General features: G+C 66.8%; 60 protein-coding genes (1 of these 60 running past the window's edge). 38 read left to right on the forward strand and 22 right to left on the reverse strand.

Going from position 1 to position 54,067, the window contains the following annotated elements; genetic code table 11:
* Together IEX32_RS04085 and IEX32_RS04090 are read left to right on the forward strand one after the other, a co-directional pair.
* Positions 1–504, forward strand: partial view of a hypothetical protein gene (locus IEX32_RS04085; protein WP_188768680.1) — the 3' portion only. The gene continues 474 nt to the left of window position 1, outside the view; 504 of the gene's 978 nt are visible here — the last part of the coding sequence; its start codon lies off the left edge, out of view; it ends in the stop codon at positions 502–504.
* Positions 492–1,403: a transposase gene (locus IEX32_RS04090; protein ID WP_188768682.1), complete on the forward strand. Its 912-nt coding sequence runs from the start codon at positions 492–494 to the stop codon at positions 1,401–1,403. Before IEX32_RS04085 ends, IEX32_RS04090 begins: the two co-directional genes overlap by 13 nt.
* Before the next feature lie 21 nt (positions 1,404–1,424).
* Here the strand turns inward: IEX32_RS04090 and ruvX are convergent, their stop codons facing one another.
* Genes ruvX through pyrE form a run of 6 tightly spaced genes read right to left on the reverse strand, consistent with a single transcriptional unit; the run spans position 1,425 to position 5,809 of the window.
* Positions 1,425–1,907 carry a Holliday junction resolvase RuvX gene (gene ruvX, locus IEX32_RS04095; protein WP_188768684.1) on the reverse strand — a complete coding sequence of 161 codons (483 nt, stop codon included), beginning with the start codon at positions 1,905–1,907 and terminating at the stop codon, positions 1,425–1,427.
* Positions 1,889–3,037, reverse strand: a complete 1,149-nt coding sequence (locus IEX32_RS04100) for a DUF3089 domain-containing protein (RefSeq protein ID WP_188768686.1) — start codon at positions 3,035–3,037, stop codon at positions 1,889–1,891. Before IEX32_RS04100 ends, ruvX begins: the two co-directional genes overlap by 19 nt.
* 3 nt (positions 3,038–3,040) lie before the next feature.
* Positions 3,041–3,979 (reverse strand): signal peptidase I, encoded by a 939-nt coding sequence (gene lepB / locus IEX32_RS04105; protein ID WP_188768688.1) that lies wholly within the window; start codon positions 3,977–3,979, stop codon positions 3,041–3,043.
* A gap of 24 nt (positions 3,980–4,003) precedes the next feature.
* Positions 4,004–4,420, reverse strand: coding sequence for a holo-ACP synthase (gene acpS, locus IEX32_RS04110; RefSeq protein ID WP_188768689.1), 417 nt, complete (start codon positions 4,418–4,420; stop codon positions 4,004–4,006).
* A 46-nt stretch (positions 4,421–4,466) separates the two neighbouring features.
* Complete coding sequence (locus IEX32_RS04115) at positions 4,467–5,210, reverse strand: pyridoxine 5'-phosphate synthase (RefSeq protein ID WP_188768691.1); 744 nt, start codon at positions 5,208–5,210, stop codon at positions 4,467–4,469.
* Between the two features lie 14 nt (positions 5,211–5,224).
* Entirely contained in the window at positions 5,225–5,809 is a 585-nt protein-coding gene (pyrE, locus tag IEX32_RS04120; protein WP_188768694.1) for an orotate phosphoribosyltransferase, read from the reverse strand.
* A 243-nt stretch (positions 5,810–6,052) separates the two neighbouring features.
* Between pyrE and coxB the strand changes: the two genes are divergently transcribed.
* The 16 genes from coxB (at position 6,053) to IEX32_RS04195 (ending at position 17,673) form a co-directional block, all read left to right on the forward strand.
* On the forward strand, positions 6,053–7,066 hold the full coding sequence (gene coxB / locus IEX32_RS04125; RefSeq protein ID WP_229735935.1) for a cytochrome c oxidase subunit II: 1,014 nt from the start codon (positions 6,053–6,055) through the stop codon (positions 7,064–7,066).
* A gap of 32 nt (positions 7,067–7,098) precedes the next feature.
* On the forward strand, positions 7,099–8,775 hold the full coding sequence (gene ctaD, locus IEX32_RS04130) for a cytochrome c oxidase subunit I (RefSeq protein ID WP_188768698.1): 1,677 nt from the start codon (positions 7,099–7,101) through the stop codon (positions 8,773–8,775).
* A gap of 195 nt (positions 8,776–8,970) precedes the next feature.
* A complete protein-coding gene (locus tag IEX32_RS04135) occupies positions 8,971–9,852 on the forward strand; it encodes a heme o synthase (protein WP_188768700.1) in 882 nt (293 codons plus the stop codon).
* Positions 9,853–9,862: 10 nt separating this feature from the next.
* Positions 9,863–9,991 (forward strand): cytochrome c oxidase system small membrane protein, encoded by a 129-nt coding sequence (locus IEX32_RS20900; protein ID WP_268236710.1) that lies wholly within the window; start codon positions 9,863–9,865, stop codon positions 9,989–9,991.
* A 17-nt stretch (positions 9,992–10,008) separates the two neighbouring features.
* Positions 10,009–10,587 carry a cytochrome c oxidase assembly protein gene (locus IEX32_RS04140; protein ID WP_373285414.1) on the forward strand — a complete coding sequence of 193 codons (579 nt, stop codon included), beginning with the start codon at positions 10,009–10,011 and terminating at the stop codon, positions 10,585–10,587.
* A gap of 78 nt (positions 10,588–10,665) precedes the next feature.
* Positions 10,666–11,487 carry a cytochrome c oxidase subunit 3 gene (locus IEX32_RS04145; RefSeq protein WP_188768703.1) on the forward strand — a complete coding sequence of 274 codons (822 nt, stop codon included), beginning with the start codon at positions 10,666–10,668 and terminating at the stop codon, positions 11,485–11,487.
* A 1-nt stretch (position 11,488) separates the two neighbouring features.
* Positions 11,489–11,878, forward strand: coding sequence for a DUF983 domain-containing protein (locus tag IEX32_RS04150; protein ID WP_188768704.1), 390 nt, complete (start codon positions 11,489–11,491; stop codon positions 11,876–11,878).
* 4 nt (positions 11,879–11,882) lie between these two features.
* Positions 11,883–12,467, forward strand: a complete 585-nt coding sequence (locus IEX32_RS04155) for an SURF1 family protein (protein WP_188768967.1) — start codon at positions 11,883–11,885, stop codon at positions 12,465–12,467.
* A gap of 30 nt (positions 12,468–12,497) precedes the next feature.
* Positions 12,498–13,901: a threonine synthase gene (gene thrC / locus IEX32_RS04160; protein WP_188768706.1), complete on the forward strand. Its 1,404-nt coding sequence runs from the start codon at positions 12,498–12,500 to the stop codon at positions 13,899–13,901.
* A 106-nt stretch (positions 13,902–14,007) separates the two neighbouring features.
* A complete protein-coding gene (locus tag IEX32_RS04165; protein ID WP_188768708.1) occupies positions 14,008–14,895 on the forward strand; it encodes a class I SAM-dependent rRNA methyltransferase in 888 nt (295 codons plus the stop codon).
* An 8-nt stretch (positions 14,896–14,903) separates the two neighbouring features.
* A complete protein-coding gene (locus IEX32_RS04170) occupies positions 14,904–15,275 on the forward strand; it encodes a dihydroneopterin aldolase (RefSeq protein ID WP_188768710.1) in 372 nt (123 codons plus the stop codon).
* Positions 15,275–15,607 carry a Rossmann fold domain-containing protein gene (locus tag IEX32_RS04175; RefSeq protein ID WP_229735937.1) on the forward strand — a complete coding sequence of 111 codons (333 nt, stop codon included), beginning with the start codon at positions 15,275–15,277 and terminating at the stop codon, positions 15,605–15,607. The genes IEX32_RS04170 and IEX32_RS04175 overlap by 1 nt, the downstream gene beginning before the upstream one ends.
* A gap of 8 nt (positions 15,608–15,615) precedes the next feature.
* On the forward strand, positions 15,616–16,620 hold the full coding sequence (gene moaA / locus IEX32_RS04180) for a GTP 3',8-cyclase MoaA (RefSeq protein WP_188768712.1): 1,005 nt from the start codon (positions 15,616–15,618) through the stop codon (positions 16,618–16,620).
* 6 nt (positions 16,621–16,626) lie between these two features.
* Positions 16,627–16,869: a MoaD/ThiS family protein gene (locus IEX32_RS04185; protein ID WP_188768714.1), complete on the forward strand. Its 243-nt coding sequence runs from the start codon at positions 16,627–16,629 to the stop codon at positions 16,867–16,869.
* Positions 16,870–16,873: 4 nt separating this feature from the next.
* Positions 16,874–17,332: a molybdenum cofactor biosynthesis protein MoaE gene (locus tag IEX32_RS04190; protein WP_188768717.1), complete on the forward strand. Its 459-nt coding sequence runs from the start codon at positions 16,874–16,876 to the stop codon at positions 17,330–17,332.
* 101 nt (positions 17,333–17,433) lie between these two features.
* On the forward strand, positions 17,434–17,673 hold the full coding sequence (locus IEX32_RS04195) for a hypothetical protein (protein WP_188768719.1): 240 nt from the start codon (positions 17,434–17,436) through the stop codon (positions 17,671–17,673).
* A gap of 96 nt (positions 17,674–17,769) precedes the next feature.
* Here the strand turns inward: IEX32_RS04195 and IEX32_RS04200 are convergent, their stop codons facing one another.
* The gene (locus IEX32_RS04200; protein ID WP_188768721.1) at positions 17,770–18,303 is read right to left on the reverse strand and encodes a hypothetical protein; all 534 of its coding nucleotides are present in this window, start codon (positions 18,301–18,303) and stop codon (positions 17,770–17,772) included.
* Positions 18,304–18,560: 257 nt separating this feature from the next.
* Between IEX32_RS04200 and rplU the strand changes: the two genes are divergently transcribed.
* The 4 genes from rplU to IEX32_RS04220 all read left to right on the forward strand — a co-directional run bounded on the left by rplU (position 18,561) and on the right by IEX32_RS04220 (position 20,780).
* The gene (gene rplU / locus IEX32_RS04205; protein ID WP_188768723.1) at positions 18,561–18,857 is read left to right on the forward strand and encodes a 50S ribosomal protein L21; all 297 of its coding nucleotides are present in this window, start codon (positions 18,561–18,563) and stop codon (positions 18,855–18,857) included.
* A gap of 25 nt (positions 18,858–18,882) precedes the next feature.
* A complete protein-coding gene (gene rpmA / locus IEX32_RS04210; RefSeq protein WP_067734922.1) occupies positions 18,883–19,152 on the forward strand; it encodes a 50S ribosomal protein L27 in 270 nt (89 codons plus the stop codon).
* Between the two features lie 263 nt (positions 19,153–19,415).
* A complete protein-coding gene (locus tag IEX32_RS04215) occupies positions 19,416–19,991 on the forward strand; it encodes a GNAT family N-acetyltransferase (protein WP_188768725.1) in 576 nt (191 codons plus the stop codon).
* A 231-nt stretch (positions 19,992–20,222) separates the two neighbouring features.
* Positions 20,223–20,780, forward strand: coding sequence for a GNAT family N-acetyltransferase (locus IEX32_RS04220; RefSeq protein WP_188768727.1), 558 nt, complete (start codon positions 20,223–20,225; stop codon positions 20,778–20,780).
* Between the two features lie 36 nt (positions 20,781–20,816).
* Here IEX32_RS04220 and ygfZ read toward each other — a convergent pair whose 3' ends face one another.
* Both ygfZ and IEX32_RS04230 read right to left on the reverse strand, forming a co-directional pair.
* A complete protein-coding gene (ygfZ, locus tag IEX32_RS04225) occupies positions 20,817–21,566 on the reverse strand; it encodes a CAF17-like 4Fe-4S cluster assembly/insertion protein YgfZ (RefSeq protein ID WP_188768729.1) in 750 nt (249 codons plus the stop codon).
* 13 nt (positions 21,567–21,579) lie between these two features.
* Complete coding sequence (locus tag IEX32_RS04230; RefSeq protein ID WP_188768731.1) at positions 21,580–22,521, reverse strand: LysR family transcriptional regulator; 942 nt, start codon at positions 22,519–22,521, stop codon at positions 21,580–21,582.
* Between the two features lie 122 nt (positions 22,522–22,643).
* Here IEX32_RS04230 and IEX32_RS04235 point away from each other — a divergent pair, with 122 nt between their 5' ends.
* The 6 genes from IEX32_RS04235 (at position 22,644) to IEX32_RS04260 (ending at position 28,244) form a co-directional block, all read left to right on the forward strand.
* Complete coding sequence (locus IEX32_RS04235) at positions 22,644–23,342, forward strand: pirin family protein (RefSeq protein WP_188768733.1); 699 nt, start codon at positions 22,644–22,646, stop codon at positions 23,340–23,342.
* Positions 23,343–23,379: 37 nt separating this feature from the next.
* A complete protein-coding gene (locus tag IEX32_RS04240) occupies positions 23,380–23,958 on the forward strand; it encodes a nitroreductase family protein (protein WP_188768735.1) in 579 nt (192 codons plus the stop codon).
* Positions 23,959–24,430: 472 nt separating this feature from the next.
* Entirely contained in the window at positions 24,431–25,111 is a 681-nt protein-coding gene (locus IEX32_RS04245; protein WP_188768737.1) for an HPP family protein, read from the forward strand.
* Positions 25,112–25,276: 165 nt separating this feature from the next.
* Positions 25,277–26,602: a dihydroorotase gene (locus IEX32_RS04250; RefSeq protein ID WP_188768740.1), complete on the forward strand. Its 1,326-nt coding sequence runs from the start codon at positions 25,277–25,279 to the stop codon at positions 26,600–26,602.
* Positions 26,603–26,798: 196 nt separating this feature from the next.
* Positions 26,799–27,245 carry a glycine zipper 2TM domain-containing protein gene (locus IEX32_RS04255; RefSeq protein ID WP_188768742.1) on the forward strand — a complete coding sequence of 149 codons (447 nt, stop codon included), beginning with the start codon at positions 26,799–26,801 and terminating at the stop codon, positions 27,243–27,245.
* Between the two features lie 285 nt (positions 27,246–27,530).
* The gene (locus IEX32_RS04260) at positions 27,531–28,244 is read left to right on the forward strand and encodes a hypothetical protein (RefSeq protein WP_188768743.1); all 714 of its coding nucleotides are present in this window, start codon (positions 27,531–27,533) and stop codon (positions 28,242–28,244) included.
* A gap of 90 nt (positions 28,245–28,334) precedes the next feature.
* On the opposite strand, the gene IEX32_RS04265 is transcribed toward IEX32_RS04260, so the two are convergent.
* Positions 28,335–29,117, reverse strand: a complete 783-nt coding sequence (locus IEX32_RS04265; RefSeq protein WP_188768744.1) for a 3-hydroxybutyrate dehydrogenase — start codon at positions 29,115–29,117, stop codon at positions 28,335–28,337.
* Positions 29,118–29,164: 47 nt separating this feature from the next.
* Entirely contained in the window at positions 29,165–31,924 is a 2,760-nt protein-coding gene (locus tag IEX32_RS04270; protein WP_188768748.1) for a [protein-PII] uridylyltransferase, read from the reverse strand.
* A 202-nt stretch (positions 31,925–32,126) separates the two neighbouring features.
* Between IEX32_RS04270 and lgt the strand changes: the two genes are divergently transcribed.
* Together lgt and IEX32_RS04280 are read left to right on the forward strand one after the other, a co-directional pair.
* The gene (lgt, locus tag IEX32_RS04275; protein ID WP_188768750.1) at positions 32,127–33,023 is read left to right on the forward strand and encodes a prolipoprotein diacylglyceryl transferase; all 897 of its coding nucleotides are present in this window, start codon (positions 32,127–32,129) and stop codon (positions 33,021–33,023) included.
* Positions 33,023–34,084, forward strand: a complete 1,062-nt coding sequence (locus tag IEX32_RS04280; RefSeq protein WP_229735939.1) for a class I SAM-dependent methyltransferase — start codon at positions 33,023–33,025, stop codon at positions 34,082–34,084. The genes lgt and IEX32_RS04280 overlap by 1 nt, the downstream gene beginning before the upstream one ends.
* 247 nt (positions 34,085–34,331) lie before the next feature.
* Here the strand turns inward: IEX32_RS04280 and IEX32_RS04285 are convergent, their stop codons facing one another.
* Positions 34,332–34,733 (reverse strand): metallopeptidase family protein, encoded by a 402-nt coding sequence (locus IEX32_RS04285; RefSeq protein WP_188768752.1) that lies wholly within the window; start codon positions 34,731–34,733, stop codon positions 34,332–34,334.
* A gap of 124 nt (positions 34,734–34,857) precedes the next feature.
* Positions 34,858–35,289: a MarR family winged helix-turn-helix transcriptional regulator gene (locus IEX32_RS04290; protein WP_229736005.1), complete on the reverse strand. Its 432-nt coding sequence runs from the start codon at positions 35,287–35,289 to the stop codon at positions 34,858–34,860.
* Between the two features lie 97 nt (positions 35,290–35,386).
* Here IEX32_RS04290 and IEX32_RS04295 point away from each other — a divergent pair, with 97 nt between their 5' ends.
* The 3 genes from IEX32_RS04295 (at position 35,387) to IEX32_RS04305 (ending at position 39,343) form a co-directional block, all read left to right on the forward strand.
* On the forward strand, positions 35,387–36,223 hold the full coding sequence (locus IEX32_RS04295) for a p-hydroxycinnamoyl CoA hydratase/lyase (RefSeq protein WP_188768754.1): 837 nt from the start codon (positions 35,387–35,389) through the stop codon (positions 36,221–36,223).
* 26 nt (positions 36,224–36,249) lie between these two features.
* Positions 36,250–38,367 (forward strand): acetate--CoA ligase family protein, encoded by a 2,118-nt coding sequence (locus IEX32_RS04300; RefSeq protein ID WP_188768755.1) that lies wholly within the window; start codon positions 36,250–36,252, stop codon positions 38,365–38,367.
* 166 nt (positions 38,368–38,533) lie between these two features.
* Positions 38,534–39,343: a hypothetical protein gene (locus tag IEX32_RS04305; protein ID WP_188768756.1), complete on the forward strand. Its 810-nt coding sequence runs from the start codon at positions 38,534–38,536 to the stop codon at positions 39,341–39,343.
* 45 nt (positions 39,344–39,388) lie between these two features.
* Here IEX32_RS04305 and IEX32_RS04310 read toward each other — a convergent pair whose 3' ends face one another.
* Positions 39,389–41,623, reverse strand: coding sequence for an O-linked N-acetylglucosamine transferase family protein (locus IEX32_RS04310; RefSeq protein ID WP_188768760.1), 2,235 nt, complete (start codon positions 41,621–41,623; stop codon positions 39,389–39,391).
* A gap of 185 nt (positions 41,624–41,808) precedes the next feature.
* Here IEX32_RS04310 and IEX32_RS04315 point away from each other — a divergent pair, with 185 nt between their 5' ends.
* Positions 41,809–42,126 (forward strand): TraR/DksA family transcriptional regulator, encoded by a 318-nt coding sequence (locus IEX32_RS04315; RefSeq protein ID WP_188768762.1) that lies wholly within the window; start codon positions 41,809–41,811, stop codon positions 42,124–42,126.
* Between the two features lie 29 nt (positions 42,127–42,155).
* On the opposite strand, the gene IEX32_RS04320 is transcribed toward IEX32_RS04315, so the two are convergent.
* From IEX32_RS04320 to IEX32_RS04335, 4 genes are read right to left on the reverse strand one after another with little or no spacing between them, the layout of a single operon-like run.
* Positions 42,156–43,136: a zinc-dependent alcohol dehydrogenase family protein gene (locus tag IEX32_RS04320; RefSeq protein WP_188768978.1), complete on the reverse strand. Its 981-nt coding sequence runs from the start codon at positions 43,134–43,136 to the stop codon at positions 42,156–42,158.
* Positions 43,137–43,153: 17 nt separating this feature from the next.
* Positions 43,154–43,840, reverse strand: coding sequence for a phosphoribosyltransferase (locus IEX32_RS04325; protein ID WP_188768764.1), 687 nt, complete (start codon positions 43,838–43,840; stop codon positions 43,154–43,156).
* Positions 43,834–44,496: a dienelactone hydrolase family protein gene (locus IEX32_RS04330; RefSeq protein ID WP_188768766.1), complete on the reverse strand. Its 663-nt coding sequence runs from the start codon at positions 44,494–44,496 to the stop codon at positions 43,834–43,836. The genes IEX32_RS04325 and IEX32_RS04330 overlap by 7 nt, the downstream gene beginning before the upstream one ends.
* Entirely contained in the window at positions 44,493–45,818 is a 1,326-nt protein-coding gene (locus IEX32_RS04335; protein ID WP_188768768.1) for an erythromycin esterase family protein, read from the reverse strand. The genes IEX32_RS04330 and IEX32_RS04335 overlap by 4 nt, the downstream gene beginning before the upstream one ends.
* A gap of 118 nt (positions 45,819–45,936) precedes the next feature.
* On the opposite strand from IEX32_RS04335, the gene IEX32_RS04340 reads away from it, so the two are divergent.
* From IEX32_RS04340 to IEX32_RS04355, 4 genes are all read left to right on the forward strand, one after another.
* Positions 45,937–46,338, forward strand: coding sequence for a hypothetical protein (locus IEX32_RS04340; protein WP_188768770.1), 402 nt, complete (start codon positions 45,937–45,939; stop codon positions 46,336–46,338).
* A 100-nt stretch (positions 46,339–46,438) separates the two neighbouring features.
* The gene (locus tag IEX32_RS04345; RefSeq protein ID WP_229735947.1) at positions 46,439–48,724 is read left to right on the forward strand and encodes a TonB-dependent receptor; all 2,286 of its coding nucleotides are present in this window, start codon (positions 46,439–46,441) and stop codon (positions 48,722–48,724) included.
* The gene (locus IEX32_RS04350; RefSeq protein WP_229735949.1) at positions 48,721–50,106 is read left to right on the forward strand and encodes a PepSY-associated TM helix domain-containing protein; all 1,386 of its coding nucleotides are present in this window, start codon (positions 48,721–48,723) and stop codon (positions 50,104–50,106) included. The genes IEX32_RS04345 and IEX32_RS04350 overlap by 4 nt, the downstream gene beginning before the upstream one ends.
* Before the next feature lie 44 nt (positions 50,107–50,150).
* Positions 50,151–50,924 carry an enoyl-CoA hydratase/isomerase family protein gene (locus IEX32_RS04355; RefSeq protein WP_188768774.1) on the forward strand — a complete coding sequence of 258 codons (774 nt, stop codon included), beginning with the start codon at positions 50,151–50,153 and terminating at the stop codon, positions 50,922–50,924.
* Between the two features lie 4 nt (positions 50,925–50,928).
* On the opposite strand, the gene IEX32_RS04360 is transcribed toward IEX32_RS04355, so the two are convergent.
* Genes IEX32_RS04360 through IEX32_RS20905 form a run of 4 tightly spaced genes read right to left on the reverse strand, consistent with a single transcriptional unit; the run spans position 50,929 to position 54,038 of the window.
* Complete coding sequence (locus IEX32_RS04360) at positions 50,929–51,789, reverse strand: acyl-CoA thioesterase (RefSeq protein ID WP_188768777.1); 861 nt, start codon at positions 51,787–51,789, stop codon at positions 50,929–50,931.
* Positions 51,782–52,213, reverse strand: coding sequence for a MerR family transcriptional regulator (locus tag IEX32_RS04365; RefSeq protein ID WP_373285412.1), 432 nt, complete (start codon positions 52,211–52,213; stop codon positions 51,782–51,784). Before IEX32_RS04365 ends, IEX32_RS04360 begins: the two co-directional genes overlap by 8 nt.
* The gene (locus tag IEX32_RS04370; protein WP_188768778.1) at positions 52,210–53,916 is read right to left on the reverse strand and encodes a long-chain-fatty-acid--CoA ligase; all 1,707 of its coding nucleotides are present in this window, start codon (positions 53,914–53,916) and stop codon (positions 52,210–52,212) included. Before IEX32_RS04370 ends, IEX32_RS04365 begins: the two co-directional genes overlap by 4 nt.
* The gene (locus IEX32_RS20905; protein WP_268236712.1) at positions 53,916–54,038 is read right to left on the reverse strand and encodes a hypothetical protein; all 123 of its coding nucleotides are present in this window, start codon (positions 54,036–54,038) and stop codon (positions 53,916–53,918) included. The genes IEX32_RS04370 and IEX32_RS20905 overlap by 1 nt, the downstream gene beginning before the upstream one ends.
* Positions 54,039–54,067: the final 29 nt, after the last annotated feature.

Here is a 54,067-nt window from a genome sequence, read left to right on the forward strand (position 1 = left end):
CGCTCTCTTATGAACGATCGCGCCGAGCTTCACGCCGCGAGCGTGCCCTTGCGGGCCGGAACGGTCTTCCACCATCCCGGGCGGCACGAATCGCTGGAAGTGCGCAGCGCGCGCGGCAGCCTGGTGAAACTGCGGCTGCAGAGATTTATGGGCGGGTATGAGCCGCTGCGCGAATTCGCCCTTGCCGACGGGATGCTGCTGCATCAGGCGGCGGCGCGGCCCGAGGACAGCCGCTGCGAGCTGGCCATGGCCGTGCTGGCGCGGATGGGGCGGCGCGATGCGGTTCCGGCGATGTCGCGGATCGCCCTCGGGCCGGGGCACGAGGCGCTACGCTGGCAGGCACTACGCGAGTTGCTGACGCTCGATACCCGCGCGGGAATGGTGCTTCTCGCGCAAGTCGCCGCGTCCGAGGACGATCCGCTGGCCGCGCCCGCGCAGGAATTGCATGCCTCGCTGCTGGCGGCCTGGCCCGAACTGGAGGACGTGGCGCGATGGCGAGCCTGATTGCCACGCGCGATCCCACGCCCGCCTCGCTCGAGGAATGCACCGAGGCGCTGGCGACCTGGGGCTTCGATCCGCGCGAAAAGGAGAGTGTCTCCCACGCCGCGCACTGGTTGGGCAGGCTGGGGAACGATCGCGAGTTTCTGGGCGATCTGCTGGTCGAGGTGCTTTCCGGCCTCGCACCGGTGCCGCGCGGCGCGGATGAATTGGCGGGCGGCGGCGCGCAGTCGATCATGCTGGCAAGGCCAGAGCGCGGCGACTTCCTTATCCGCGCCAATATCTGGCCCGCGGTCAGCGATTATGCGATGCGCGCGAGCGGGCCGGAAGCTTTCTCCTATGGGTACGCGCACGATCACAACTACGATTTCCTCACGCTCGGCTATTTCGGGCCGGGATGCGATGTCGAAGATTTCGAATATGACCATACGGACGTGACCGGCTGGCCCGGAGAGCCGGTGCCGCTGCGCCGGCTGGGGCGTTCACGTCTGAAGCAGGGTTGGATCAGGCATTACCGGGCCCGCCGGGATGTCTACCGCCTGTATCCGCCCGAGTCGCTGTCCGTCTCGCTGAATCTGGTACACAGGCAGGCCGCCCAGGGCTGGCTTGATCACTATCGGTTCGACACCGGGGCCGGGTGCATCGAAAGCCTGCACGGCCATGGGCCGAGCGAGACCTTCCTGCGCATTGCCGTGGCGCTCGGCGGCGACGAGGCGAAGGACCTTGCGCTTCATTTCGGCCGCACGCACGCCAGCGAACGCATGCGGCTCCATGCCTGGCAGGCACTGGCCTCGGCCGCCGGCGACAGGCAAGACCGCGACGAAGTCTGGCGCGCCGCCGAAGCGAGCGGAAGCCGCCTGGTGGCTGAAGCGGCCCGGAGGCGGAGAGGCGGCGAATTCGTCTGAGGCGCGCGGCGGCCCGGTGTCTCAGAATGCGCTGCCGGCCAGGGCGTCGATCGCGCCCTGAAGGATGACCGCCGCTGCAGCCGAATCGATACGCTCGGCCCGCCGGGCGCGGCTCATGTCCTGTGCGATCAGGCCGCGCTCGGCCCCCACGGTGGACCAGCGCTCGTCCCACAGCAGGATCGGCAGGCCGAGGGCGGAAAGGTTGCGGGCATAAGCGCGGCTCGATTGCGAGCGCGGGCCTTCCGAACCGTCCATGTTGAGCGGCAGGCCGATCACCAGGCCCTTGACCGACCGCTCGCGTATCAACGCCTCCAGTAGCGCCCTGTCGGCCCCGAACTTGCCGCGTTTCAGCGTCTTTCCCGGCGAGGCGAAGCGCCAGCCGGCGTCGCAGAATGCCGTGCCGATGGTCTGCGTGCCGAGGTCGAGCGCCAGCAGCGCGCCGCCTTCGGGCAGCGCATTGCGAAACTCCATCGCGCTCGCGGTTATCAGTGCTGCCTGTGCCATGCCGCCACGCGCCGTTCGAAATCGGCCCTCAGGTTCCCCCAGAACAGCGTCACGTCATAGAGGTGGTAGTTGTTTCCCGGAAGCACGTAAGGCCCGAGATCGAGCCCGGGCGAGGGGCCGATGTGCAGGAAGTGGTCGTCCGCGCACCATGCGGGCACCGCGCGAGGTGCAAGGCTGCCTTCCCCGGTTTTGAAATCGGGCACCAGCGTACCGAGGTTGGCGTCCGCATCGGCCTTGCCATCACGCGTGCCGGTGAGGGGATTTGTGCAAAGGAACGGGCTTTTCGCTTCCAGGCCGTCGGACGTCATGGCGCCCAGCGACTCGCCGTCGAGGCCGTCACGGCGCAGGTAGGCCTTGACGAGTTGCCCGGTTTCGGCCGGATCGGCCACGGTCAGCCAGCTCATCACGCAGCCGGCCTGATCGGCCCCGTCGCATGCGGGCAGCCCCATCAGCGGCAGGTCATGTTCGATCGAGACCGGCCAGCCCATGACATAGGCCGCGGCGATCCGGCCGGCGAGCGGCGTCCCGGCGATCCGGTCGCGCAGCAGCCGTCGCAGCAGAAAAGCGCCCTGGCTGTGGCCGGCAAGCACGATCGGCTCTCCTGCGGGCACCGACCGGGCAAACACGTCGAAGGCGGCGAGCACGTCTCCATAGGCAAGGTCGATCGCCTTGTCGGCCTGCGGATCATCGGTGAGGAAAGCGCCGATCGCGGCCTGGCGATAGCGCGGCGCCCAGATCTGCGCCGAGGCGTTGAACGGGCTGGCCATGCCCTTGACGAAGAGCGCCGCGCGCTCGCGCGAGGTGGGATCATCGAGGCTGGCGTTCCACGCCTGACGGTCGATGTAGCTGGTCGGGTGGATGAAGAAGACCGCGACCGGCAGGGGCTTTTCGGGCGGGAGCGGGCTGCCGGCGGGCAGGTAGTGCGCAGGATCGTTCTTCATGCCGGGGCGCGAGATCCACATTTCGGGCCGCTCCCAGGCATTCGTCGCCATGGCGGGCTGAGGCTCGAAGGTGGCGCTCGGCACGAAGGTCAGCTCGGTCAGGTCCTCCGACCAGAACCGCAGCACGAACATCAGGCCGATGACGAAGACGGTGATGCCGGCGATGACGTAGAGGAACTTGCGGGCCATGGATCAGGACGCGGCCCCGCTGGGGTAGGCGCGGTTCTCGTCGATGCGGGGGCGCAGGCTGGTGAAGGTCCGCCCGTCGCGCAGCGCGCTCCACCACGTCAGCGGGTTCCAGCTCTGCCTGCCGTCGAGCGAGAAAGTGACGAATTCCGCGCGGCCGCCGATGTCGGACAGCGGCACCGGACCGCCGAGGCCGCCGCCCGGAATGCCGTGATAATCGGTTTCCAGCGGAAAACGGCTGTCCGCCGAACGGTCGCGATCGTCGCCCATCAGGAAGACGTGGCCGTCAGGCACGGTGACCTCCGGGAAGTCGTCCATGACCTGGGCCGCGTAATCTATGACCTGATAGCTCGCGCCGTTGGGCAGCGTCTCGCGGTAGGTGGGCATTTCGTAGACCTCGCGCCCGTCGGGCAGGCGGCGTCGGAAGTCTTCGAACCCGTCGTAGCAATGACCGGGCTCGCTGTCGCCTTCGCAGTGCAGCGCGTCGTCGGCGAAAATCTCGGCCGGCGGTTCCACTTCGCGCGGGATGAACTTGCCGTTGAGGCGGATACGCCCGTCGATTACCGCGATGCGATCACCGGGGCGGGCGACGACGCGCTTGATGAGGTCCGCCTTGCGGTTGCCGGGCACGACGATGACGATGTCGCCATATTCAGGCGTCGAACCGAAAATCCGCCAGTCTCCGCGTGGCAGCAGGTGAAAGCTCGCGGAGGACCAGTTCCAGCCATAGGCGTACTTGGACACGATCAGCCGATCGCCCACCAGCAGCGTCGGCATCATCGAGATCGACGGGATGTAGAACGGTTTGGCGATCAGCGAATGGAACGCCAGCACGCCGAGCAGCATCAGCGCCAGCCCGCGTATCTCGTGGAACCAGTTCACCTTCGGCTTGTCGGCCGCCTGTCCTGCGGCGGGTCTGGCGGTTTCGGCGGCGTTGTCGGTCATTCTCTGGGGGAACTCGAAGGAGGCTTACGAAGCGGAAGGCGTCAAAGGGCGGGCCTCTATGACGACGAAGGCCTGTGCCCATGGATGATCATCGGTGAGCGTAAGGTGAATCATCGCCTCGTATCCCGCGGGCACCAGCGAATCGAGCCTGGCTTTCGCGCCGCCGGACAGGGCCAGCGTGGGCGCGCCCGATGCCGCATTGACGACGCCGATGTCCTTCATGAAGACGCCGGCGCGGAATCCCGTGCCCACGGCCTTGGAGAACGCCTCCTTGGCGGCGAATCGCTTGGCGAGGGTCCCAGCCTTGGTGAACGGGCGGCGGTTAGCCTTGGCCTGTTCGATTCCAGTGAAGACCCGCCGCTCGAAACGCTCGCCGAAACGGTCCAGCGACGCCTGGATCCGTTCGATGTTGCACAGGTCCGATCCCATTCCGATTATCATGATATATTCCCGCTGGCCCTGCCGGGGGGGACCTGCCCTGCCTTCATCACCGCACCTCGTCCATCAGCTCGCGCATTTTCCGCACGCTCGCCTCGAGCCCGCAGAATATCGCTTCACCGATGAGATAGTGCCCGATGTTGAGTTCCGCGAGCTGCGGAATGGCCGCGACCGGCTGGACGTTCTCGTACGTGAGCCCATGCCCGGCGTGGGGTTCTATGCCATTCCTGGCGGCGAGCGCGGCCATGTCGGCGATGCGCCTGAGTTCGATCGCGACCTGTTCGCCCTCGGCATGGGCATACTCGCCGGTGTGGAACTCGACGACCGGCGCGCCCAGCTTCATCGCCGCCTCGATCTGGCGCGGCTCGGGGGCGATGAACAGGCTGACGCGCACCCCGGCATCGACCAGGCGTGTGACGATCGGGGCCAGGCGGTTGTGCTGGCCCGCCGCATCCAGACCGCCCTCGGTAGTGCGCTCCTCGCGCCGTTCGGGGACGATGCAGGCGGCATGCGGTTTATGGCGCAGCGCGATCTCCAGCATCTCGTCGGTGGCCGCCATTTCCAGATTGAGCGGAAGGCCGGTGGCCGCCTGGACGCGCTGAAGATCCTCGTCGCGGATATGGCGGCGATCCTCGCGCAGGTGCACGGTAATGCCGTCGCCGCCGGCCTGCGCGACGATCCGCGCGGCGCGCGCCGGATCCGGGTGCTCGCCGCCGCGCGCGTTGCGGATCGTCGCGACGTGGTCGATGTTGACGCCCAGGCGCAGGCGGGTTGGGCCGAGGGTGTTGCTCACCTTGTCTCGCTTTCTCAGGGCAGGGCGCGGCTGCCGGGCTTGACGGCCGGGGTCGCGGCGAGCTCCGGTGGCAGTTTGTCATCCGCGTAAGTGGGGAAGTTGATCTCGACCAGCGGGAAGAACGGCACGCCGAGGTCGACGTTGCCGCCGGAGCGGTCGACCAGCGAGGCAGCGGCGATTACCCTGCCGCCGGCATCCTCGATCGCCCTGATCGCCTCGCGCGAGGATTTGCCGGTGGTGACCACGTCCTCCACCATCAATACCTTGTCGCCCGGATCCAGCGCAAAGCCGCGGCGCAGCTCGAACGTGCCTTCGGGGCGCTCGATGAACATCGCATCGACCTGCAGCGCGCGGCCCATCTCCTGGCCGATGATGATGCCGCCCATGGCCGGCGAGACGACCTTGTCGATCTGCTTTCTAATGTCGTGCGGCAGCTTCGCGGCGAGCGCTACGGCCAGCCGCCCGGCCCGCTCAGGGTTCATCAGGACGCGGGCGCATTGAAGATAGTGCGCGCTGTGGCGGCCCGAGGAAAGGAGAAAGTGCCCCTCCAGCAATGCCTTGCTGGCGCGGAACTCTGCGAGGACCTCTTCTTCCTGCATTGCTGATCGTTTCCCTTGATGCGATTTTCGTTGCTCTGGCGCACGCTTGTAACGCCCGCGGTCAAAAATTCCCCTAGAGGCGCTTGAGACACGCGGCAAGCGCGCGTATAGGCCCCGCGGAAGGGGGGCGCTCGCCTCCGCATCAGGGCGCGCGCAGGTGGGGCCGACTCGTCTGCGCGTTCGAAGGAAAACGGAAGCGCTATAAAGATGATATCCGGCAAAATCGCACGCGCCGCGAGCCAGATGGCGAAGGCTCCTGGCCTGTTTCTTGCCAGCCTGACTGCTGCTGGCATCATGGCCCCTCAGGTCGCGCTCGCCGCGGTTGCTCCCGAGCCGGCCGCCGCTCCGGCGCAGGCCGCCGCCGGCAGCTATACACCGATGACGCCGACTCCCGGCATCGGCATGCCCGTCGACGGCGGCATCGGTTTCCAGCAGCAGTTCTCCAAGCTCGGCGAATATGGCGAGTGGATTCACAACGCGGTCTTGCTGCCGATCATCGGCGTGATCAGCGTTTTCGTCCTTGTCCTGCTGCTGATCATCATCGTGCGCTACAATCGCCGCGCCAATCCGGTGCCTTCGAAGACCAGCCATCACACCGTGCTCGAGGTCATCTGGACGCTGGTCCCGGTGCTGATCCTGGTTGGCATCGCCATTCCCTCGATCGACCTGCTCGCCAAGCAGTACAAGCCCGCCCCCAAGGACGCGCTGACCATCAAGGTGACGGGTAACCAGTGGTTCTGGACTTACGGTTATCCGGACAATGGCGATTTCGAGGTCATTTCGAACATGCTCAACCTGCCCGGCCAGCCCACCATCAACAACGGTGTGCGCGAAGTCGGGTCCGAGCCGTGGGACGGCCCGTCGCACCTCGAGGTCGACAACCGCATGGTCGTGCCCGTGGGTGAACCGATCCGCCTGCAGATCACGGCTTCGGACGTGATTCACTCCTTCGCGGTGCCCTCGCTCTGGTTCAAGCTCGACGCCGTGCCCGGCCGGATCAATGAGAAGGTGCTCGTGGTCGAGAAGCCGGGCGTCTACTACGGCCAGTGCTCCGAACTGTGCGGCGCCAAGCACGGCTACATGCCGATCGCGGTCGAGGCGCTGCCGCGCGACAAATACAACGCCTGGGTGCTGACGCACGCCGGCGGCGCGATCGACGGCCAGAAGGCCGCCGGATCAGAGACCGACTACCTGCCGGGCGAGCAGCCCGCCGGCGAAGCTTCGGAGGCCCCGGCCGCCGAAGCCGCCGCCGAATAAGCCCGTTTCAAAGAACATAGGTCACCCGAACCATGGCAACCACCGCTGATCACTTCCAGGCGCACTCGGAAGAGCACGCGCATGACCACAAGCCGGGCTTCTTCGCCCGCTGGTTCATGTCGACCAACCACAAGGACATCGGCACGATGTACCTGATCTTCGCGATCATCGCGGGGATCGTGGGCGGCGCTTTCTCCGGCATGATGCGCGTCGAGCTGGCCGATCCGGGCATCCAGTACCTGGATACCTTCGCCCGCTGGTTCGGTGCCACCAATCCGGACTTCAACTCGACGCTGCACGTCTGGAACGTCCTGATCACGGCGCACGGCCTGATCATGGTCTTCTTCATGGTCATGCCGGCGATCATCGGCGGCTTCGGCAACTGGTTCGTGCCGATCATGATCGGCGCGCCGGACATGGCCTTCCCGCGCATGAACAATATCTCGTTCTGGCTGACCGTCGCGGGCTTCATCTCGCTGCTTTGCTCGGCCTTCGTGCCGGGCGGAACGGGCCTGGGCGCCGGCACCGGCTGGACCGTCTATGCGCCGCTTTCGACCACCGGTTCGCCCGGACCCGCTGTCGATTTCGGCATCTTCTCGCTGCACCTTGCCGGTGCCGGCTCGATCATGGGCGCGATCAATTTCATCACCACCATCTTCAACATGCGTGCCCCCGGCATGACCATTCACAAGATGCCGCTGTTCGTGTGGTCGGTACTGGTTACCGCGTTCCTGCTGCTGCTCGCGCTGCCGGTCCTTGCCGCCGCGATCACCATGCTGCTGACTGACCGCAACTTCGGCACCACCTTCTTCGATCCGGCGGGCGGCGGCGATCCGGTGCTCTACCAGCACCTGTTCTGGTTCTTCGGGCACCCCGAAGTCTACATCATGATCCTGCCCGGCTTCGGCATCATCTCGCAGATCGTCTCGACCTTCTCGAAAAAGCCGGTCTTCGGCTACCTCGGCATGGCTTACGCCATGGTCGCGATTGGCGTGGTCGGTTTCATCGTGTGGGCGCACCACATGTACACCTCGGGTCTCTCGGTGAACACGAAGATGTACTTCACCGCGGCGACCATGGTCATCGCGGTCCCCACCGGCGTCAAGATCTTCTCGTGGATCGCGACGATGTGGGGCGGTTCGGTCAGCTTCAAGTCGCCGATGGTCTGGGCCCTTGGCTTCATCTTCCTCTTCACCGTCGGCGGCGTGACCGGCGTCGTGCTCGCCAATGGCGGCGTCGACGACAACCTGCACGACACCTACTATGTCGTGGCGCACTTCCACTACGTGCTCTCGCTCGGTGCGGTCACCGCGCTCTTCGCGGCCTTCTACTACTGGTTTCCGAAGATGAGCGGCCGGATGCACTCGGAATTCCTCGCCCATCTGCACTTCTGGGTGTTCTTCATCGGCGTGAACCTGATCTTCTTCCCGATGCACTTCCTCGGGCTGCAGGGCATGCCGCGTCGCTATCCCGACTATGCCGAGGCTTATGCGCTGTGGAACCAGGTCGCGACCGACGGCTACATGATCATGGCCGCCAGCATCGGGATCTGGTTCGTCAACATTGCCTACGCCTTCGTCGCCGGCAAGAAGGCGGAAGACAACTACTGGGGTGAAGGCGCGACCACGCTTGAGTGGACGCTGACCAGCCCGCCGCCGTTCCACCAGTTCGAGACGCTTCCGGTGATCGAGGAATCGCATCACCACTGATGGACGACGCATGCACGCCGGCTTGCCGGTCGTGCTCAAGCAATCCCCCTCCCGCTTGCGGGAGGGGCCAGGGGAGGGCATGTTGCCCTCTTCTAACGCGTTAAGTTTGGTAGGATGAAACAGGCCCTCTCCCAACCCCTCCCGCAAGCGGGAGGGAAGCCGAAAGACGCCCCGCTCACGCGGGCGACGGTTCCCATGCCGGCCGATTGGCGCGACTTGCTTGCGCTGACCAAGCCGCGTGTGATGAGCCTGGTGATCTTTACCGGCCTTTGCGGCCTGATCGCCGCGCCGGAGCGCATTCACCCGGTGCTCGCCTTCACCGCGATCCTGTGTATCGCCATGGGCGCGGGCGGCGCCGCGGCGCTCAACCAGTGGTGGGAAGCCGATCTCGACGCCGGAATGAAGCGCACCGCCAAGCGGCCGCTGCCGCAGGGAAGGCTCGAGCGCACGACCGCGCGCGACTTCGGCATGGTTCTGTGCGCCGCGTCCGTGTTCCTGATGGGTTTCGCGGTGGGCTGGCTGGCGGCGGCGATCCTGGCCGTCTCGATTGTCTATTACGCCGTCATCTATACGATCTGGCTCAAGCCGCGCACGCCGCAGAACATCGTCATCGGTGGCGGTGCGGGCGCCTTTCCGCCGCTGATCGGCTGGGTCGCGGCGACCGGGGACATCACGTTGATGCCGGTCGTGCTCTTCGCCATCATCTTCTTCTGGACGCCGCCGCATTTCTGGGCGCTCGCGCTGTTCGTGAAGAGCGATTACGCCAAGGTCGGCATTCCGATGATGCCGGTCGTCGCCGGCGAGAAGGCTACGCGCCGGCAGATCCTGGCCTATGCGATCCTGCTTTTGCCGCTCAGCGTCGTGCCGTGGTGGATCGGCGGGACAGGGGCCGTATACGGCGCGTCGGCGGCGGTGCTTTCGACACTGTTCCTCGCGTTGTCGGCCCGCGTCGGCCTGCGCGAGAGCGAGGGGCCGGAAGACCGAATGAAGCCGGAAAAGCAGCTCTTTGCCTATTCGGTGATCTATCTCTTCGCGCTCTTCGCCGCGCTCGTCGTCGACCGCTTCGTCGCCATCTGAGGACATAGCCATGGACGACCCCGATCCGAATCGCCGCACGCCCGAAGAGATCCGCAAGAGCCGCAATGTCGTCCTGGCGGTGAGCCTTGGGGCTTTCGTGATCCTCGTGTTTTTCATCTCGATCGCCAAGATGGGCTGAAAGCCGTGACGACCGCGATCCAACACCGGCGCAGCAACGCGAAGGTCGCGCTGATTGCCTTTTCGATGGCGCTGGGGATGCTGGGTCTGGGCTATGCCTCGGTCCCGCTCTACCGCATTTTCTGCCAGGTCACCGGCTATGGCGGCACGACAAAGCGGGTGGACGCGGCGCAGGCGGCGAGCATCAAGGACAGCGGCCGGACGATCTCTATCCGCTTCGACGCCAATGTCGCGCGCGACATGCCGTGGGACTTCAAGCCACTCCAGAACACCGATACGGTTTCGATCGGTGCGCGCGACATGGCGCTGTTCTGGGCGAAGAACACATCGGACCAGACCGTCACCGGCACCGCCAGCTTCAATGTCGAGCCGGAACAGGCGGCGAAATATTTCAACAAGATCCAGTGCTTCTGTTTTACCGAACAGACCCTGAAGCCCGGCGAGGAAGTGCGCATGCCGGTGCTTTACTACGTCGATCCCGCGTTTCTGGACGATCCGGACAACAAGGACGTGCAGCAGATCACGCTCAGCTACACCTTCCATGTCACATCTATAGGCGACGCAAAGGCACTGGACCGCGATCAATCGGGCGGTTAAGGGCGCACGGGAATTCTTCCGCGGCGGCGGCGCTGCGGGCACAGGACAGACAGTTTCGAAAACGGGGACGAAGGCACCATGGCCGGTACCAAGCACCACGACTACCACATTCTTCCGCCGGACATCGTGCCGCTCCTGACCACTATCGGCGCCCTTACGTTCACGTCGGGCATGGTGCTGTTCATGCATGACATGCCGGGCGGCGCATTCGTGCCGTGGCTGGGCATGGCGCTGCTGCTCGCCTCGATGTTCACTTGGTTCTCCAAGATCGTGAACGAAGCGCATGCGGGCGATCACACGCCGGTCGTGCAGCTTCACCAGCGTTACGGCATGATCCTGTTCATCGCTTCGGAAGTGATGTTCTTCGCCGGCTGGTTCTGGGCTTTCTTCGACTTCTCGTTGTTCCCCTCGGAACTCTCCGAGGCTGTCGCGGGCCAGTGGCCGCCCAAGGCGGTAGAGGCGGTCATGGACCCCTTCGACCTGCCGCTGCTCAACACGCTGATCCTGCTCTGCTCGGGCACCACCGTCACCTGGGCGCACCATGCGCTGATCCATGGCGACCGCGAGGGTCTGAAGATGGGCCTGTGGGCGACCGTGCTGCTCGGCATCCTCTTCACCTCGATCCAGGCTTACGAGTACGTCCACGCGCCGTTCCCCTTCGGGCAGAACACCTACGGCTCGGCCTTCTACATGGCGACCGGCTTCCACGGCTTCCACGTCATCGTCGGCACCATCATGCTGATCGTCTGCCTCGTGCGCGCCTATAAGGGCGACTTCACCCCGCGCCAGCACTTCGGCTTCGAAGCGGCCGCGTGGTACTGGCACTTCGTTGACGTCGTGTGGCTGTTCCTCTTCGTCGCGGTCTATATCTGGGGCGGCTGGGGTTATCCGACGCACTGACATGGCCGAAAGCCGCGAATCGAAATCAGGAGGGCAGCCGGAGACCGCTTCGGCTGCCCTTTTCGGTCTCTGCCCCCGCTGCGGCGCACGGACCCTGTTCGACGGGATCGCGCGATTCGCGCCGCGCTGTCCCGAATGCCGCCTCGATTTCAGCCAGTTCAACGTCGGCGATGGCCCGGCCGCCTTTCTCACCCTGATCGTCGGCGCGGTGATCGCGGTACTGGCGATCTGGCTGCAACTGTCCTTCGAGCCGCCTTTCTGGGTTCATGCCCTGCTCTGGATACCGCTGACGACCGCGCTGGTGATCGGCGGCCTGCGGGTCGCCAAATCCTGGCTGCTCGGCGCCGAGTACCGCCGCCGTGCCGGAGAGGGCAGGATGAAGAATGACTGACGCGATGCGCAGGCCGCCGATCCTTCCCACCCTGATCGTGCTCGTGGCGGTCGGGATCATGATCGCGCTGGGCTTCTGGCAATTGGGCCGGCTTCATGAGAAGGAAGCGCTGCTGTCCCGTTACGAGCAGGCGCAGGCCGCGTCGGAAGAGATCGTCTGGCCCCGCGGCGAGGGGGAACAGAAGGATCAGCTCTATCGCCGCGCACGGCTCACCTGCGATGCGGTCGCCGATCGTTCCAGCATGGCGGGCCGCAATGCGAAAGGCGAGCCCGGCGTTGCGCAGACCGCGCAATGCGTGCTGCCCAATGGCGCCAGGGCGCTCGTCGTGCTCGGCTGGTCGCGCCAGCCCAATGTCGCCGCGAACTGGCAAGGCGGGAACGTCCACGGCGTGATCGCCCCCGGCCCTCGCCTGGTCGCCGATCCGCCCCTCGATGGGCTCGAGGCCAATGCCGCGCCCGACCCCTCGGAGATTCCGAACAACCACTTGTCTTACGCGATCCAGTGGTTCTTCTTCGCGGCGACGGCGGTGGTGATTTACGTCCTTGCCCTCGGAAAGCGCCGCCGCGCGGCGCCGGAGAGGATTGCGTAACGCGCGCGGCGGGGCTAACCGCGCATTCCCATGGAATACATCAGCACTCGCGGCAGCGCACCGGCGCTCGATTTCGAAGGCGCGACGCTCGCCGGCCTCGCATCGGACGGCGGACTCTACGTTCCGCGCGAATGGCCTCGCTTCTCGGCGGACGAGATCGCCGGCATGGCGGGCCTGCCTTATGCAGAGCTGGCCGCGAAAGTCATGCATCCCTTCGTCGGGGCAAGCCTCACCTATGAGCGCCTGCTGGAGCTGACGACGCAGGCTTACGGGCGCTTCTCGCACAAGGCGGTGACGCCGCTCAGTCAGTTCGACGAACAGCAGTGGCTGCTTGAGCTGTTCCATGGCCCGACGCTCGCCTTCAAGGATGTGGCGCTGCAGCTTCTCGGCCTGCTCTTCGAGGAATTCCTGAGCCGGTCGGACCGCAACCTGACCATCGTCGGCGCGACTTCGGGCGATACCGGTTCGGCTGCGATCGACGCGGTGGCCGGGCGAGCCAATGTCGACATCTACATGCTGCACCCCAAGGGCCGCGTCTCCGACGTGCAGCGCCGGCAGATGACCACGGTGCTGGCGCCCAACGTGCATAACCTTGCGCTGGAGAATGCCAGCTTCGACGATGCCCAGGCGATCGTGAAGCGCATGTTCAACGACCGCGCGATGACCGACCGCTTCGCCATCGGCGCGGTCAACTCGATCAACTGGGCGCGGCTGATGGCGCAGGTGGTCTATTACTTCGCCGCGGGCATCCAGCTCGGCGCGCCGCACCGAGAAGTCGCCTTCTCGGTGCCGACCGGCAATTTCGGCGACGTCTTTGCCGGCCATGTCGCGGCGCGGATGGGCCTGCCGGTCGCCCGGCTGATCGTCGCCACCAACGTCAACGACATCCTCCACCGGGCGCTGTCGAGCGGCGATTATTCCCAGGGTCAGGTCACGCCGACCGCCGCGCCCTCGATGGACATCCAGGTCTCGTCCAATTTCGAACGCCTGCTTTTCGACGTGGGCGGCCGCGATGGAAAGGCGCTGGCCGCGCAGATGGCCGACTTCGAGGCGACCCGGGCGATGCAGCTGACCAACGCGCAGCGCGAAGGCGCCGCCACGCTGTTCCAGTCGGCGCGCGCCGATGCCGACGAGATGCGTCAGACGATCCGCTGGGCCTGGGAGAATTGCGGCGAGCTGATCGACCCGCACACCGCCTGCGGCCTCTTCGCTGCGCGAGACGCCGGCATCGATCCCGCGATTCCCGTGGTCACGCTCGCCACCGCGCACCCGGCCAAGTTCCCCGAAGCCGTTGAACGTGCCACCGGTCAGCGCCCCGGCTTGCCGACGCGTGTGGGCGACTTGTTCGACCGCGAGGAGAAGTGCGCCGACCTGCCTGGCGAATATGATGCCGTCGCCGCCTTCGTTGCAGGGCATGCGACGCCGAAAGCCTGATGGTCTTGTTTGACGCCGAGGCGCGCCGGCGCGAAGCGGAGAGCGGTTTCGCGCAAGGCAGCCTCTTTGCGCCTTCGCGCGCGCTCGGTTTGCGGGCAAGGGCCTGATGGCGGAGATCGTCACCCAGCCGGTCATTCTCACCGGAGAAGGCTGGGCCGACTATGGCCTCGTCGATTCGGGCCACGGCCGCAAGCTGGAGCGTTACGGCGACTACCGTTTCATCCGGCCCGAACCGCAGGCCATGTGGACCCCGCGTATTGCCGATTGGGACGCGCATGGCGAATTCGTGCCCGGTTCGGACGAAGACGGCGGCGGGCGCTGGCAGTTCGCGAAGGCGGTGCCGCGCGAAGGCTGGCCCTTGTCGTGGAACGAGGTCTCCTTCACCGCGCAGTGCACGCCCTTCCGCCACCTCGGCTTCTTCCCGGACATGGCGCCAGTGTGGGACTGGATGCGCGCGATGCTCTCGCCCCTCGACGATGCGGACACGCTCAACCTCTTCGGCTACACGGGCGTCGGCACGCTGGCGCTGTCCGCCCACGGACCCGTTACCCACGTCGACGCCTCGAAGAAGTCGGTGGCGCAGGCGCGGGAGAACGCCGCGCTTGCGGGGCTGGAGGATCGCCCGGTACGCTGGCTGGTCGACGACGCCGCCAAGTTCGCCGCGCGCGAAGTGCGCCGGGGCAGGCGCTACGACGGGATCATCCTGGATCCGCCGAAGTTCGGGCGCGGTCCGGGCGGAGAGACCTGGCGGCTCGAAGAGGGGCTGCCCGGCCTGCTCGGCGATTGCCGCAGGCTGCTCGACGCCGAGAGCCGCTTCCTGTTCCTCACGGTCTATGCCGTGCGCATGTCCTCGCTGGCGCTGGCCGGGCTCATGGCCGAACTCTTTGCAGAGCTTCCCGGCACGATCGAGCACGGCGATCTGGCCGTGCGCGAGGATAACCAGGGACGACTCCTGCCCACGGCAATATTCGCGCGCTGGGCCAATCCTCGCTAAAGGATGCCATGGCTGATTCGCTCATTCTCCAGATCGACGATTTCGAAGTCGACGTCCTGACCGGGATCTACTCCGAGGAAACCGGCAAGCCGCAGCCGCTGCGCTTTTCGATCGCAGTGCGCATGAAGCCGGCCGATCATTACGCCCCGGATACCCCGCTCACCGCGAGCAAGAACTACATGGACCTCAAGTTCGCGGCGTCCGAAGCGCTGTCGCCGGGCGTCCACTTCAAGCTGATCGAGGCGGTGGCCGATCACGTGTGCGAAACGCTTTTCGTTCAGGATGACCGCGTCGAGGTGGTCACTGTCGGGATCGTCAAGCTGGCGATCAGCGAGAATGGCGAGAAGATCGGAATGACACTGACGCGAGAACGGCGCTGATGGAGCTGCTGCGCGTAGGCCCGCTTCCCGAGGAGCCGCTGGCCGCCGCGGCCGATTTCCACAGCCGCATCCTTCCGGGGGTCGAAGCCACGCTGGGCGGCGGCGCCGATCCGCTCACGCTGGTCTTCCTGCCGGGCGATCACGAGCACCGGGGCTGGCGCCTTGCCGCTGTCCAGTCGCTGGCGCGGGCCTATGCCCCTTCGCGCGTCAATGCGGTGGAGAGCGATGACGAGGCCGCGATCGCCGCGGCCGGTCGATGGCTGGCGGCGGCAGAAGGCGTCACGGGCCAGTTCCTGCCGCTGGATGGAACCGGCGCCGGGGCGGTGCTATAAGGGCGGCGATGACAGATCATGCGCCTCTTGTTGACCAGTTCCAGCGCCGGATAACCTATCTTCGCATGTCGGTGACCGACCGCTGCGACTTGCGCTGTGCCTATTGCATGCCCGAGCGCATGACGTTCCTGCCGCGAAAGGACGTGCTCAGCCTGGAAGAGCTGCACGATCTGGCGCTCGGCTTCATCGACAGGGGCATCACCAAGATCCGCCTGACCGGCGGCGAGCCGCTCGTCAGGCGCGACATGATGGAACTGGTCCATGCCCTTGGCCGCAAGGTCGGGGACGGGCTCGACGAACTGACGCTCACCACCAACGGCACGCGCCTGGCCGAATTTGCCGAGGATCTCTTCGCTTTCGGCGTGCGGCGCATCAACGTCTCGCTCGATACGCTGGATCGCGAGACGTTCGCCCGGCTCGCGCGCCGCGATTCGCTGCCGCAGGTGCTCGAGGGGCTGGCGGCGGCCAAGGCGGCGGGGCTGAAGGTGAAGCTCAACACCGTCGCTCTCAAGGGCCTGAACGAGGATCATATCCCGGAAGTCGTCGCCTGGGCGCATGGGCAGGGCTTCGATTCGACCCTGATCGAGGTCATGCCGCTCGGCGAAGTCGAGGAGGACCGCTTCGATCATTACCTTCCACTCCTCGCCGTGCGCGAGAAACTGGAACAGCGCTGGACCTTGACGCCCAGCGAGCATCGCACCGGCGGCCCGGCGCGTTACTTCGACGTGGCGGAAACGGGCGGACGGCTCGGCCTCATCACGCCGCTCACCAACAATTTCTGCGAGGGCTGCAACCGCATCCGCGTGACCGCGACGGGGCAGCTCTTTGCCTGCCTCGGCGGGAACGAGCGCGTCGACCTGCGCGCGGCGCTGCGCAGCGCCGATCCCGATGCCGCGCTCACCGAAGCGCTCGATGTCGCGATGAAGATAAAGCCCGCACGCCACCACTTCGCCATCGACAAGCCCGGCGCCGCGCCAGCGCTTCCGCGCCATATGTCGATGACGGGAGGCTAAGCGCGGATGCCGATCGATCTGATATTCCTCGGCCGGCTCGAGGATGTGGCCGGCGCGGGCCAGCGGGCGGCGGCGCTGCAGCCGAGTGTCGATGCCGTCATCGATTCGCTTGAACCGGAACTCGCGCAGGCGCTGCGGGCGCCGAACGTGAAGCTTGCCGTCAACGGCATCCTGCTGCGCGACACTGACGCGCCGGTGCTTCGGGACGGCGACGAGATTGCTTTCCTCCCGCCGGTGTCGGGCGGCTGAGGCCATGAACTGCGAAGCGCGCTCCGACGTCCGGCTGGTGACAGCGCCTTTCTCGCAGGCGGACGAACTCGCCGCCTTTGCCGCGCGGTATCCTGAAGCGGGCGGGATTGTCAGCTTCCTGGGTCAGGTTCGTGCCGGCGACGGCGTGGAGGCGCTGGAACTGCAGCATTACGAGCCGCTGACCTTGCCGGCGATGGAGGAACTGGCCGGCCGTGTCCACCGCCGCTGGCGTCTCGACGGAATGCTCGTGATCCATCGCAGCGGGGCCATGGCACCGGGCGATCCCATCGTTCTCGTCGCCGCCGCCGCGCGCCATCGCCGCGACGCCTTTGCCGCCGCCGATTTCGCGATGGATCATCTCAAGAGCGAATCGTGGTTCTGGAAGCGCGAGAAGAAGGATGGCGCCTGGCGCTGGATCGAGCCGCGCGAGCAGGACCTGGAGGATATCGCCCGCTGGGGATGAGCGTTTTTTCGCAGGGAATCTGGAAAAATCGCGGGTTTGATGCGTGTCAATTCAATGACCGGCGTGTCGGGGCATGGTCGCTCTCACAAGGAGTCAGCACCATGTCGCAGCGTTTGTCCCAGGAGCAAATCGAAGACCTTGCCGTCGTTGGCAGAGTATCGGCGCGCACCAGCGCCGGTCGCAGCGACGCATCAGTCACGCAAGGGAAAGTCGTGAGCCGCGGTGTCGAAACTCTGAGCGGAAGGTTGACCGCAAGAGAGGCGGCAATTCAGGTCCTCACGCTGCCCGTGCTGATCCTGGGCTGGGGTCTGGCCGTCGCGGTCATCATCGCCTTCATCTGAGCCCGGGGGGGCTCAGGTCTCAATCAAATGAGCGCTTGGAGGCCCCTCCCTCGCAAGAGGGAGGGGTTTTCGCGCCGCAATCCCGAAGTCTCCGGTTCAGCTTGCGAGCCGGGCGGAGAGGCCGGCGATCACGGCATTTTCCCGGGCCACCAGATCGCTTACGCGTGCGCGCGCTTCGGCAATGGCCTCGGCGGCAGGGGACACCTCGACGGGGGCGGAAACGCGCGCGTCCGCATAGAGGCCGTCGAGTTCGGCCAGCGCCGCCACCGCCGCGCTGCGGCTCGTTTCGAGTTTGCCCAGCGCGATCTGCGCGGAGGCCCACTGATCGCTGGCTGTGGCGCTTCCGTCCGCCCTGGCGACCATGCTTGCGGCTTCGGCCTGCCGGGCCTGAAACCTGCGATCGGCTTCCTGCGCGGCGGAGACCAGTCCGCCCAGCCGGGCGACAAGATCGGCGCTCGGTGGCGGTAGCGGCGGTGCCTCCGCCTGCTCCGCGCCGGGAACCGGTTTCGCGCTTCCCGCGATTCGTTCGCCGGCGCGCGGCGCCAGCGAGGGATAGCCGTCGGTGGAGGAGCAGGCGGCCAGCGCGAGCGGCGCGAGGACGAGAAGCAGGCGGGCGGTTGCGCGGTTCATGGCGCATCCCATAGCACGCGGGCCGATGATCGCGAGCGGCAATGCGATGCCGGCGCCCGGATATGAGGTCTTCGCGCCAGTCTGCGGTTGACACGAATCGGGCGGTGCACTAACGGCACGCTCTCTTTCCGGCACCTCGCACCACGCGGGGCGGCCGGCGCGTCGCCCGCAAGGTTCTGCTCTTCGGTGGAATGCAGCGGCCGGGGCAAGGTTGTTTCGGCTCGTTTCGGGCATATTTGAGATTAGGTAAGGGCACCATGTTCGCAGTAGTGCGCACGGGCGGCAAGCAGTATCGGGTTGCCGCCGGAGACAAGATCGCGGTCGAGAAGCTAGCGGGTGAAGCCGGCGAGACGATCACTCTGGGCGACGTTCTGCTCGCGGGCAAGGACGGCGATGTCGCCGATGCCTCGAAGATCAAGGTTTCGGCCGAGATCATCGCGCAGGCCAAGAGCGAGAAGGTCGTGGTGTTCAAGAAGCGCCGCCGCCACAACTACCGTCGCAAGAACGGCCACCGCCAGCAGATGACCCTGCTGCGCATCGTGTCGGTCGGCTGAGCCCCAGCATTCGGAGTAACGGGAAATGGCACATAAGAAAGCAGGCGGTTCGTCGCGTAACGGTCGCGATTCTGCAGGCCGTCGCCTCGGCGTGAAGAAGTTCGGCGGCCAGGAAGTCGTTGGCGGCAACATCATCATCCGCCAGCGCGGTACCAGGGTGTACCCGGGCGTGAACGTCGGCATGGGCAAGGATCACACCCTGTTCGCGCTGGCCGAGGGCCGCGTACGCTTCCACGACGGCAAGCTCGGCCGCAAATACGTGTCGGTCGACGCCATGGCGGAAGCCGCCGAATAAATCGGATGGTCGGTAACGGGCCATCCTGACGGGATGGCCCTGCCGGGCACCACAAGTCCGGCTGAACGAGGGAGAGGGCCACCGCCTGTCTCCCTTTTTGCTTTTCTCCCTCCCCGATCGCCCCAGGCGAGCTGATCTTTTTTGCGTTTGGCGCATTCCTCCAAGCCATCGCGGAGATCAGCTGCTTTGAATACCGGGCGTAACGTCAACGTCACGCACGTCCGCTACAACGATGGCGCGGCGGGTGAGTGGAGAGAGCTGAAATGTTCATTCGCAGTGAAAGACTGTTCCTGCGGCCCGGCTGGGCTGAGGACTGGAGGGAGCTGGAAACCCTGATCGCTGACGAAAAGGTCATGCGTAGCCTTGCCAGTTCGACCTGGCCCGTCACGGGCGAGGACGCGCGCCGGTTCCTCGATCACGGGACGCCGCCGCGCCTGCCGCGGTTCCTGGTGACCCTGCCGGACGCTCGTGGCGCGCGCGTGATTGGCTGTGTCGCCCTGGAGCGGCGCGGCGAGGACGTTGAGCTGTGCTACTGGATCGGCCGCGACTACTCGGGCAAGGGCTATGCCATCGAGGCCGCGCGCGCGGTGACGGGGCTGGCGTGCGCTCTGGGCCATCAGCGCATCGTCGCCAGCCATTTTCTTGACAATCCTGCATCGGGCCGCGTGCTCGGGAATGCCGGCTTCCGCCAGACCGGCCGGATCATCGAGCGTTACAGCAAGGTGCGCGGCATGGCCTATCCGGCACGCGAATATGCGCTGGAGCTGGATATGCCGGGCGGCTGCGATGATGACATGAACCGCCTCGCCTCTCACGAGGCCGAGAAGCGCGCCGCATAATCGGAACAGTTCGGCGCAGCCTTCCAGGGGGGTGGGCTGGCCGGACGACCCGCAGGTTTGGCTTCTGCGCGGAAATCCGCTAACTTGTGAAAACGCCACAATTCCTTGAGTCCCGGCTTGCGCGTCGCATGCGGGGACCGGAAGGCTCGTCCGAGCACTATTCCCCGTGCATTTGCGCGCGAATCGATGCATGGTGAGCCTGCAAAACAAAAAGACTACGGAGGACCAAAGATGTTCGTCCGCACGGAGAGACTATTCCTGAGGCCAGCATGGCCCGAAGACGCCGAAGATGTCTACGGCGCGCTGGGGGACTATGAGGACCGGCCGGGTGTAACTGTCGAGCCCTGGCCCAGAACCCGGCGCGAATTGCAGCGTTTTATCCAGCAGCCACGCGATCCGCGCCTGCCGCACTTCTTCATGTATCTGCGCTCGGCCGACGGCCCCGAACTCGTCGGAGGCATTGCCTTCGGCCGCATCGGCGAAGATGTCGAGATGGGCTATTGGGTGCGTCCACGCTACCGCGGCAAAGGCTATGCGACCGAGGCGATACGCGCCGCGCTCAAGCAGGCCCGCTCGCTGGGCCACCCCCGGGTGTTCGCGAAGCACTTCGCCGATGCTCCCGGTTCGGCGTCCGTGCTTGAGCGCCTGGGATTTCACGAACTGAGCGACGATCACTCGCGTAGCGTCATCGATCACGATGACGATCAGCCGGTGCGTGTCTATCTCGTTGAACTGGAAAGGCGCGCAAGCCAGCAGATCGCGGCCATTGCCGAGGCGATGGAGGCCTGATCGCCGCAGTCGCCCCGCTACCTGGGACGGCGCGCGTCAGGCTTCTGTCTTGAGCCACTCGGGCCAGATTGCCGGATCGACATTTTCGATCCGCGCGTGGTCGATGGCGAGCCCCAGTTCGGGATAGGCCGCGCGCCGGCGCTTTTCGCTCGATTGTTCGAGCGGGACGACCACGAGCCGCCGGTTGACCTTCTGCCGCCAGTTCATCCGGGCGGTGTTCTCCTGCCCGACGTAGCAGCCCTTGGTGAAGCTGACGCCGCCCAGTTCGGCGGCATTGCATTCCAGCCAGAGCGTGTCGCCGTCCCCCAGCTCGGCGCGCCCTTCAGTGACGCCGAGTGCCAGACGATGCGCGCGCCAGGCGGCATCGGCGCCATCGCCATTGCTTCCCTCCGCCGGATCGACGGGCGCGATCCAGCGTTCGCCCAGCGCGGCCAGACGCGGATCGGAGGCCGCGCCGTCGCCGACATGCGGACGCCAGCGGACCGCCAGCGAATCGTCGCGGGCGATGTTGATCGCGCGGCGCAGACGATACATGGAGAGGCGCTTGATCAGCGCTTCGGCGGCATCCGCCTCGCAGTCGATCAGCAGGTCCCCTTCGCCGGAAGGCCAGACGAGAAAATCGAACAGGGCCTTGCCCTGGGGCGAGAGCAGCCCGGCCCAGACCGGCAGCGTTCCCTTCACGTCGGACGTGACGAGGCCCTGCAGGAATTCGGCGACATCCTCGCCGGAACCTTCACGCGGCGAGACGCGCAGCACGGCGCGGTCGAAAAGACGGGTAGCAGTCATTGGCCCAACATGGCTATTTCCCCCGCACCGGCAAGGGGTTCGCCGTCATTTGCACGCGTTTGCCCAGTCTCTCGCGCATTTCATCGAGGACCCAGAGCGCGGCCGGCCCCGGCGGACAATCCTTGCGCCAGAGCGCGAAGAGCGCGTAGCCCGTCGAAGGCTGCTCGGGCAGGCGAAGTTCGACCAGCGCGCCGCTGTCGAGATCGGCCTGCACGGCGTGACGCGGCATGGAGCCCCAGCCGATGCCCTCCTTGAGCAGCGCATGCTTGGCGCCGAGGTCGCCAAGCCGCCACGTGTGCGGGCTGAACACCGCAAAGTCACGCCCCTCGGTCAGCGGCGAGCGATCGGTCAGGACGAGCTGAAGATGCTTGCGCGCTTCGCCAGGGGGAATCGCGCCGGCCCGGGCGAGCGGATGCGACGGCGCCGCGACCGGCACGAGATCGACCGCGCCGACCGCCTCGCGATGCAGTTCGGGCATGTTCAGGATGTCCGGCCCGGCGATGGCAAGCGTTGCCTTGCCGTCGAGCACCAGCGCCGCCACCGCTCCGAGCCCTTCGACATGGAGGCGCAGCGGGACGGTGGGGAACAGCGCCTGGAACTCGCGCAGCAGCGATGCGAGGCAGCCGCCCGGCACCATCACGTCGACGGCGAGCGACAGTTCGGCCTCGAGGCCCTGGCGCAGACTGCGCACTTTGGCGAGCAGACCGTCCACGTCGTCGGAGATCGCGCGCGCCTCGGACAGCAAGGCCTTGCCGGCCTCGGTCAGTTGCGGCTTGCGCGAACCCTCGCGGTCGAAAAGGCGCACGTCGAGCTGGCTCTCGAGCTGCGCGATGGCATAGCTGATCACCGAGATCGCCCGCCCGAGTCTTTTCGCCGCGCGGTTGAAGCTCCCTTCCTCGACGACGGCAAGAAAGCAGCGCAAGTGATCGAGGCTGGGCGGGGTCAGGTCAGGCATTCGGAAATCTCGAACATTTCGGTCAATTTTATCACAATTTTCCGAGATGCCTGCAAGGCCTATCTGGGAGGCCGAGCAAGGGAATCCCTTCCCTGAGCAGTTTCACGACAAGGAGTGCAGCCATGATCGAATTGCGTCCCTTCAGCAGCCTTGGCGCCGCCGACCATGGCTGGCTTGATGCCCATCATCACTTTTCGTTCGCCGAATATCACGATCCCGCGCGCACCAACTGGGGCCGCCTGCGGGTCTGGAACGACGACACGATCGCGCCGAAGTCCGGTTTCCCCTCGCATCCGCATCGTGACATGGAAATCGTCACTTACGTGCGCAAAGGCGCAATCACGCATGAGGACAGCCTGGGCAACAAGGGCCGCACCGAGGCCGGCGACGTCCAGGTCATGAGCGCCGGCACGGGGATCGTCCATTCCGAATACAACGTGGAGGACGAGGAAACGACGCTGTTCCAGATCTGGATCCTGCCCGACCGTCGCGGCGAGGCCCCGGGCTGGGGCGCGCGTCCCTTTCCGAAGGACGATCGTGCCGGCCGTTTCGTGACGCTCGCCAGCGGCATGGAAGGCGACGGGGACGCACTGCCGATCCGCGCCGACGCCCGCGTACTGGGCGCTGCGGTCAAGGCGGGCGAGACCCTCACCTACCAGACGGCGAAGGACCGCCATGCCTATCTCGTCTCCGCCAAAGGCCGCGTTCGCGTGGGCGACGTCGAGGCCGAGGCGCGCGACGGCGTCGCGATCACCGGGCTCGATACCATCACCGTGACCGCTCTCGAGGACGCCGAGCTGGTCCTCGTCGACGCGGCCTGAAACTCCCCTCTCTCTCTCTGAACTACAGGATCACGACATGCACGGACGTTCCGCAAATCCCAGAGTTGAAACAATGATTGTCGAGCGCTGGAGCCCTCGCGCCTTCGACGGCAGCGAGATCCCGCAGCAGGACCTCGACGTGATTTTCGAGGCGGCCGGATGGGCGCCTTCGGCCTTCAATGCCCAGCCGTGGCGGTTCCTCTACGCCCGCCGCGACGATGAGAACTGGGAACTGCTGCTCTCACAGCTGATCGAGTTCAATCAGGGCTGGGCGAAGAACGCCTCGGCGCTCGTCTTTGTCGTCTCTGACCGGCTCATGCGTTCGGAAAAGGGCAATTCGGACAATCACAGCCACAGCTTCGATGCCGGCGCGGCATGGGCGCTCGCGGCGCTGCAGGCCCACGCCATGGGCTATCACACCCACGGCATGACCGGGCTGAAGTTCGGCGAGGCGGAACAGGCGCTCGGCATTCCGGAGGATCACCGCCTTGAGGCGGCCTTTGCGATCGGTCGGCAGGCGCCGAAGGACACGTTGCCCGATTTCCTGCAGGAGCGCGAGATCCCGAGCATGCGCAGGCCCGTTTCCGAAATCGCCTGGGCCGGCAAGTTCGCCTGACTTCGCGAAGCCCCCCGCGAGCGTTCCCGTCCCCCTCCTCCCCGGGGAACGCTCCGACTGGCCCGGTCTGCCCGCAAGGCAGGCCGGGCCTTTTATTCTGGCGATTGTTTTCTTTGTGAATGCGTTGCCAGGGTTGTCGGATTTTTGGGGGAAGGGACGTGTCAAACCCTCCCCGGAACGGGGAGGTGGCAGCCGGAGGCTGACGGAGGGGTCGGAAGCTCTCGCCTTGAACCTCCATGCGATCGGAGAGCCTCCGACCCCTCCACCACCCGCTTCGCGGGCGGTCCCCCTCCCCGTTCCGGGGAGGATCTGGATGACAGCAATGTCGGCGCCCGCGGACATTGCCCGCCGCGAAGTCGCCCGCGATATGGTCGCCTTTCGATCCGGGGCTGGTGCCGTCTCAAGTGCCAGATGACTGCGGAAAAGAACTTCTCTCTGGGCTGCCCGGTCGGAAGCGGGCAGGGGCGCCCCCATGATAGATGTGGTCCTGAAACTGGCCTCACCGATGCCTCGCGCGGCGATCGGACACCTGGGCTGGCTGCGCGGCGCGGTCGGCGCGGCTCTGGCGATCGCGCTGGCCGCCGGCCTGACCGGGCTGCTGCTCAGGATTTCCGACTTCGCGATTCCCTTGCCGCTGCTGGTCGCGCCGCTGGGCGCATCGGCGGTTCTGGTGTTCTGCGTTCCTGCCAGTCCGCTGGCCCAGCCCTGGCCGGTTATCGGCGGAGACCTGGTTTCGGCGGTGGTGGGGCTGGCGCTTGGCCACATGATCGGCGTGCCCTGGCTGGCGGCGAGCCTGGCGCTCTGCATCGCTATCGCGCTCATGTCACTGCTGCGCTGCCTGCATCCGCCGGGCGGTGCCTGCGCGCTCCTCTACGCGCTGGGCGCGGCCGGCGCGGAGCAGTGGGACTGGGCATGGATGGGCGCGATCACGGCCAACGTCGCCGCGCTGGTGGCTGTCGGGTGGTTCTACAACAACCTGACGGGACACCCCTGGCCGCACGTTCCTGTCCGCGTCCCGCCCGCACCGGTCCCGGCCTATACCCGCGAGGATATCGAAGCCGTGCTGGCCGAATGGAACGAAGTGCTCGATGTCGACATCGACGATCTCGACGCCTTCTGTCAGGCGCTCCTGCGCAAGGGGCGCGGCCGCTAGCAGTCGAGGGCTGTCCTGCGGGGGTGTTGTGGCCCGATGCGCGCGCCCCTTCTTGCACGATCTCTCCCGCAGGCTTAGGTCCGGCTTCAGACGCGGCCCCCGTGATTTTATTTCAGGGCCGTGTAAACCCGAGTGACACCTGAGCCAGCAGAAGAGGACCGCCCGATGACCGCCAGCGCACCCGAACTCGTCCTTGCCGGCGGCACGGTTCACACGCCGAACGGCACGCAAACGGCCGATGTCGCGGTGCGCGGCGGGAAGATACTCGGCATCGGGTCATACCCCGACGCGGATCGCCGGATCGACTGCACCGGGCTCGACATCCTGCCCGGCGTGATCGACAGCCAGGTCCACTTCCGCGAGCCGGGCCTGGAGCACAAGGAAGACCTTGAAAGCGGCAGCCGCGCGGCGGTGATGGGCGGCGTCACGGCGGTGTTCGAGATGCCCAACACCTCGCCCAACACCGACAGCGTGATGCGCGTTCACGACAAGCTCGATCGCGCGCTGCACCGCATGTACTGCGACCACGCCTTCTACGTCGGCGCGACGGCGGAGAATGCCGAAGAGCTGGGCGAGCTTGAGCGCATCCCCGGCACGGCGGGCGTCAAGATCTTCATGGGCGCCTCCACCGGCAGCCTGCTCGTCGCCGAAGACGAGCAGCTCGCGCGCGTGCTGGCCCACGGCCGCCGCCGGGTCGCCATCCATGCCGAGGACGAGGAGCGGATGAACGCGCGCAAGCACTTCCGGGTCGATGGCGATCCCGCCTCGCACCCGGTCTGGCGCGACGATGAAAGCGCGATGCTGGCGACGCGGCGCATCCTGCGCCTTGCCCGCGCGGCGAAGCGGCCGATCCATATTCTCCACGTCACCACGCCCGCCGAGTTGGAACTGATCGCGCAGCACCGCGACATCGCGACGTGCGAGGTGACGCCGCAGCACCTCACGCTGGAGGCGGAGGATGCCTATCCCCGGCTCGGCAGCTATGCGCAGATGAACCCGCCGATCCGTTCGGCCGCGCATGTCGCGGGACTGTGGCACTGGCTGCGCCAGGGCGTACCCGACGTGATCGGCTCGGACCATGCGCCGCATACCAAGGAAGAGAAGGCCAAGAGCTATCCGGCCAGCCCCTCGGGCATGCCGGGCGTGCAGACGCTGCTGCCGCTGATGCTCGACCACGTCGCCAGGGGCAACATGACGCTGGAGCGCCTGATCGACATGACCTCCAGCGGCGTGCAGCGCGTTTTCGGCCTCGTCGGCAAGGGCCGCATCGCCGCCGGATACGACGCCGACTTCACCGTGGTCGATCGCAAGGGCAGCTTCACCATTACCGAGGACTGGGTGGAAAGCCGCTGCGGCTGGTCGCCCTTCACCGGGATGGAACTGCGCGGCCGCGTGATCGGTACGATCATTCGCGGGCATAGTGCGATGTGGGAAGGCCAGCTCGCCAATGCCGCGCGCGGCGAGCCGCTACGCTTCGCCGGCGCGCTCTGACAAGGGTTCTCGCTGCCTCGCCGGTCTGAAGAAATCGCGCTCCAGTGGGCGATTCGTCGCTCGGCAAAACTCGTTTCGTCGAAATTACGAAATCTGACAGACGCGTTGCAGTCCGTTCATATTCATGCCCCTAAAGATGAATGCGTACCGCGGATCGTGCCCCCGATTGGCCCCTCCGCCAGAAAGGAGACATGAGATGAACGCATTCTTCAAGGCAGCCGCTCTCACCGCCGCGGCCGCCAGCCTCGCCACCGCAGCGCCCGCCATGGCGGCTACGGGCTATGCGTCGCCCCACGGTGCGGACTTCCGTGCTCCCGGCGAGCAGGTTTACGAACGCAGCCGGGACCGCGACCGCCGTTGGCGTGATTATGACCGCCGTGGCTATCGCGGGGACTATCGCAGCTACCGCAACCACGGCGAGCCTGTCTATCGCGACACCCGCGTCTGGCGCGGCGGAGATGGGCGCTATTACTGCCGCAAGCAGAACGGCACGACCGGGCTGCTCATCGGCGGCGCTGCCGGTGCCTTGCTCGGCCGCGAGATCGACGGCGGACACGACCGGACCGCCGGCACCCTGATCGGCGGCGTGGTCGGCGCGCTGCTCGGCCGTGAGGTCGACCGTGGCGACAACCGCTGCCGCTAACGTGAAACCATAGCAGACACCCCGCGCGGACGGCGACGCGCGGGGACACCGCCCGGTCTTGCACTTTTGGTGCAGTCGGGCGGGAGGGCGTCTGCGGCTTGCTCGCGGGCGCCCTCAATCTTTGGTGGCCGCCCTTTCCCGAAATGGGACGTGGCCGCGATCGGGCGCGCAATTGTCTCGTGTTTTGGGCATGGCCTTCGTATTGATGCGGAATGGCGGCGTGTTTCGGCATGGGTCCGAAAGTCATGCCGCCGTGTCCGTCCGTGGCAACGAAGGAATGCGACGATGAAGAATCCCGCCCGTCTCATGGCACTGGGCCTTGCCGGTACGCTCATGCTCGCCGGTTGCAATTCGGACAAGAAGCAGCCCGAGGGAGGCGAAACCGACCCGGCTCTGAGCGGCGCGCTTGGCGATCAGATCATGGTCGATCCCGATATGGCCGGGCAGGACGGCGCGGCGCTTGGTGCCGATGGCGGCCAGATCACGCTGCCGCCCGAACAGCGTTCTCCGGAGGCGATCCAGGCAGCGAAGGCGGACGCCGCGGATGCAGCCGGCGGCGCGTTGAAGTCCGCCCCGCAGCCGCAGAAGGGCAGCACGGCGGCGCTGACCGAGGCTGCCGCGACCGCTGCGCAGGTGGCTCAGGAAACCAAGGCCGCGCAGACCGACTGCGCCAGCAAGGTCACCTATTCGAATACCTGGGCGGCCAGGCTGCCGGCCGAGATTCCGGTCTATCCGCGCGGCGCGGTGCAGGAAGCGGCGGGAACGGACAGCGACGGCTGCTCGCTGCGCGTGGTCAGCTACGCCACGCCGGTCTCACCGCAGGACGTCGCGAGCTTCTACTACACGATGGCGAACAAGGCGGGCTACGGGGCGGAGTACAGGCTCGATGGCAACGACCACGTCATCGGCGGCCGCAAGGGCGGCAAGGCCTACGTCGTCTATGCCCGCAAGCGCGACGGCGGCGTGACCGAAGTGGATCTGGTCACCAGCGGGAAATAACGGCCGGACGCCGGGGGATCGAGCGGAGATTCGCCTCGTCTCCGCCCGCTGCCGGCGTTGCCGAAAGACCACCGCCGCCCGGGCGAATGCCTATTCCATGAACCAGCCGTGGCTCGCGACCAGCGACTGGCCGGTCAGCGCATTGGTTTCGAACGCGGCGAAGAACAGGGCGACTTCGGCGATATCCTCGACAGTGGTGAATTCGCCATCGACCGTCTGGCCGAGCATCACGCGGCTGATCACTTCCGCCTCGGGAATGCCGAGTTCCCTGGCCTGTTCGGGGATCTGCTTGTCCACCAGCGGGGTGCGTACGAATCCGGGGCAGATTACGTTGGTGCGCACGCCCTTCTTGCCGCCTTCCTTGGCGATCACGCGCGAGAGGCCGAGGAGACCGTGCTTGGCCGTCACATAGGCGCTCTTGAGTGGGCTCGCTTCCTTGGAATGGACCGAGCCCATGAAGATGATCGAGCCCGACCCTTGCGCATACATGTGCGGCAGGCAGGCTTTCGAGGTGAGGAAGGCGCCGTCGAGATGGATCGCGAGCATCTTCTTCCAGTCCGAAAAAGCGAACTCCTCCACCGGATTGACGATCTGGATTCCGGCGTTGGAGACGAGCACGTCGACTGCGGCCCAGGCCTCGACCACTTTCGCGACGCCCGCGTCGACCTGCTCCTGGCTGGTCACGTCCATGGCGACGGCCATGGCCTCGGTACCGAACGTCTCGCGGATGTCCGCCGCAGCCTTTTCGGCGGCGTCGACGTTGAGGTCGGCAATCGCGACCTTGCCGCCTTCGGACGCGTAACGGTGGGCGATGGCGTTGCCGATGCCGCTGGCCGCGCCGGTGACGATGCAGACCTTGTCCTTGAGCTTCATGCAGGTTCTCCGTTGGATGCGGTCACGCAGCGCTCCCGGTCCGACGCTCAGGCCGCCACTTCGTTCTCGACGGTTCGTTCGCTCGCCGCTTCCAGCAGGCGACGTTCGAGCGCCTTGAGCCGGCTCGTCGACGTCAGCTTCTCGCCGAGCAGGTCGGTGACGTAGAATGTGTCCGCCGCGCGCTCGCCGTAAGTGGCGATATGCGCGGAATAGACCATCAGCTTGGCTTCGAAGAGCGCATGGGCAAGCCGGTTGAGCAGCGCCGGCCGGTCGCGGGCATTGACCTCGACCACGGTGAAGCGGTTGGAGGCCCGGTTGTCGAAGAGCACGCGCGGGCGCACCTCGAAGGCGTCGGCGCGCGGGCGGGCGTGGGGCTTGGCGACGAGTTGCGGCAGGATCTTGATCCGGTTGGCCAGTGCGTTCTCGATCGAGGTGCGCAGCCGCTGGAGCTGGCTTTCCTCCATGAACGGGCGGCCGAGCGGATCCTGCACCAGGAAGTTGTCGACCGCGCGGCCCGTGCGCGTGGTGTGAATGCGCGCGTCGATGATGTTGCCGCCCGCCAGGTGGATGCCGCCGGCGATGCGGTAGAACAGGCCGGGGTGGTCGGCTGCGATGACGGTTACCAGCGTCGCACCGTGCGCCGGGTAGTACTCGGTATGGATCGAAAGCGGATCGGCCTGCGCCTCGGCCGCTTCGAGCTGGGCCAGGTTCTTGGCGATGACGTCTTCGCTCTCGGCGATCCAGTAGGCGTCGACGAACTTGCCGCCGACGTTCCTGACCAGCGCCGCATTTTCCGGCTCCAGCGCCTCGACCGCGGCCTTCTTCGCGGCGATGCGCTTCTCGCGCCCGAATTCGGCATGGCCCAGACGCAGGCGTTCCTCGGTCGCCGCATAGAGCTCGCCGATGAGCTGGCGCTTCCAGCTGTTCCAGGTGCCGGGGCCGACCGCGCGGATGTCGACGATGGTGAGCAGCGTGAGCTGGCGCAGGCGGTCGAGCGACTGCACCACCTGCACGAAGTCGGCGATGGTCTTGGTGTCCGACAGATCGCGTTTGAACGCCGTGGCGGAGAGCAGCAGGTGGTTGCGCACCAGCCAGCTCACCAGGTCGGTCTCGTCTTCGTCGAGGCCGAAGCGCGGGCAGAGCTTGAGCGCGATCTCCGCGCCCAGCTCGGAGTGGTCGCCGCCGCGCCCCTTGGCGATGTCGTGCAGCAGCACGGACGCATAGAGCGCGCGGCGCGAGCGGACTTTGTGGACGATGTCGTGCGCCAGCGGGTGGTCGTCCTTGAGCTCGCCCTTTTCGATCCGCGCCAGCAGGCCGATGGCACGAATCGTGTGCTCGTCCACCGTGTAGTGGTGGTACATGTCGAACTGCATCTGCGCGTTGACGCGGCCGAACTCGGTGACGAAACGGCCGAACACGCCCGCCTCGTTGAGCGCGCGCAGGCTGGCTTCGGGGGTGTTGCGGCCGGTGAGCAGATCCATGAACAGCTCGTTGGCGCGCTTGTCGCGGCGCATATCGCCCTTGATGAGCACGGCGTCGCGGGAAATCAGGCGCATCGTCTCCGGGTGGATCTCCAGGCCTTCCTTCTCGGCGAGCGCGAAGATTTCGAGCATGCGCACCGGGTCGGCTTCGAACCAGTCGTCCGTGGGCGCCTTGATGCGGCCGCCGAAGACCTTGTAGCCCTTCAGCGTGCGCTGCCGGGCGCGGAACCCGGCCAGCAGGCCGCGCGGCGTCTTCCTCGCGAACTGCTCGTCGAGCTGCGCCAGGAACACGCCGGTCAGGTTGCCGACGACCTTGGCCTGCAGGAAGAAGAAATGCATGAAGCGTTCGACCGCTCGCTTGCCGGGGCGGTCGGCGTAGTTCATCCGCGCGGCGACCTCGCGCTGCAGGTCGAAGGTCAGGCGGTCCTCGGCGCGCTTCGTGATCGTGTGCAGGTGGCAGCGCACGGCCCAGAAGAAGTTCTCGGCACGGCGGAAGGCGAGGTATTCCTTCCTCGTCAGCAGGCCGACGTCGACGAGTTCGCTGGGATCGCGCACCTTGTAGATGTACTTGCCGATCCAGTAGAGCGTGTGCAGGTCGCGCAGGCTCCCCTTGCCTTCCTTGACGTTGGGCTCGACGACATAGCGGCTGTCGCCCATGCGCTTGTGCCGTTCCTCGCGCTCGCCCAGCTTCTCGACCACGAACTGCCGCTCGGTGCCGGCGACGACATCCTTCCAGAAGCGCTGGCGGGCCTCCTCGAACAGATCCTGATCGCCCCAGACGTAGCGGCCTTCGAGCATGGCCGTGCGGATCGTCAGGTCCGAGCGGCTCATCTTCACCATCTCGTCGAGCGAACGGCTGGAATGGCCGATCTTGAGCGCCAGATCCCAGAGGAAATAGAGCATCGCCTCGATCACCTGCTCGCACCAGGCGGTTTGCTTGATTGGGGTCAGGAAGGCGATGTCGACGTCCGAGTGCGGCGCCATCTCGCCGCGCCCATAGCCGCCCACGGCCACGATCGTCAGGCGCTCGCCGCGCGAGCGGTTGCCCACCGGGTAGACGTTGTTCACCACATGATCGTGGATCACGCGGATGATCTGGTCGACGAGGAAGGCCTGCGCCTCGGCAATGTCGTGCCCGGCGGACGGCTTGTCGATCAGCCGCCGGGCGATTTCCGCGCGGCCCTTGTCGAGCGCCTCGCGCAGCGCTTCGACGATGAAGCGGCGCCCCTTGGTATGGCCGTGTTCCGCGACGATCCTGTCTATGACAAGGACGAGGTGGCGGCGGTCGACGACCGAACGGGGAGAGGGAATGCGAATGACGCTCATGGCTAACGGCTTCTAGACTCCGGGGCTTGCGAGGGAAAGCCGCTCGTGCCGATGAATTGCATCGGGTGCTGCGATCGGTGCATTTACAGGGCAGGGCTTAAAACCCGGCTACCATCGCCCCTCAGCCTATGCCAGAAGGCGCGCACCGGAGCCGCCGTGGCGGTGCCGACACCACGGTGACAGACAATACGAGGTCGAGCGCTTGTCCCTGATTACCCTTGCCGCCGCTGCCGCGCAGACGCATGAGCCGATCTACTGGGTCGAGCTGGGCCTGAAAAACGGGATCGACCTGGGCTTCTTCACGCTGCGCTACTATTCGCTGGCCTATCTTGCCGGCATCGTCCTGGGCTACTGGCACCTGACGCGCATGGCCAAGGCGCCGGGCGCACCGCTGGCGCAGCGCCATGCCGACGACCTGTTCTTCTACTGCACGCTGGGCATTATCCTGGGCGGGCGACTTGGTTATGCAACGTTCTATACCGGCGGCGATACCGGCATTCCCAGCTTGTGGCTCCATCCGGGCGAGTTGCTCTCGCTGTGGCACGGGGGCATGAGCTTTCACGGCGGCGTGATCGGCGTGCTGCTGGCGATTGCCTGGGTTGCGTGGCGCGGCGGCCTCAATTTCCTGCGCGTGGCGGACTATCTTTCCGTCTGCGTGCCGTTCGGCATGCTGTTCGGGCGGCTTGCCAATTTCGTCAACGGCGAACTTTGGGGCCGCGTCGTTACCGATCCGAACCTGCCCTGGGCGATGGTTTTCCCCGACGCGCCCGACCAGTTGCCGCGCCACCCCAGCCAGCTTTACGAGGCCGGGCTGGAGGGCTTGCTGATGATCGTGATCATGCTGCTGCTGTTCTGGAAGACGCGCGCGCGCTTCCGCCCCGGGCTGCTCGTCGGCGTCTTCACGGCCGGTATCGGCAGCGCGCGCTTCTTCGTGGAGTTCTATCGCGAGCCCGACGCGCAGCTTGCCGAGTTCGCGCGCCAGACCGGGCTGTCGATGGGGCAGTGGCTGACGATTCCGCTGATCCTGCTCGGCCTCTTCCTCGTCGTCCGCGCGCTTGCCCGGCCGGCGGTCGCAACGGGCAGGCCCGCCGTCGCCTGATGGCCGCGCCCGAAGAGATGCCGGACCCGCTGGCGACCATCTTCCGGCGGCTGATCGCCAATTACGGTCCGATTACGCTCATGCACTACATGGGCGAATCGAACGCGCGCTACTATGCGGGCAAGGACCCGCTCGGCACGGGGGGCGATTTCATCACCGCGCCCGAGATCAGCCAGATCTTCGGAGAGCTGATCGGCCTTTGGCTGACCGACATCTGGACCCGGGCCGGGCGCCCGAAGAACGTCGGGTACGTCGAACTCGGGCCGGGACGCGGCACGCTGGCGCGCGATGCGCTGCGCGCGATGAAGCATTTCGGGCTCGAACCCTCGGTTCACTTCGTAGAGGGCTCGGGCGCGCTGCGGGACATCCAGCTCGCCGCCGTGCCGGGGGCGCGGTGGCATGACGATCTCTCGTCGGTGCCGATGCGCGGGCCGCTCCTGATCGTCGGCAACGAGTTCCTTGACGCGCTGCCGGTGCGCCAGCTGGTGAAGACCCCCGGCGGCTGGCGTGAACGCATGGTGGGCCTCGACGGTGAGCGTTTCGTCCCGGTGGCCGGCGACAGGCCGATGGACGCCGCCGTGCCGGATTCCCTGCGTGCCGCGCCGGACGGCACCCTGATAGAGACCTGCCCGGCCGCCGCCTCGGTGGTCTACGAGATCGCCGGCCGGCTGACGAGGCAGGGCGGTGCTGCGCTGCTGATCGACTACGGACATGACGCTCCCCGAACCGGTTCGACACTGCAGGCGCTACGCGCGCATGCCAAGGTCGATCCGTTCGAGATGCCCGGCGAGGCGGACCTGACCGCGCACGTTGACTTCGCGGCCATGGCAGATGTCGCGCGTTCACGCGGTGTACGTCACCTCGGCACGGTGCCGCAGGGCGACTGGCTGCGCTCGCTCGGTATCGAGCACCGCGCCCGGACGCTCGCCGAAGCGGCTCCGCAACACGCTGCGGCTGTACATGCCGCCATGGAACGGCTGATCGCCGAGGATCAGATGGGCGTCCTATTCAAGGTCATGGGCCTTGCCTCGCCCGAGTGGCCGGACGGGGCGGGGTTCTGAAGCGCGGCGGAATTTCCGCTCGCGCCGACAAGCAGCCATCCAGATCCTCCCCGGGACGGGGAGGGGGACCGCCCGCGAAGCGGGTGGTGGAGGGGTCGGAGGCTCGCAGATCGAATTGAGGTTCAAGGCGAGAGATTCCGACCCCTCCGTCAGCCTCCGGCTGCCACCTCCCCGTTCCGGGGAGGATTTGGTACGTCCGCTTTCCCCGACAAACGGCGACGTGCGGCAGGCAGGCGTCACATGCGACCTAGTGAGCCTGCCCTTCGAGCGCGTGCATCTGCGCGTCGGAGAGGCCGAAGTGATGGCCGACCTCGTGGATCACGACATGCGTGACGAGCGCTTCGAGGCTGACCCCCGTCTCGCACCATTCGGCGAGCAGCGGCTGGCGGTAGAGGACGATGCGTGAAGGCAGTTCGCCGGCGACCCAGACCGATTCGTCTTCCATCGGCCGCCCCTGATAGAGGCCCGTCAGTTCCCATGCGTCCTCTATGCCGAGGGCTTCCAGTGTCTCTTCGTCGGCGAACTCCTCGACGTGGACCGTGATGCCGTTGAGGTGCTGCGCGAAAGGGTCCGGAATCCGCGCGAAGGCGGACCGGGCGAGGGCTTCGAAATCCGCCGCTGATGGCGCGGCGCCGATCGTGCCGTTCATCTGCGGACCTTGTCTTGCGGGGTCTTGGTCATATGTTCGTAATACCCGACAGCGGCAGCTGCGTCACCGCAAGACATGGCTGCAGTTTCGTAACGATCCGGTTGGCACTGTCTAGGCCCGAATTCTATGGATCGACCGGCTGGCCCACCAGCGCCCTGAGCGCGGGCAGGAAGTGGGGGCGGTGCTCGTCGGGGATCCGGGCCATCAGATCATCCTCGAAGCAGGTGACGATGGCGCGCGTATCGGCCAGGCGCTCGCGGCCCTCCGGCGTGAGGACGACCGCCTGCGATTTCCGGTCGATCGGCTTGCGCGCGATGAGGCCCGCGGCTTCAAGCCGGTTGAGCAGGGGCACCATGTTCGCGCGCTGGATGTCGAGAACCTTGCCGATGTCGCTGGAAGTCATGTCCGTGCGCTCGGCGATCAGCATCAGCACCGAGGCGTCGGAAATGCGCAGGTCCAGAGGCACGAGCCGCGCGGTGAGTTCGGCCATCATGGCATTGGCCGCCCGGCGCAGGGCATAGCCCGGTAATTCGTTGAGCGGATCGTCTGGCATCACGCGTGGCAAGATCGTTCACCTCCCATATTGCTATTGACAATAGCAAATTCAATGCTATCGAAAATAGCGACCCAAGTCTACCTTCGAGAGGTTTGTTATGTCTGAGCGCGCAGAAGAAGATACCGTCGCCGTTACCGTCGACCGGCGGATTGCGTGGGTCTCGTTCAACCGCCCCGAAAAGCGCAACTGCATGAGCCCCAAGCTCAACCGCCAGATGAAGCGGGTGATCGAGGAGCTTGAATTCCGCGACGACGTGGGCGTGCTGGTGCTCAAGGGCGAAGGCACGTCCTGGTCCGCGGGCATGGACCTCAAGGAATACTTCCGCGAGAACGAGGAAAAGGGCCTGGGGGCCATCCGCCAGGCGCAGCGTGAGGCCTATGGCTGGTGGGAACGCCTGCGCTGGTTGGAGAAGCCGACCGTGGCCATGGTGAACGGCTGGTGCTTCGGCGGCGCCTACGGCCCGCTGTTCGCCTGCGACCTTGCCGTCGCCGCGGAGGACGCACAGTTCGGCCTGTCCGAAATCAACTGGGGCATCCTGCCTGGTGGCGGGGCCAGCAAGATCATCGCCGAGCTTACCGGTTTCCGCAACGCGATGTACCACGCGATGATGGGGGAGAACGTCGACGGCAGGAAGGCCGCCGAATGGGGTCTCGTCAACGAGGCTGTCCCCGCCGACCGGCTGGAAGCGCGTGTCACCGAGATCGCCAACGTCCTGCTCGGCAAGAATCCCGATGCGCTGCGCGCCACCAAGTGGGCCATCCGCCGGGTTCGCGAGATGACCTATGACAACGCCGAGGAGTACCTGATCCGGGCGCAGGAAGCGGCGAACTTCTTTGACTCGGAAGGCCGCAAGGAAGCGACGCGCCAGTTCATCGATGACAAGACATTCAAGCCCGGCCTGGGCGCCTATGATCTGAACAAGTCACGCGACTGAACCGTTCCCGTCGGGAGAGTATGAAGATGGCCGGCAAGGCACCCTCCGCCGCGATGATCCGGCGTCTGTTGCAGCCCGGGTCGATCGCCGTGATCGGCGCGAGCGACAAGCCCGGATCGCTCGGCGCCTCGGTTCTCGGCAATCTGGACCGCAACGGCTTCAGCGGCGAGATCTATCCGATCAACCCCAAGCGCGAGACGATCGGGGAGCGCAAGTGCCTGCCCTCGGTCGACGCGCTGCCCGAGGGAGTGGACGTCGCCGTTCTGGCGATCCCGCAGCCGGCGGTGCTCGACGCCGTGCGGGGGCTTGCGGCCCGCAAGGCGGGAGCCGCCATCATCTTTTCCGCCGGGTTCGCCGAGGGCGGGCCGGAAGGCCTTGCCCAGCAGGCCGAGATCGCCCGCATCGCCGAAGAAGCGGGCATGGTCATCGAGGGGCCGAACTGCCTCGGCTCGGTCAACCATGTCGACGGCGTGCCGCTGACTTTCGTTGAAACCGCGTGCAAGGCCCCCGAAGGACGGCGCGCGATCGGCGTCGTCTCACAGTCGGGCGCGATGGCGGCGGTGCTGTGCACCACGCTGCTCTCGCGCGATCTGGCCGTGAGTTATTCGGTCTCGACCGGAAACGAGGCGGCCAGCGGGGTCGAGGACTATGTCGACTGGCTGGTCGACGAGCCCAATACCGCTGTGATCGCGATGATCGTGGAACAGTTCCGCGCGCCGAGCACGTTCCTCGCGGCCGCGCGCCGGGCGCGGGCGGCTGGCAAGCAGATTGTCCTGCTCCATCCCGGCAAGTCCAGCGCGGCGCGCGAATCCGCCGCAACGCATACCGGAGCCATGGCGGGCGACTACAAGCTGATGCGTGCCAAGGTGGAGCGCGCCGGCGTGGTCTTCGCCGAAACGCTCGAGGAACTGGGCGACATAGCCGAGATACTGGTGCGCTGCCCGCCTCTGGCGCGGCCCGAACTGGCCGTCGTCGGGGAATCGGGGGCGTTCAAGGCGCTCACGCTGGACCTTGCCGAGGAACTCGCGCTGCCGTTGGCTTCGCTGAACGACGACGATTCGCCCGAGCTGCGCGCCGCGCTGCCGCCGTTCGTTCCCGTGAGCAACCCGCTCGACATCACCGCGCAGGGCCTCAGCCAGCCGGAGATCTACACCAACGTGCTCAATGCCCTGTTCGACGACGAGCGCGTCGGCGCGGTGGTCGCGGGCATCATCCAGGGCGATCCGGTCACGTCTACCATCAAGGTTCCGGCCATCCTCGCCGCGCTTGACGGGCGCGAACCGGTCAAGCCGCTGATCTTCGCCGGGCTGGACGAAGGCGCCGGGATTCCGGCTCGTTTCATCGCCGCGCTGCGCGACAGGGGCGTGCCATGGTTCCCCAGCACCGAGCGCGCCTTCCACGCGCTGACCCGGCTCGGGCGCCTCGTCGCGCGCGATCTGGGGGACAATTCGCCCGCTCCGCTGGCCGTGTCCGGCCTTGGCGGGGAAGCGGGCGTGGTGCCCGAATACCGCGCCAAACAGCTGCTCGGTCCGCTCGGCATCCCCTTCCCGCAGGGCCGGTTCGCCGCTTCGGCGGATGAAGCGGTCGCGGCCGCCGAAGAGGTCGGCTATCCGGTGGCGATGAAAGCGCAGGCGGCAGCGCTCGGGCACAAGAGCGACGCGGGCGGGGTTCTTCTCAACCTGGGCGACGCGGCTTGCGTTCGCGAGGCCTGGACGCGCATTCACGGCAATGTCGCCGCTTACGACGCCGCGCTTTCGCTCGATGGCGTGCTGATCGAGAAGATGGGCGCGCGGGGCATGGAAATGATCGTCGGCGCGCGTAACGATCCCGAATGGGGGCCGGTCGTGCTCGCCGGTTTCGGCGGCGTCACCGCCGAGATCCTGCAGGACGTGTGCCTGATTACCCCGGACCTGTCCGAGGATGCGATCGTGGCCCGGCTCATGCAATTGAGGAGCGCGGCCCTGCTGCGCGGCTATCGCGGTTCGCCGGTACTCGACGTGCCCGCATTGGCGCGGCTCATCCGCACCGTGGGCGCCGTCCTGCTGGCCGAACCGTCGCTGACGGAGCTGGACCTCAATCCAGTGATCCTGCATCCCATGGGTCAGGGCGTCGTCGTGCTGGATGCGCTGATGCTGGTTGGCTGACGCCGGTATAAGATACCTGACGGAACTGTCCTTCCCGGTGCCATCCGGGAGGGGCTCTTTTCCTGCTCTTCGGCCGCTGTTCTACGTTGATTCCCGTATTCGGGCCTAGGCCCTGATTAACCGTAACCGGTCATCATCCTCGGCGTCTGCTTCGAAGGAACCGATCGTGAGCGCCCTGCCTGCCGACCAAGCCCGCTACATCTTCACCTTGACCGGGGGACGTACCGGTACCGCTTGGCTCGCCCACTTCCTCGGTGCGAGCCTCGACGTCCAGGCCGTGCACGAATGGCTGCGTATCGATGACTTCGGTTTGCGCATGCCGGACATCAAGATCATGCGAAGCTTCAACGAGCGGGGTAATGATGCGCTCGTCCAGTCCTTCTGGAAGGGCAAGCTGGACGAGATCGCGCCGATGCCGCTCTACATCGAGACGAACCACACGCTGGGCAAGTGCGGGCTGGTCGAGAACCTTGCCGGGTCGCCTCTGGCCGCCGCCACTGCCCTGATCGTTCTGCGTCGCGATCTGGTGACGCAGTGCAAGAGCTATATCGCCAGAGGCGACTTCCTGAACATCACCATCAACTGGCAGTGGTATCTCCACACGAGCTACAAGAACGCGATCATCAATCCCGCGCCGTTCCTGCAGATGGGGCAAGTCGGCCTGGCCATCTGGTACACTTACGAGATGGACGTGCGGCAGCACTATTACGTGGCGAAATACGCAGACCGCCTGCGCCTGATCGAGGCGCGGCTCGAGCAAATCACGTCCGAGCCTGGCGCGCGCGCGTTGCTGGACGCGCTGGGCTTCGCGGACCGGCCCGTGCGGATTCCGCCCCCGAGCAATACCGGCGGCCGCAAGCTCGATGCGCAGACCGCTGCGCATGTCGAGCAATTCATGGGGCGGATCGACTACAATCCCGAGGCGCTGCTGCGCGCCTACGCGAGCGACGGGCGCAGTCTGGACGGATTGGTCTGAGAGGCCGCGCTATTTGAGCGCATTACCAAAGGCTGGCGCTCGCCCCTACGCGATATCGAGGTGATCGGGCACAAGGCCCTTCACGCGCCGGGCGTGCATCGCCTCGAAGGCGCGTTCCAGCCGGCGGGTGTAGTCGGCTGTGCGGAACAGCGGCGCTTCGGCCCGCCTCTCGGCAAGGCGGCCGCGCAGATCCCGCAGCTTTTCGGGATGGCTGGCAAGGTCGAGCGCCATGGCCTCGTATTCGGCCTCGCTCGAGACGACAAGCTCGGGCAGTCCCGCCGCCTGGACGAGGCTGGCGGCGACGCGGGCGACGAACTGGCGGCCCGGCATGGTCAGCACCGGCAGCCCGGCCCAGAGCGCGTCGCTGGCGGTGGTGTGGGCATTGACCGCGAAGCTGTCGAGAAAAAGGTCGGCGTGGCCCAGGCGGCCGAGATGCTCCCGGTGCGGCATCCACGGCGCGAAGACCAGCCGCGAGCGGTCGATGCCGCGTGCTTCGGCCTCGCGCATCAGGTTGCCCTCGGCCCACGTGTTGGTGCGGAACAGCCACAGGACACTGCCCTCGACCTTACCCAGCAGCCGCGACCAGATGTCGAATTCGCGCGGGGTGATCTTGTAGGTGTCGTTGAACGAGCAGAAGACGAAGGCGTCTTCGGGCAGTCCATGCCCGGCCCGGCCCCGCGCGCCGGGCACGATGGCGCGCTGATCGTCGTTGGGCTGATAGGCCCCGGCGAGGCGGACGATCTTCTCGCTGAAATGGAACTCGGAGCCGGAGGGCACGGTCACGTGGTCGGCGATGAAGTAGTCGAACGCGGGATGCCCCATGGTTCCCGGATAGCCCAGATAGTTGATCTGGACCGGCGCCAGCCGCTGGCCGAACATGCGGCTGCGCGACCCGCGCGTGAAGCCCTTGAGGTCGACGGCGATGTCGATGCCGTCGCCGCGCGCCCTGGCGGCGACCTGCTCGTCGGTCATCCCGCCGATCTCGGTGAAGCTGTCGACATGGGCGAGCAGGTGCGCGCGCATGGCGTCGTCCTCGCGCCGGGGTCCATAGCTGTAGGCATGGATCGCGTAGCGCGAGCGGTCGTGCTCGCGCAGCACGCCGGCGAGGAGGTACATCGTTGCGTGATCGTGGAAGTCGGCCGAGAAATAGCCGATGCGGATGCGCCCGTCCGCCGAGGGGGCAGGCGCCGGAACCTCGGCGATGTCCGGGGCGAAGGTCCGGGCGGCGAAGGCGTGCGACCGGGCGCGCTGGTGCATGGGATCGTCGACGAACGTGAAGGCCGCGAACGGCGGCACGCTGTCCATGCTGCTCGCCGGTAGCCGCGCGAATTCGGCGCGCGTGGACCAGTCGCAGATGTGCGCTTCCTGAAACAGCGCATAGAGGTGCGCGCCGCCGTCGTTCGGATCGACGGCCAGCGCCGATCGGAACGCGGCGATGGCGTCGGGCAGTTCGCCGGTCTTCACCAGCGCCTTGCCCTTGTTGACCATGGCCCCGGTATTGGCCGGATCCGCGCCCAGCGCCTTGTCGTAGGCGGCCAGCGCTTCGTCCACGCGGTCGAGCGCGAATAGGGCGCTACCCATGTTGTTGTGCGCATCGCTGTGCGCCGGGCGAAGCTGCGCGGCACGCTCGAGATGCGCGAGCGCGTCGGCGTGCAGAAGCCGGTTCGCCTTGAGGTTGCCGAGGTTATAATGCGCGTCGGCATAGTCGGGCGAGATACGCAGCGCCTGTGCGTAGTACTCCTCCGCCTCGTCGGTGCGGCCGGACTGCTCCAGCAGGTTCGCGAGATTGTAGCGCGCATCGGCATAGTCCGGATTGTCGGCGGCGACCTTGCGGTAGACTTCCTCCGCCTCGGCCAGCTTCCCCTGCCGTTTCAGCACGATGGCAAGATTGTTGCTGCTGGCGGCGGCCTTGGGATCGGCCGTGAGCGCGCGCCAAAACGCGGCTTCCGCGGCAGGCAGGTCGTCCAGCGCCAGCAGCGCCGCGCCCTGGAGGTTGTGGATCGTGTAGTTATGCGGAAACGCCTCGCCGAGCTGCGCGCCAAGCCGGGCGGCATCTTCCATGCGGCCGGACTTGTAGGCCTCGACCATGGCATCGAGCTGGCGCTGCGCCGCATTGCCGTTCGCCGGCGCGGGCGCGTCGAGCGCGCGCAGCGCCGCCTGGAGGCGCTTGTTGCGTGGAAACTGATCGAGCGCCTGCCGGTAGAGCGCCCGCGCGGACTCGATCTCACCCCGTTTTGCGGCGCTCTTCGCCTTGATCAGGACGCTTTCCAGCCCGCTCATCGTATTCCCCCGGCTCATGCTTCGCTAGGGGATCGGGCTAGGCAATCATGGTTCATATTTTGCGACCCCAGGCATAAGGGAAATGCCGTATATATGGCGGTCACGGGTCTTTGATCGCGAGCAAGGAACAGCAGCACGATCCCTGCCATTCGTGCAAGCAAGTGGACCGGCACGGGAGTATCAGCATGAACGAATATCAGGAGATTGCGCAGCGCCTTCGCCGGGAGCTTGCCGAACTCGTGAAGCGGGCGCAGGCCGTCGAGGAGGAACTGAGCCATCCGCTCGATGCCGACTCTTCCGAGCAGGCGGTCGATCTGGCGGACGATGAATCGCTCGAGGGCCTGGGGGAAGTCCTTCGCGGGCAGATCCGCGACATCCAGCAGGCCATGCTCCGCATTGATCGCGGCGAATACGGCACTTGCGCGAATTGCGGCGGCGAGATCGGTCTGGCGCGGCTCAAGGCGTTGCCGACGGCGACGCGGTGTATAGCCTGCGCGGATTGAGGCCACGCTTCCAGTTCTGCCCGCTTCCCCTAAGGAACCAGCACCAGCGCGCCTTCCACGTCGCCGGCGCGCAGGCGGTCCAGCGCGGCGTTCGCCTGGTCCAGCGGCACCGCGGTAACATGGGTGCGTACCGGCACTTGCGCCGCGAGGCCCAGGAACTCGGTGCCGTCGTCGCGCGTGAGGTTGGCTACCGAGAGGATAGAACGCTCTTCCCACAGGTCCGCGTAAGGGAAGCCGGGAATGTCCGACATGTGAATGCCGGCGCACACCACGCGTCCGCCTTTCCTGACCGCCTTGAGCGCGCGGGGAACCAGCGCGCCGACAGGGGCGAAGATGATCGCGGCGTCGAGGGGGGCGGGCGGCGTTTCCGACGAACCGCCGGCCCAGGCGCAGCCCAGCTGCCGGGCAAAGGCCTGTGCGGTGGTGTCGCCATCGCGGGTGAAGGCGAAAACCTCGCGGCCCTGCCAAACCGCCAGCTGCGCAAGGATATGCGCCGCCGCGCCGAAGCCGTAGAGCCCCAGTACCGGCGCATCGCCCGCCATGCGATACGAACGGTAGCCGATCAGCCCCGCGCAGAGCAGCGGTGCGGCGTGCAGGTCGTCAAAGGCGTCCGGCAGCGCGAAGCAATAGCGCGCATCGGCGATGCAATGCGTGGCAAAGCCCCCGTCGCGGGTGAAGCCGGTGAAGAGCGGATCGTCGCACAGGTTCTCGCGGTGGCTGGCGCAATAGGGGCAGGTTCCGCAAGTATGCCCCAGCCACGGCACGCCGACGCGCTGGCCCATGGCAAAGCCGGTGACGCCGGCTCCTACCGCCTCGATCCTTCCGACGATCTCATGCCCCGGCACGATCGGCAGCGTTCCGCGAATGTCACCGTCGACGACATGAAGGTCGGTGCGGCACACGCCGCAGGCGGCGATCGCGATCCGCACTTCGGCGGCGCCGGGCTCGGGGCGCCTGCGCTCGACCATGCGGAGCGGCGTGCCGGGCGCATCGAGCTGCATGGCGCGCATGGTCATGGCTGCGCCTGTCAGTTTGCCTCGGTTTCCCGAACGCCCGGCTTTTCCCAGAGTTTCGCCTCGGCGAGCAACCGGACGACTTCCTCGTCCGATGTCTGGTCGAACCGGAGATAATGCATGCCTACCGCATAGAAGGGGAACGGCGAGGCGAGGCAGATCACCTGGTCGCAGAGCGGCTCGAGTTCCGGCAGCACTTCGTCCGGCGCCAGCGGAACGGCGAGCACTATCTTCGCCGGCCGCGCCCTGGCGAGGGCCTTCAGCGCGGCGCGCACGGTGCGGCCGGTGGCGATCCCGTCGTCGACGACGATCGCCGTGCGCCCCGCGAGCGAGATCGCAGGGCCGGTGCGGTAAAGCGCGCGGCGCCGCTCGATCTCGGCGAGCTGGCGGGCGATCTGCATGTCGATATAGTCCTGGTTCGCCCCGGCCATCCGCGCCGCGTCTTCGTCGATCACCACTTGCGGCGCGGCGCCGTCGACGAGGGCGCCGATGCCGTATTCCTCGTGGCCGGGCGCGCCGATCTTGCGGACCATCAACACGTCGAGCGGAGCGCCGAGCGCCTTGGCCACTTCGAAGCCCACCGGCACTCCGCCGCGCGGCAGCGCGAGCACGACGGGGTTCTCGAATGCGAACGCGTCGATTTCCTTCGCGAGCGCCTGGCCGGCGTCCTTGCGGTCGCGGAAGCTTGCCTGTGTCACCATGTCGCGTCTCCCAGCTGGTGGCGGAACCAGTTGCTCGCGTGCGTTACGACCTCGTCGAGCGTGCCCGGTTCCTCGAAGAGATGGCCGGCGCCGGGTATGATCACCATCTTCCGCTCGCAGCGCATGGCGTCATGGGCGGCGGCATTGAGTTCGATGACCACGCCGTCGCGTTCGCCGACGATCAGAAGCGTGGGCGCGCGCACGCGCGACAGCGCGTCCGCGCCGGCCAGGTCCGGCCGGCCTCCGCGCGAGACGACGGCCGCGATGCGAGGGTCGTCCGCCGCCGCTCTCAGCGCCGCGCCGCCGCCGGTGCTGGCGCCGAAATAGCAGAGGCGCAGATCCCGCGTCTCCGGCCGCTCCGCCGCCCAGTCTGCCGCCAGACGCAGCCGCGAGGCCAGCAGTCCGATATCGAAGACGTTGCGGCGGTCGCGTTCCTCGTAGGGTGTCAGCAGGTCGAGCAGCAGCGTCGCCATCCCGTCCTCGCGCAGGCGGGCCGCGACGTGGTTGTTGCGCGGGCTGAGCCGCCCGCTGCCGCTGCCGTGGGCGAAGATGACGAGGCCCTTCGCGGTCTGCGGCACGCCGAGGATCGCCGGCAGGCCCAGCCGCCTGTCGATGCGCACCTCGTGCGGCGCGCTGGTGAGGGAAGCCGCGCTCATAGCCCGAACGGCCAGGTTTCCGGCGCGCCGCGGGGCCGTTCATGGCCCAGCGGGGTCACCGCCCTGGTCTCCTCGAACCAGACGAAGGCATCGAACTGATCGGCGATGACCGCTTCGAAGTAGTGGCTCGCCAGCTCCGTCTCTGGCCGGTAGATCACGCCGATCGCGCGTTCGAGCAGGGTTTGCGAGAGCAGCTCGACAAGTCCGCGATCCTTGTGCCCGCGCCAGTCGGTCAGGCTGCGGGCATGGCCGGTGCGGCGGAAGGCGGCCTCCCAGCTGTCGTCGCGCGCGGGACGGACGTTCTTGACGTGCATGTCCGCGCCCCAGTCGGAGGCGGCGGCGACCGTGCCCCGGTCCGTTCCGAAGCCGACCAGCACCGCCTCGTCGCCATAGGCGGCGCGGACCAGTTCGCCGATGTTGAATTCGCCGCGCCAGCCCATCGCCGTCGCCGAGGCATTGCCGATATGCGAGTTGTGCGCCCAGATCACCGCGCGGGCGTCCTCGCGATGGGCCATGAGGCGCAGCAGCGTATCGAACATGTGCCGGTCGCGCAGGTTCCAGCTCGACGCGGCGCCGCGATACATCGCGCGGTAGTATTGCTCGGCGGCGCGAACGATGCGGGCGTTCTGCTCGGCATCGAAAAAGGCCTCGCCGTCCTCCCTCATATATTCCATGCGTTCGGCCAGCAGGCTCTGGAGCTGCGCGACGACCGCATCCTCGCAGTCCCGCAGCGTGCCGTATTCCACTTCGCGTCCGTAGCGCTGCGGCTCGTCACGCCACGGCATCAGGCAGGCGTAGCGACGCCGTGCCTCGGTGGCGGCGGCCGGATCGTTGGCATCGAGATAGGCGATCACGGCATGGATCGATTCGCTCAGCGAATAGACGTCGAGCCCGTGCATGCTCGCGCGGTCCTCTTCGGGCAGGGCCTCGTTGTGGCCGCGCAGCCAGTCGGCGAAAGCCAGGACTTCCTCGTTGCGCCACATCCAGGTCGGGAAGCGCAGGAACGGCTCGCCTCGTCGCGGGCGCGAGGCACGGTGGCGGGTATAGGCGTCGATCCGGGCGATGTCCGGCCAGTCCCCCTCCACGGCGACGATATTGAAGCCGTGGCGCTCGATCAGCCGGCGGGTGATGGCCGCGCGCGCGGCGTAGAATTCATGCGTGCCGTGCGTTGCCTCGCCCAGCAGCACGACGCGCGCGTCGCCGAAGCGGTCGAAGGCATCGGCGAAGGTCGGTGCATCGGGGCCGGGCAGGGTTTCGGCGGCCGCCCGCAGACCCTGAATGAACCGGGTTTCGTCAATCGCGATGCGGTTCTGGATCGTCATGCGCGCCTCCGCGCGTTTGCCTGTTTACGAAACATCCTCCCCCCAGCTTAACGGCAAGGCTATCCGCAATGTTCCCGAGTAGTGACACACCGAGAACATGCCGCTAAGGGCTGCGCCCGTGCGCACGCTTCGGCAGTTTTTCCGGGATCGTCCCGCCCTCGCAGCCCTGCTGCTGGCGGCCGCGCTTTGCCTGAAAATCGTCCTGCCGGCGGGCTACATGCCGAGCGCCGCGGGCAGCGACATGGTCGTCGCGCTGTGCTCATCCATGGCGCCCGAAGGACAGACGGTGACGATCCGCATTCCGGGCAAGGCGGGACAGGATGATATGTCCGGTTCGGCCAAGCAATCCTGCGCCTTCGCGCCGCTTGCCGCCGCCGTGTTGGGTTCGGTCCCGCCCGCGATCGTGCTGGCCGCGCTGCTGTTCGTCTTCGTTGCCGCGATCCTGGGGCAGCCGCTGGCGCTGCGGCCGGTCACGGCGCGAATCCGTCCACCGAGCCAGGGGCCACCCGCTTTCGCCTGAACCGATAGCCGCGCCGTGGGCTCACTGCCCGCGGTTAGGAACCACATTCCGCGCCTAGGTGCTCTTCAGAACGCCCTAGGTGCCGTTCAGGTGATTTCCCATGCCCAGAATCATGCTCGCGCTCGGCGCGGCACCGCTCGCCCTGTTTCCCCTCGCCGCCCATGCGGAGGAGGAGGCGCTGCCTGCCGGTGCCATCCTTGTTGTCGGCCAGACCGAGAAGGCCATCAGCATCGAACCGCGCGGCCTTTCGGTCAGCCTCGGCGAGGAACAGTTCGAGGGTGTGAATGCCCAGAACGTCGAGGACCTGATGAAGTACGCGCCCGATTTCTTCGTGCGTAAACGCTATGCCGGCGATTCCAACGGCGTGCCCGGCTTTCGTGGCACGCACTCCACCCAGAGCGCGCGCACGCTGGTGATGGTCGATGGCTTCACGGTGTCGAACTTCCTCGGCAATTCCTTCGGCTTCGCGCCCAAATGGGGCGTTGTCGGGCCGGGCGAGGTCGCGCAGTTCGACATCGTCTATGGCCCCTATTCGGCGCGCTATGCAGGCAACTCGATGGGCGGGATCGTCAACATCACCACCCGCTCGCCGGAGAGGACCGAGGCATTCGCGACCGTGCAGGGCCTTGCGCAGAGTTACGACCAGTTCGGCACGGACGAGACATACCGGGGCTATTCGGCGGAGGCCGGATTCGGCTTTCGGCAGAAGGACGGGCCGTGGTCGGTGCGCATGTCCGGGCGCCGCTTTCGCAACGACGGGCACCCGCAGGGTTTCTACGGCCTTGCCCGCTCGACCAGCACCGCCCCCGCCACCGAAGTGACGGGTGCGGTGTTCGATCCGAAGCAGGGCCAGTCCTTCGCGCCGGGCAGTGCAGGCCGGCCGATCTTCGCCGCGCAGAGCCTCGCCGCGATCACGCAGGATCAGGCGAAGCTGCGCGTCGGATACGACGGCGCTTCGGGGGTGACCGGCAAGCTGCTGGTGGCCTACTGGCATAATCTCGACAGCCAGACCAAGCCCGACTGCTACCTGCGCGATGCCTCGGGCGATGCGGTCTGCGAGGGTCTCGTGTCATTCGAAGGGCAGACATACAATGCGAGCGGTGCGAAATGGTCGCGCACGGTGCGTGACGAGCTGCTTGTCGGGCTCAGGATCGGCGCCCCGCTTTCCGATGCGGTGCATGTGCAGGCCAATGTCTCGACCTACCAGATCCTGCGTTCGGATGGCTTTGCTTCGAACGGCTATGCGACCGGCGCCAGTAACGGGGCGGGCACGCTGGCGCGGCATGGGCCGACCTACTGGTGGACCGGCGAACTGGCGCTGACTGCCGATCTCGGCGATGCCGAACTGGCGGCAGGCGGCAGCGCCAATCTCTACGCGACCTATGCCACCAACTACTCGCTGGACCACTGGCGCAGCGATGAAGGCAGGGCGATCTCCACCCGCACTTTCGGCAAGACCCGCAATCTCGCCGCCTGGGCAGAGCTGCGCGCGCCGCTCGATGCGGTGACGCTGACGCTGGGCGCCCGCGTCGAGGACTGGCGCGCCTTCGATGGCGGCATCGGCACCGTGGTCGCGGAGGAGCCGGTTTTCGACGGGTACGACAACCGCCATGGGACGGCTTTGCAGCCCAAGGCCTCGCTCGAATGGGCGATTGACCCGGATACGAGCCTGCAGCTCAGCCTCGCCAAGGCGACGCGCTTCCCCACCGTGGGTGAGCTGTTCCAGGGCAGCCTCGATGAAAACGGCATGCTCGACGGGGAGAGTTTCGATCCCGGTCTGAAGCCGGAACGATCAACCGACGCCAACCTTCTGCTCGCGCATGATTTCGGTTCGTTCAAGCTGACGGGTTCGGTGTTCTGGCAAAGGGTGAAGGACACGATCTTCTCGTTCACCGGCTTCAACGCGCAGGGTTTCAGGACCTCGAACTACAAGAACATCGACGTGACCCGACAATACGGCATCGAACTGATCGCCGAAGCGCGGGACGTGATCGTGCCCGGCCTGGACATCGACGCCAACGCGGCATGGATCGATTCCGTCACCGTGCGCAACGATGGCGCGCCGGAGGCGGAGGGCGTGCAGTTCCCGCGTATCCCGCGCTGGCGGGTGAACGGCACCGTTCGCTACCGCGTGGCGGAGCCGGTGATGGTCGCGATCGGCATGCGCTATGCCAGCCGGCCGAACACCGACCTGCCTGGCCTCCAGCGCGGGGATACGTTCGGCTATACCTCCGAACTCTTCGCGCTCGATGCCAGGATCAACTGGGTCGTGACCGGGCAGCTCCGCGTGAGCGCCGGGGTGGACAACATCACCAATGACCGCGCCTGGGTCTATCATCCCTTCCCGCAGCGCAGCTTCCAGCTCGAAGCGGGGTGGAAGCTGTGAGCGCGCGCACCGAACGCTGGTATCGGGCGGTCTGGCGCTGGCATTTCTATGCCGGGCTGCTGTGCGTGCCGTTCGTGCTGTGGCTTTCGGTGACGGGCGGGATCTACCTGTTCAAGCCGCAGATCGAGAGCGTGCTCTACGCGCCCTACCGTCATGTCGCGAGTGGCGGCGCGCCGATGCTTTCGCCCGATGCCATCGCAGCCAGGGCGGTCGAGGCAGTGCCGGGATCGGTGCTGCACAAGTACGTCCTGCCCGAAGCGGCGGACGACGCCGTGCAGGTTCTCGTCGGCAGCGGCGCGAAGGATACGCGGGTCTGGGTCCACCCTCAGACCGGCGAAGTGCTGTACAAGGTGGCGGAGGAGGGCCGGCTGATGCGCGTCGTCTCCCGCCTCCACGGCGAACTGCTGGCGGGCAGCCGAGGCTCGGCGCTGGTCGAGGCGGCGGCGTGCTGGACGGTGGTGATGCTCATCACCGGCCTGTTCCTGTGGTGGCCGCGCCAGACCGCCGGCCGGCTGGGCGGCGTGTTCTGGCCGCGCCTGCGCATGGGGAGCAGCGTGTTCTGGCGGGATATCCATGCCGTCACCGGTCTGTGGATCAGCGTGGGCGCGCTGTTCCTCATCGCCTCGGGCCTGCCCTGGGCGATGGCCTGGGGCGACTATTTCCGGGAAGTGCGCCAGATCACCGGCACGGCGGAGGGCAGGCAGGACTGGTCCGCCGGTTCGGCCGCCGACGCGCGGGAGCGCGCGGCGGCCGATGCCGGGACGCGGGCGATGATGTCCGAACACGCGGAGCATCGCGGCATGACCATGGTGCACATGGCGCCGGAGCCGGCCGCGCTCGACGCCGTTGTTCGCCGCGCGGAAGGGCTCGGCTTCGTCGCTCCGGTCGAAGTCAGCCCGCCCACCACCCACGGGGCGCCGTGGCAGGTGCGTAGTCAGGCGCCGAACCGCCCGAAGCGCGATAGCGCGGAAGTCGCTGGCGATGGCAGCCTGATCGGCGTGCAGCGCTTTGCCGACCGGCACTGGATCGACCGTGCCGTCAGTTACGGCGTGGCGATCCACGAAGGGGCGTGGCGGGGGCTGGCCAACCAGCTTGTGAACCTTGCGGTGCTGCTCGGTCTCGTGACCTTGTCGCTATCGAGCGTGGTCCTGTGGTGGCGCCGCCGGCCGACCGGCATGCTCGGCGCGCCGTCTTCGCTCGCGCCTTTGCGCCATAGCTGGGCGCTGGTCGCGCTGGTCGTGATGCTGGCGGTGCTCATGCCGCTGTTCGGCGCGTCGCTGGCGCTGGCCGTCGCCGCCGAATGGGCGCTCAAGCGCGCGGCGCCGCGTTTCGGCGGCTGGATGGGATGGCGCGGGACGAAGGCCTTGCGTGCGAGGCCTTAGCGACTAAGGCAGGCGGGGCCATGCCGGAGCAGGAGTGAGAACGCATGTCATCGACCGTCGAAATCCGCCGGCGCGGCCACGTCGCCGAGATCGTGTTCTCGCGTCCGCCGCACAATTTCGCCTCGCCCACGTTGCTGGCCGAGATCGCCGATGCCGTTGTGCTGTGCGACGATAACCTGGAAGTGCGCTGCACGGTGCTCGCGTCCGAGGGCAAGAGCTTTTGTGCCGGCGCCGATCTTGCCGGCGACGAGGACGTCACGGGCGAGGCTGGCATGGACACCATCGGCCAATTCTATGTCCAGGCAGAGCGTCTGTTCCGGCGCCGCAAACCGATGGTCGCGGCGGTGCAGGGGGCCGCGATCGGCGCGGGGCTTGGCCTTGCGCTTGCCGCGGACTTCCGCGTCGCCGGGCCTGCCGCCCGGTTTTCCGCCAACTTCGTGCGGCTGGGATTCCATCCCGGCTTCGCGATCACCGTCACGTTGCCCCGGCTGATCGGCGAGGCGCGCGCGGGCTGGATGATGCTTTCGGCCGAGCGGGTAAAGGCCGACCGGGCGCTGGAGTGGGGCCTTGCCGACCGCGTGGCGGAAGCCGACTTGCTGATCGAGGAAGCACACGCGATGGCGGCGGAGATCGCGGCCAACGCGCCGCTGGCGCTGCTTTCGGTGCGCGAGACCTGGATCGGCGGGCTGGCGGACCGGGCGGCGGCGGCCATGCGCCGCGAACATACCGAACAGTCCGCGCTCAAGGCGACCGATGACTATGCCGAAGGTGTCGCCGCGGTCTTCGAGCGCCGCGAGGCCAGGTTCGTCGGCCGTTGATACGTCAGCCTTTTTCGCGCAGCCTTATCAACCCTTCCTGCGCGACGCTGGCGACGAGCCTGCCCGCGCGGTCGAAGATCTGCCCTCGCGCGAAGCCGCGCGCGTGGCCAGCCCAGGGGCTTTCCATGGCATAGAGCAGCCAGTCGTCGATCGGCGGCGTCTCGTGGAACCAGATCGCGTGGTCGAGGCTGGCGCCCTGAAGCCGGGGCGAGAAGAACTTGACCGGGTGAGGCAGCACTGCGGTCGTCAGCAGCGCGAAGTCGCTGGCGTAGGCGAGGAGCACGCGCCGCAGCGCCGGTTCCGGTTCGATCGCCCCGGTGAGGCGTAACCAGGCATATTGCGAAGCGGGGCCGGTCGCGTCGGTCGAGGACGGTCCGATACGGAGGTCGAAGGCGGCCAGCCGGTCCCGCAGGGCCGGCGGCAGCGGCGCGCCGCTCGCCTTCAGCGCGGAAACCAGGTCGATGCACTGCTCGGGCGGCAGCGTCTCCGGCATCCCCTCCGCGTGGGCCAAGCCGTCCTCGGCCCGCTGGAAGGAAGCGGCGAGGTTCAGGATCGGCAGGCCGCCTTGCATCGCGACGACGCGGCGATTGGCGAAGCTGCCGCCATCGAAATCGCGCAGCACCCGGTAGATGATCGGGCGCATGGTATCGCCGGCGCGCAGGAAATAGGCGTGGAGCGAGTGCGCGCAAAGGGTCTCGCGCACGCTCCGGCCGGCGGCGGCCAGCGCCTGCGCGATGACCTGTCCGCCGAAAACGCGGCCCGGGCTTTCGGCACAGGCGCCGCCGCGAAACAGGTCGGTGTCGAGTTCTTCCACCAGCAGCAGGCGGCACAGATCCTCGGCAGGCGCGACGGGACTTTCAGCCATCGCGGCTTTCCGGGGCGTCCGCCGATGCGCGTTGCAACCAGTCCTTCGTCTCCTGTTCGATCCGGCCCAGCTCTTCGAGCGTCTGTTCAATAGCGCGTTTCTGGCGGTGCAGTTCGACGATGCGCTGGCTCACTTTCACGAGGAGCTGGCGCATTTGCTCCACATGTTCGGGGTCGACATCGTAGAGGTCGAGGAATTCCTTGATCTCGCGGATGCTGAAGCCCAGCCGCTTGCCGCGCAGGATCAGCTGCATGCGGCCGAGTTCACGCTTGCCGTAGATGCGCGTCGTGCCCACGCGCCGGGGAGCGATCAGGCCCTTGTCCTCGTAGAAGCGCAAGGTGCGCATGGTGACGCCGAGGCGTTCGGCGGCCTCGTGGATGCCGAGCATCTCGGGCGTTTCGGCTGTCGCCTCCATACCGCTCATGGCCTCCGCCTCGCCGCTTCCTCTGCGACGAGGTCCTTCTTCGAAAGCTTGCCGACCAGCGTCTTGGGCAGGCTTGCGCGGAATTCGATCGCGGAGGGCATCTCGATCTTGTTGAGGCGCGGCTGCAGGAACTCCAGCAGCGCCGCTTCGTCCAGCGACTCTCCCTCATGCAGCGCGACGAAGGCCTTGGGCGATTGCCCGCGATATTCGTCGGGTACGCCGATCACGATGACCTCGGCCACCATCGGATGCTCGTAGATGGCGTCCTCGATCACGCGCGGGTAGACGTTGTACCCCCCGCACAGGATCAGGTCCTTGATCCTGTCGACGAGGAAGAGATAGCCTTCCGCGTCGAGATAGCCGACGTCGCCCGTCCGCAATGCTCCGTAGATGAAGGTCTTGTCCGATTCTTCCTGACGGTTCCAGTAGCCCTTCATGACCTGCGGCCCGCGCGCGCAGACCTCGCCCTTCTCGCCCGTACCGAGGACCTGGTGCAGGTTGTCGGGATCGCGGATCTCCAGCGAGGTGCCGGGAAAGGCCGGGCCGCAGGAGTTTGCCTTGACCATGCCCTCGAGCGGATTGCAGGCAATGATCGGCGAGGCTTCGGTCAGCCCGTAGCCTTCGACCACTTTGACGCCGGTCCGCTCCTCGAAGCGCTGGCGCACTTCCAGCGGCAGCGGCGCGCCGCCCGAGATGCACACGCGCACGCTGTCGAACTCGCCATGCAGGGAGACGCCGTTGAGGGCGGTGTAGAGCGTGGGCACGCCGAAGAACTGCGTGGGCTTGGTGCGCCGGCAGGTCGCGAGGAAGGACTTCATCTCGAAGCGGGGCAGCAGGATCATCTCCGCCGCCGTGTCGACCGAGTAGTTGAGCACCGTCGTCAGCGCGAAGACGTGAAACAGCGGAAGGACGCCCAGCGTGCGCTCCTGCTGGTCGGGCATGTGGCCGACGTGGGCGATCATCTGCGCGCTGTTGGCCGCCAGGTTGGCGTGGCTGAGCATCGCGCCCTTGGGAACGCCGGTGGTGCCGCCGGTATATTGCAGCACGGCGAGGTCATGCGCGGAGCGCTCGACCGGGTCGGGTTCGGCATCGCGGGCGATCAGGTCGGCGAAGCGTACGAAACGCAGATCGTGCGGTTCGTGGACGATGTCGCGGCGCTTGAGCAACTGGAAGGCGCGGCGCTTGATCGCCGGAAGCGCATCGGCGAAGGGGCAGACCACGACGCGCGAAAGAGTGCCCTTCCCGACGAGCGGCGCGATTTTCGGTAACGACATGGCAAGGTCCGAGGCGATCATCACGCTCGCACCCGAATCCTCGACCTGATGTGCCAGCTCGCGCTCGGTGTAGAGCGGATTGAAGTTCACCACGACGCCGCCGATGCGCAGGATCGCGAAGTAGCAGACCACGTAGTAGGGCGTATTGGGCAGGCACAGTCCCACCCGTGTTCCGGGCTTCACGCCGAGGTCCTGAAGTCCGCGCGCTGCCTTGCGCGCCAGATCGGCGACTTCGGCGTAAGTCCACTTGCGGCCCATGAAATCGATCGCGGGCCAATTGCCATGCCGCTCGGCCGCATGGTCGAGCAGGTCGGTGAGCAGCCGCGGAGAGATCGGCGGCATTTCCTCCGGCACGAGGGAGGAGGGGGGCTGTGCCGGATGGGTCTTGCTTCCCGCGAGAGGGGCGCCGACGGTCTCCGCGGCGCCCATCAGAACGTCACCCGCTTGCCGAGGGAAAAGGCAGGCATGGCGGCGTCCGTGGGCGTGCCGTCGACCAGTATCGGTACCAGCGCGGCAACCCAAAGCGGTGTTGCGGATTTAAGAGACATCATGTGTCAACTTTCCATCTTTCCCCCCGAAT

The organism is Novosphingobium endophyticum (genome assembly GCF_014640675.1).
Lineage (GTDB): Bacteria > Pseudomonadota > Alphaproteobacteria > Sphingomonadales > Sphingomonadaceae > Novosphingobium > Novosphingobium endophyticum.

Excerpts from the sequence above, each read along its gene's own strand:
- acpS (WP_188768689.1), bottom strand. The coding sequence starts at position 4,420 with ATGATAATCGGAATGGGATCGGACCTGTGCAACATCGAACGGATCCAG.
- IEX32_RS04100 (WP_188768686.1), bottom strand. The coding sequence starts at position 3,037 with ATGGCCCGCAAGTTCCTCTACGTCATCGCCGGCATCACCGTCTTCGTC.
- IEX32_RS04345 (WP_229735947.1), top strand. The coding sequence starts at position 46,439 with ATGCCCAGAATCATGCTCGCGCTCGGCGCGGCACCGCTCGCCCTGTTT.
- IEX32_RS20905 (WP_268236712.1), bottom strand. The coding sequence starts at position 54,038 with ATGATGTCTCTTAAATCCGCAACACCGCTTTGGGTTGCCGCGCTGGTA.
- IEX32_RS04315 (WP_188768762.1), top strand. The coding sequence starts at position 41,809 with ATGAACGAATATCAGGAGATTGCGCAGCGCCTTCGCCGGGAGCTTGCC.
- IEX32_RS04245 (WP_188768737.1), top strand. The coding sequence starts at position 24,431 with ATGATAGATGTGGTCCTGAAACTGGCCTCACCGATGCCTCGCGCGGCG.
- IEX32_RS04150 (WP_188768704.1), top strand. The coding sequence starts at position 11,489 with ATGGCCGAAAGCCGCGAATCGAAATCAGGAGGGCAGCCGGAGACCGCT.
- IEX32_RS04295 (WP_188768754.1), top strand. The coding sequence starts at position 35,387 with ATGTCTGAGCGCGCAGAAGAAGATACCGTCGCCGTTACCGTCGACCGG.
- IEX32_RS04280 (WP_229735939.1), top strand. The coding sequence starts at position 33,023 with ATGGCCGCGCCCGAAGAGATGCCGGACCCGCTGGCGACCATCTTCCGG.
- IEX32_RS04270 (WP_188768748.1), bottom strand. The coding sequence starts at position 31,924 with ATGAGCGTCATTCGCATTCCCTCTCCCCGTTCGGTCGTCGACCGCCGC.
- lepB (WP_188768688.1), bottom strand. The coding sequence starts at position 3,979 with ATGACCGACAACGCCGCCGAAACCGCCAGACCCGCCGCAGGACAGGCG.
- IEX32_RS04165 (WP_188768708.1), top strand. The coding sequence starts at position 14,008 with ATGGCGGAGATCGTCACCCAGCCGGTCATTCTCACCGGAGAAGGCTGG.
- IEX32_RS04215 (WP_188768725.1), top strand. The coding sequence starts at position 19,416 with ATGTTCATTCGCAGTGAAAGACTGTTCCTGCGGCCCGGCTGGGCTGAG.
- IEX32_RS04145 (WP_188768703.1), top strand. The coding sequence starts at position 10,666 with ATGGCCGGTACCAAGCACCACGACTACCACATTCTTCCGCCGGACATC.
- moaA (WP_188768712.1), top strand. The coding sequence starts at position 15,616 with ATGACAGATCATGCGCCTCTTGTTGACCAGTTCCAGCGCCGGATAACC.
- coxB (WP_229735935.1), top strand. The coding sequence starts at position 6,053 with ATGGCGAAGGCTCCTGGCCTGTTTCTTGCCAGCCTGACTGCTGCTGGC.
- thrC (WP_188768706.1), top strand. The coding sequence starts at position 12,498 with ATGGAATACATCAGCACTCGCGGCAGCGCACCGGCGCTCGATTTCGAA.
- IEX32_RS04300 (WP_188768755.1), top strand. The coding sequence starts at position 36,250 with ATGGCCGGCAAGGCACCCTCCGCCGCGATGATCCGGCGTCTGTTGCAG.
- IEX32_RS04230 (WP_188768731.1), bottom strand. The coding sequence starts at position 22,521 with ATGCCTGACCTGACCCCGCCCAGCCTCGATCACTTGCGCTGCTTTCTT.
- IEX32_RS04335 (WP_188768768.1), bottom strand. The coding sequence starts at position 45,818 with ATGACGATCCAGAACCGCATCGCGATTGACGAAACCCGGTTCATTCAG.
- IEX32_RS04370 (WP_188768778.1), bottom strand. The coding sequence starts at position 53,916 with ATGGGCGCCGCGGAGACCGTCGGCGCCCCTCTCGCGGGAAGCAAGACC.
- IEX32_RS04090 (WP_188768682.1), top strand. The coding sequence starts at position 492 with ATGGCGAGCCTGATTGCCACGCGCGATCCCACGCCCGCCTCGCTCGAG.
- IEX32_RS04155 (WP_188768967.1), top strand. The coding sequence starts at position 11,883 with ATGCGCAGGCCGCCGATCCTTCCCACCCTGATCGTGCTCGTGGCGGTC.
- IEX32_RS04250 (WP_188768740.1), top strand. The coding sequence starts at position 25,277 with ATGACCGCCAGCGCACCCGAACTCGTCCTTGCCGGCGGCACGGTTCAC.
- rplU (WP_188768723.1), top strand. The coding sequence starts at position 18,561 with ATGTTCGCAGTAGTGCGCACGGGCGGCAAGCAGTATCGGGTTGCCGCC.
- IEX32_RS20900 (WP_268236710.1), top strand. The coding sequence starts at position 9,863 with ATGGACGACCCCGATCCGAATCGCCGCACGCCCGAAGAGATCCGCAAG.
- IEX32_RS04175 (WP_229735937.1), top strand. The coding sequence starts at position 15,275 with ATGGAGCTGCTGCGCGTAGGCCCGCTTCCCGAGGAGCCGCTGGCCGCC.
- IEX32_RS04240 (WP_188768735.1), top strand. The coding sequence starts at position 23,380 with ATGCACGGACGTTCCGCAAATCCCAGAGTTGAAACAATGATTGTCGAG.
- ruvX (WP_188768684.1), bottom strand. The coding sequence starts at position 1,907 with ATGGCACAGGCAGCACTGATAACCGCGAGCGCGATGGAGTTTCGCAAT.
- pyrE (WP_188768694.1), bottom strand. The coding sequence starts at position 5,809 with ATGCAGGAAGAAGAGGTCCTCGCAGAGTTCCGCGCCAGCAAGGCATTG.
- IEX32_RS04330 (WP_188768766.1), bottom strand. The coding sequence starts at position 44,496 with ATGAGCGCGGCTTCCCTCACCAGCGCGCCGCACGAGGTGCGCATCGAC.
- IEX32_RS04355 (WP_188768774.1), top strand. The coding sequence starts at position 50,151 with ATGTCATCGACCGTCGAAATCCGCCGGCGCGGCCACGTCGCCGAGATC.
- IEX32_RS04235 (WP_188768733.1), top strand. The coding sequence starts at position 22,644 with ATGATCGAATTGCGTCCCTTCAGCAGCCTTGGCGCCGCCGACCATGGC.
- IEX32_RS04325 (WP_188768764.1), bottom strand. The coding sequence starts at position 43,840 with ATGGTGACACAGGCAAGCTTCCGCGACCGCAAGGACGCCGGCCAGGCG.
- IEX32_RS04185 (WP_188768714.1), top strand. The coding sequence starts at position 16,627 with ATGCCGATCGATCTGATATTCCTCGGCCGGCTCGAGGATGTGGCCGGC.
- IEX32_RS04195 (WP_188768719.1), top strand. The coding sequence starts at position 17,434 with ATGTCGCAGCGTTTGTCCCAGGAGCAAATCGAAGACCTTGCCGTCGTT.
- IEX32_RS04200 (WP_188768721.1), bottom strand. The coding sequence starts at position 18,303 with ATGAACCGCGCAACCGCCCGCCTGCTTCTCGTCCTCGCGCCGCTCGCG.
- ygfZ (WP_188768729.1), bottom strand. The coding sequence starts at position 21,566 with ATGACTGCTACCCGTCTTTTCGACCGCGCCGTGCTGCGCGTCTCGCCG.
- IEX32_RS04310 (WP_188768760.1), bottom strand. The coding sequence starts at position 41,623 with ATGAGCGGGCTGGAAAGCGTCCTGATCAAGGCGAAGAGCGCCGCAAAA.
- IEX32_RS04170 (WP_188768710.1), top strand. The coding sequence starts at position 14,904 with ATGGCTGATTCGCTCATTCTCCAGATCGACGATTTCGAAGTCGACGTC.
- IEX32_RS04220 (WP_188768727.1), top strand. The coding sequence starts at position 20,223 with ATGTTCGTCCGCACGGAGAGACTATTCCTGAGGCCAGCATGGCCCGAA.
- IEX32_RS04260 (WP_188768743.1), top strand. The coding sequence starts at position 27,531 with ATGAAGAATCCCGCCCGTCTCATGGCACTGGGCCTTGCCGGTACGCTC.
- IEX32_RS04265 (WP_188768744.1), bottom strand. The coding sequence starts at position 29,117 with ATGAAGCTCAAGGACAAGGTCTGCATCGTCACCGGCGCGGCCAGCGGC.
- IEX32_RS04285 (WP_188768752.1), bottom strand. The coding sequence starts at position 34,733 with ATGAACGGCACGATCGGCGCCGCGCCATCAGCGGCGGATTTCGAAGCC.
- IEX32_RS04365 (WP_373285412.1), bottom strand. The coding sequence starts at position 52,213 with ATGAGCGGTATGGAGGCGACAGCCGAAACGCCCGAGATGCTCGGCATC.
- IEX32_RS04135 (WP_188768700.1), top strand. The coding sequence starts at position 8,971 with ATGCCGGCCGATTGGCGCGACTTGCTTGCGCTGACCAAGCCGCGTGTG.
- rpmA (WP_067734922.1), top strand. The coding sequence starts at position 18,883 with ATGGCACATAAGAAAGCAGGCGGTTCGTCGCGTAACGGTCGCGATTCT.
- IEX32_RS04255 (WP_188768742.1), top strand. The coding sequence starts at position 26,799 with ATGAACGCATTCTTCAAGGCAGCCGCTCTCACCGCCGCGGCCGCCAGC.
- ctaD (WP_188768698.1), top strand. The coding sequence starts at position 7,099 with ATGGCAACCACCGCTGATCACTTCCAGGCGCACTCGGAAGAGCACGCG.
- IEX32_RS04360 (WP_188768777.1), bottom strand. The coding sequence starts at position 51,789 with ATGGCTGAAAGTCCCGTCGCGCCTGCCGAGGATCTGTGCCGCCTGCTG.
- IEX32_RS04190 (WP_188768717.1), top strand. The coding sequence starts at position 16,874 with ATGAACTGCGAAGCGCGCTCCGACGTCCGGCTGGTGACAGCGCCTTTC.
- IEX32_RS04320 (WP_188768978.1), bottom strand. The coding sequence starts at position 43,136 with ATGCGCGCCATGCAGCTCGATGCGCCCGGCACGCCGCTCCGCATGGTC.